Source organism: Mesorhizobium sp. M0239 (assembly GCF_040321815.1).
Classification (GTDB): Bacteria; Pseudomonadota; Alphaproteobacteria; order Rhizobiales; family Rhizobiaceae; genus Mesorhizobium.
The window spans coordinates 165,855-220,950 of record NZ_JAMYSG010000007.1 but is presented as its reverse complement, the minus strand read 5'-3'; the positions used below and the strand labels follow the sequence as shown (position 1 = coordinate 220,950).

Annotated in this window: 63 protein-coding genes and 1 tRNA gene (2 of these 64 only partly in view); 19 read left to right on the top strand and 45 right to left on the bottom strand. The window is 62.0% G+C overall.

The features are described from left to right. Positions 1-1,422: the 3' portion of an aminomethyl-transferring glycine dehydrogenase gene (gene gcvP, locus NKI99_RS09720; RefSeq protein ID WP_352610688.1), read on the top strand. Its footprint begins 1,389 nt before the window's first position; 1,422 of the gene's 2,811 nt are visible here — the last part of the coding sequence; its start codon lies beyond the left edge, outside the window; it ends in the stop codon at positions 1,420-1,422. Here gcvP and NKI99_RS09715 read toward each other — a convergent pair whose 3' ends face one another. The 10 genes from NKI99_RS09715 to cpaB form a co-directional block, all read right to left on the bottom strand. Then, on the bottom strand, positions 1,423-2,598 hold the full coding sequence (locus tag NKI99_RS09715) for a GGDEF domain-containing protein (protein WP_023810510.1): 1,176 nt from the start codon (positions 2,596-2,598) through the stop codon (positions 1,423-1,425). It lies immediately after the preceding gene. Positions 2,599-2,763: 165 nt separating this feature from the next. Then, on the bottom strand, positions 2,764-3,234 hold the full coding sequence (locus tag NKI99_RS09710) for a hypothetical protein (RefSeq protein ID WP_023810509.1): 471 nt from the start codon (positions 3,232-3,234) through the stop codon (positions 2,764-2,766). Positions 3,235-3,394: 160 nt separating this feature from the next. Further along, on the bottom strand, positions 3,395-4,201 hold the full coding sequence (locus NKI99_RS09705; protein ID WP_352610686.1) for a PA3715 family protein: 807 nt from the start codon (positions 4,199-4,201) through the stop codon (positions 3,395-3,397). 96 nt (positions 4,202-4,297) lie between these two features. After that, positions 4,298-5,260 (bottom strand): type II secretion system F family protein, encoded by a 963-nt coding sequence (locus NKI99_RS09700; protein WP_127322803.1) that lies wholly within the window; start codon positions 5,258-5,260, stop codon positions 4,298-4,300. A gap of 1 nt (position 5,261) precedes the next feature. Further along, positions 5,262-6,227 carry a type II secretion system F family protein gene (locus NKI99_RS09695; RefSeq protein WP_352610684.1) on the bottom strand — a complete coding sequence of 322 codons (966 nt, stop codon included), beginning with the start codon at positions 6,225-6,227 and terminating at the stop codon, positions 5,262-5,264. Positions 6,228-6,231: 4 nt separating this feature from the next. Beyond that, a complete protein-coding gene (locus NKI99_RS09690) occupies positions 6,232-7,656 on the bottom strand; it encodes a TadA family conjugal transfer-associated ATPase (RefSeq protein WP_352610682.1) in 1,425 nt (474 codons plus the stop codon). Then, positions 7,653-8,867, bottom strand: coding sequence for a CpaE/TadZ family protein (locus tag NKI99_RS09685; protein ID WP_127297210.1), 1,215 nt, complete (start codon positions 8,865-8,867; stop codon positions 7,653-7,655). The genes NKI99_RS09690 and NKI99_RS09685 overlap by 4 nt, the downstream gene beginning before the upstream one ends. A 49-nt stretch (positions 8,868-8,916) precedes the next feature. Then, positions 8,917-9,186 carry a hypothetical protein gene (locus tag NKI99_RS09680; RefSeq protein ID WP_128303365.1) on the bottom strand — a complete coding sequence of 90 codons (270 nt, stop codon included), beginning with the start codon at positions 9,184-9,186 and terminating at the stop codon, positions 8,917-8,919. Between the two features lie 4 nt (positions 9,187-9,190). Continuing rightward, entirely contained in the window at positions 9,191-10,609 is a 1,419-nt protein-coding gene (locus NKI99_RS09675) for a type II and III secretion system protein family protein (protein WP_502905542.1), read from the bottom strand. A gap of 57 nt (positions 10,610-10,666) precedes the next feature. Beyond that, on the bottom strand, positions 10,667-11,593 hold the full coding sequence (gene cpaB / locus NKI99_RS09670) for a Flp pilus assembly protein CpaB (protein ID WP_245273189.1): 927 nt from the start codon (positions 11,591-11,593) through the stop codon (positions 10,667-10,669). 229 nt (positions 11,594-11,822) lie between these two features. Between cpaB and parE the strand changes: the two genes are divergently transcribed. Continuing rightward, positions 11,823-13,880, top strand: a complete 2,058-nt coding sequence (gene parE, locus NKI99_RS09665) for a DNA topoisomerase IV subunit B (RefSeq protein WP_023810500.1) — start codon at positions 11,823-11,825, stop codon at positions 13,878-13,880. A 45-nt stretch (positions 13,881-13,925) separates the two neighbouring features. Continuing rightward, positions 13,926-15,992 carry an FUSC family protein gene (locus tag NKI99_RS09660; RefSeq protein ID WP_352610680.1) on the top strand — a complete coding sequence of 689 codons (2,067 nt, stop codon included), beginning with the start codon at positions 13,926-13,928 and terminating at the stop codon, positions 15,990-15,992. On the opposite strand, the gene NKI99_RS09655 is transcribed toward NKI99_RS09660, so the two are convergent. After that, positions 15,989-17,113 (bottom strand): DUF2336 domain-containing protein, encoded by a 1,125-nt coding sequence (locus tag NKI99_RS09655; protein WP_352610678.1) that lies wholly within the window; start codon positions 17,111-17,113, stop codon positions 15,989-15,991. The genes NKI99_RS09660 and NKI99_RS09655 overlap by 4 nt on opposite strands. 150 nt (positions 17,114-17,263) lie before the next feature. Here NKI99_RS09655 and NKI99_RS09650 point away from each other — a divergent pair, with 150 nt between their 5' ends. Beyond that, the gene (locus tag NKI99_RS09650) at positions 17,264-17,716 is read left to right on the top strand and encodes a MaoC family dehydratase (protein WP_352610677.1); all 453 of its coding nucleotides are present in this window, start codon (positions 17,264-17,266) and stop codon (positions 17,714-17,716) included. 3 nt (positions 17,717-17,719) lie between these two features. Continuing rightward, on the top strand, positions 17,720-18,601 hold the full coding sequence (locus NKI99_RS09645; protein WP_352610676.1) for an HpcH/HpaI aldolase/citrate lyase family protein: 882 nt from the start codon (positions 17,720-17,722) through the stop codon (positions 18,599-18,601). Between the two features lie 7 nt (positions 18,602-18,608). Here the strand turns inward: NKI99_RS09645 and NKI99_RS09640 are convergent, their stop codons facing one another. After that, on the bottom strand, positions 18,609-19,283 hold the full coding sequence (locus NKI99_RS09640; protein ID WP_023810495.1) for a methyltransferase family protein: 675 nt from the start codon (positions 19,281-19,283) through the stop codon (positions 18,609-18,611). Positions 19,284-19,391: 108 nt separating this feature from the next. On the opposite strand from NKI99_RS09640, the gene NKI99_RS09635 reads away from it, so the two are divergent. After that, positions 19,392-20,123 carry a TetR/AcrR family transcriptional regulator gene (locus NKI99_RS09635; RefSeq protein ID WP_352610674.1) on the top strand — a complete coding sequence of 244 codons (732 nt, stop codon included), beginning with the start codon at positions 19,392-19,394 and terminating at the stop codon, positions 20,121-20,123. Here the strand turns inward: NKI99_RS09635 and NKI99_RS09630 are convergent. Together NKI99_RS09630 and NKI99_RS09625 are read right to left on the bottom strand one after the other, a co-directional pair. Next, positions 20,120-20,728 carry a flavin reductase family protein gene (locus NKI99_RS09630; protein WP_352610673.1) on the bottom strand — a complete coding sequence of 203 codons (609 nt, stop codon included), beginning with the start codon at positions 20,726-20,728 and terminating at the stop codon, positions 20,120-20,122. The two genes, NKI99_RS09635 and NKI99_RS09630, sit on opposite strands and share 4 nt — an antisense overlap. After that, positions 20,729-21,313 carry a nitroreductase family protein gene (locus NKI99_RS09625; protein ID WP_352440235.1) on the bottom strand — a complete coding sequence of 195 codons (585 nt, stop codon included), beginning with the start codon at positions 21,311-21,313 and terminating at the stop codon, positions 20,729-20,731. 158 nt (positions 21,314-21,471) lie between these two features. Here NKI99_RS09625 and NKI99_RS09620 point away from each other — a divergent pair, with 158 nt between their 5' ends. Continuing rightward, the gene (locus tag NKI99_RS09620) at positions 21,472-22,434 is read left to right on the top strand and encodes an RgsD C-terminal domain-containing protein (protein WP_027036844.1); all 963 of its coding nucleotides are present in this window, start codon (positions 21,472-21,474) and stop codon (positions 22,432-22,434) included. Positions 22,435-22,468: 34 nt separating this feature from the next. Here NKI99_RS09620 and NKI99_RS09615 read toward each other — a convergent pair whose 3' ends face one another. From NKI99_RS09615 to NKI99_RS09585, 7 genes are all read right to left on the bottom strand, one after another. Further along, on the bottom strand, positions 22,469-22,783 hold the full coding sequence (locus NKI99_RS09615; RefSeq protein ID WP_352440234.1) for a type II toxin-antitoxin system RelE/ParE family toxin: 315 nt from the start codon (positions 22,781-22,783) through the stop codon (positions 22,469-22,471). Beyond that, complete coding sequence (locus tag NKI99_RS09610) at positions 22,773-23,048, bottom strand: type II toxin-antitoxin system ParD family antitoxin (RefSeq protein WP_023810489.1); 276 nt, start codon at positions 23,046-23,048, stop codon at positions 22,773-22,775. The genes NKI99_RS09615 and NKI99_RS09610 overlap by 11 nt, the downstream gene beginning before the upstream one ends. Before the next feature lie 108 nt (positions 23,049-23,156). Then, positions 23,157-24,095 (bottom strand): lysophospholipid acyltransferase family protein, encoded by a 939-nt coding sequence (locus NKI99_RS09605; RefSeq protein ID WP_352610671.1) that lies wholly within the window; start codon positions 24,093-24,095, stop codon positions 23,157-23,159. Positions 24,096-24,181: 86 nt separating this feature from the next. Further along, positions 24,182-26,158: a threonine--tRNA ligase gene (gene thrS / locus NKI99_RS09600; RefSeq protein ID WP_023810487.1), complete on the bottom strand. Its 1,977-nt coding sequence runs from the start codon at positions 26,156-26,158 to the stop codon at positions 24,182-24,184. Positions 26,159-26,334: 176 nt separating this feature from the next. After that, positions 26,335-27,162 carry a class D beta-lactamase gene (gene blaOXA, locus NKI99_RS09595; RefSeq protein WP_352610670.1) on the bottom strand — a complete coding sequence of 276 codons (828 nt, stop codon included), beginning with the start codon at positions 27,160-27,162 and terminating at the stop codon, positions 26,335-26,337. Between the two features lie 147 nt (positions 27,163-27,309). Continuing rightward, positions 27,310-27,684 (bottom strand): membrane protein insertion efficiency factor YidD, encoded by a 375-nt coding sequence (gene yidD / locus NKI99_RS09590; protein ID WP_023810485.1) that lies wholly within the window; start codon positions 27,682-27,684, stop codon positions 27,310-27,312. 85 nt (positions 27,685-27,769) lie between these two features. Continuing rightward, positions 27,770-27,928, bottom strand: a complete 159-nt coding sequence (locus NKI99_RS09585) for a hypothetical protein (protein WP_352610668.1) — start codon at positions 27,926-27,928, stop codon at positions 27,770-27,772. A gap of 92 nt (positions 27,929-28,020) precedes the next feature. Here NKI99_RS09585 and NKI99_RS09580 point away from each other — a divergent pair, with 92 nt between their 5' ends. After that, positions 28,021-28,926 carry a LysR substrate-binding domain-containing protein gene (locus tag NKI99_RS09580; protein ID WP_352610667.1) on the top strand — a complete coding sequence of 302 codons (906 nt, stop codon included), beginning with the start codon at positions 28,021-28,023 and terminating at the stop codon, positions 28,924-28,926. An 18-nt stretch (positions 28,927-28,944) separates the two neighbouring features. Here the strand turns inward: NKI99_RS09580 and NKI99_RS09575 are convergent, their stop codons facing one another. After that, positions 28,945-29,382, bottom strand: a complete 438-nt coding sequence (locus NKI99_RS09575) for an iron-sulfur cluster assembly scaffold protein (protein WP_023810483.1) — start codon at positions 29,380-29,382, stop codon at positions 28,945-28,947. Between the two features lie 239 nt (positions 29,383-29,621). Between NKI99_RS09575 and folE the strand changes: the two genes are divergently transcribed. The 3 genes from folE (at position 29,622) to NKI99_RS09560 (ending at position 31,865) form a co-directional block, all read left to right on the top strand. Further along, entirely contained in the window at positions 29,622-30,257 is a 636-nt protein-coding gene (gene folE / locus NKI99_RS09570) for a GTP cyclohydrolase I FolE (RefSeq protein ID WP_023810482.1), read from the top strand. 90 nt (positions 30,258-30,347) lie between these two features. After that, entirely contained in the window at positions 30,348-30,809 is a 462-nt protein-coding gene (gene hisI / locus NKI99_RS09565; RefSeq protein WP_352440229.1) for a phosphoribosyl-AMP cyclohydrolase, read from the top strand. 81 nt (positions 30,810-30,890) lie between these two features. Then, entirely contained in the window at positions 30,891-31,865 is a 975-nt protein-coding gene (locus NKI99_RS09560) for a patatin family protein (RefSeq protein ID WP_352440228.1), read from the top strand. 7 nt (positions 31,866-31,872) lie between these two features. On the opposite strand, the gene recJ is transcribed toward NKI99_RS09560, so the two are convergent. The 8 genes from recJ to NKI99_RS09520 all read right to left on the bottom strand — a co-directional run bounded on the left by recJ (position 31,873) and on the right by NKI99_RS09520 (position 39,128). Then, a complete protein-coding gene (gene recJ / locus NKI99_RS09555; RefSeq protein WP_352552877.1) occupies positions 31,873-33,657 on the bottom strand; it encodes a single-stranded-DNA-specific exonuclease RecJ in 1,785 nt (594 codons plus the stop codon). A 180-nt stretch (positions 33,658-33,837) separates the two neighbouring features. Further along, the gene (locus NKI99_RS09550) at positions 33,838-34,071 is read right to left on the bottom strand and encodes a DUF6434 domain-containing protein (RefSeq protein ID WP_023810478.1); all 234 of its coding nucleotides are present in this window, start codon (positions 34,069-34,071) and stop codon (positions 33,838-33,840) included. Positions 34,072-34,144: 73 nt separating this feature from the next. Next, entirely contained in the window at positions 34,145-35,128 is a 984-nt protein-coding gene (gene glpX / locus NKI99_RS09545; protein ID WP_352440226.1) for a class II fructose-bisphosphatase, read from the bottom strand. 200 nt (positions 35,129-35,328) lie between these two features. Next, entirely contained in the window at positions 35,329-35,496 is a 168-nt protein-coding gene (locus tag NKI99_RS09540; RefSeq protein ID WP_023810476.1) for a Thivi_2564 family membrane protein, read from the bottom strand. 71 nt (positions 35,497-35,567) lie between these two features. Beyond that, a complete protein-coding gene (locus tag NKI99_RS09535) occupies positions 35,568-35,924 on the bottom strand; it encodes a hypothetical protein (protein ID WP_352440225.1) in 357 nt (118 codons plus the stop codon). Positions 35,925-36,058: 134 nt separating this feature from the next. Continuing rightward, entirely contained in the window at positions 36,059-37,372 is a 1,314-nt protein-coding gene (locus NKI99_RS09530; protein ID WP_352610666.1) for a homoserine dehydrogenase, read from the bottom strand. Between the two features lie 47 nt (positions 37,373-37,419). Then, positions 37,420-38,637, bottom strand: a complete 1,218-nt coding sequence (locus NKI99_RS09525; protein ID WP_352440223.1) for an LL-diaminopimelate aminotransferase — start codon at positions 38,635-38,637, stop codon at positions 37,420-37,422. 44 nt (positions 38,638-38,681) lie between these two features. Beyond that, positions 38,682-39,128, bottom strand: a complete 447-nt coding sequence (locus NKI99_RS09520) for a hypothetical protein (RefSeq protein WP_352610665.1) — start codon at positions 39,126-39,128, stop codon at positions 38,682-38,684. 43 nt (positions 39,129-39,171) lie between these two features. Here NKI99_RS09520 and phaC point away from each other — a divergent pair, with 43 nt between their 5' ends. The 4 genes from phaC (at position 39,172) to NKI99_RS09500 (ending at position 43,381) form a co-directional block, all read left to right on the top strand. Continuing rightward, the gene (gene phaC, locus NKI99_RS09515) at positions 39,172-41,007 is read left to right on the top strand and encodes a class I poly(R)-hydroxyalkanoic acid synthase (protein ID WP_352610664.1); all 1,836 of its coding nucleotides are present in this window, start codon (positions 39,172-39,174) and stop codon (positions 41,005-41,007) included. Between the two features lie 216 nt (positions 41,008-41,223). Continuing rightward, on the top strand, positions 41,224-42,471 hold the full coding sequence (locus NKI99_RS09510) for a YcbK family protein (protein ID WP_352552870.1): 1,248 nt from the start codon (positions 41,224-41,226) through the stop codon (positions 42,469-42,471). Between the two features lie 241 nt (positions 42,472-42,712). Further along, positions 42,713-42,787 (top strand) — tRNA-Glu (locus tag NKI99_RS09505). Between the two features lie 351 nt (positions 42,788-43,138). Next, positions 43,139-43,381 (top strand): DUF6894 family protein, encoded by a 243-nt coding sequence (locus NKI99_RS09500; RefSeq protein WP_023810468.1) that lies wholly within the window; start codon positions 43,139-43,141, stop codon positions 43,379-43,381. Positions 43,382-43,536: 155 nt separating this feature from the next. Here the strand turns inward: NKI99_RS09500 and NKI99_RS09495 are convergent, their stop codons facing one another. Further along, the gene (locus NKI99_RS09495) at positions 43,537-43,770 is read right to left on the bottom strand and encodes a hypothetical protein (RefSeq protein ID WP_352552867.1); all 234 of its coding nucleotides are present in this window, start codon (positions 43,768-43,770) and stop codon (positions 43,537-43,539) included. A gap of 763 nt (positions 43,771-44,533) precedes the next feature. On the opposite strand from NKI99_RS09495, the gene NKI99_RS09490 reads away from it, so the two are divergent. After that, positions 44,534-44,752: a hypothetical protein gene (locus NKI99_RS09490; RefSeq protein WP_352610663.1), complete on the top strand. Its 219-nt coding sequence runs from the start codon at positions 44,534-44,536 to the stop codon at positions 44,750-44,752. Positions 44,753-44,790: 38 nt separating this feature from the next. Further along, positions 44,791-45,090, top strand: a complete 300-nt coding sequence (locus NKI99_RS09485; protein ID WP_352610662.1) for a hypothetical protein — start codon at positions 44,791-44,793, stop codon at positions 45,088-45,090. 113 nt (positions 45,091-45,203) lie between these two features. On the opposite strand, the gene NKI99_RS09480 is transcribed toward NKI99_RS09485, so the two are convergent. From NKI99_RS09480 to NKI99_RS09465, 4 genes are all read right to left on the bottom strand, one after another. Next, complete coding sequence (locus NKI99_RS09480; protein WP_352610661.1) at positions 45,204-45,758, bottom strand: methyltransferase domain-containing protein; 555 nt, start codon at positions 45,756-45,758, stop codon at positions 45,204-45,206. A gap of 250 nt (positions 45,759-46,008) precedes the next feature. After that, entirely contained in the window at positions 46,009-46,308 is a 300-nt protein-coding gene (locus tag NKI99_RS09475; RefSeq protein ID WP_127297149.1) for a hypothetical protein, read from the bottom strand. A gap of 452 nt (positions 46,309-46,760) precedes the next feature. Continuing rightward, positions 46,761-47,063: a DUF1330 domain-containing protein gene (locus tag NKI99_RS09470; protein ID WP_127297148.1), complete on the bottom strand. Its 303-nt coding sequence runs from the start codon at positions 47,061-47,063 to the stop codon at positions 46,761-46,763. Between the two features lie 113 nt (positions 47,064-47,176). Then, positions 47,177-47,419, bottom strand: a complete 243-nt coding sequence (locus tag NKI99_RS09465) for a hypothetical protein (protein ID WP_352555229.1) — start codon at positions 47,417-47,419, stop codon at positions 47,177-47,179. A gap of 165 nt (positions 47,420-47,584) precedes the next feature. On the opposite strand from NKI99_RS09465, the gene NKI99_RS09460 reads away from it, so the two are divergent. Beyond that, the gene (locus tag NKI99_RS09460) at positions 47,585-47,776 is read left to right on the top strand and encodes a hypothetical protein (RefSeq protein WP_352555231.1); all 192 of its coding nucleotides are present in this window, start codon (positions 47,585-47,587) and stop codon (positions 47,774-47,776) included. A gap of 36 nt (positions 47,777-47,812) precedes the next feature. Here NKI99_RS09460 and NKI99_RS09455 read toward each other — a convergent pair whose 3' ends face one another. The 7 genes from NKI99_RS09455 to NKI99_RS09425 all read right to left on the bottom strand — a co-directional run bounded on the left by NKI99_RS09455 (position 47,813) and on the right by NKI99_RS09425 (position 51,882). Continuing rightward, positions 47,813-48,220, bottom strand: a complete 408-nt coding sequence (locus NKI99_RS09455; RefSeq protein ID WP_023810463.1) for a TadE/TadG family type IV pilus assembly protein — start codon at positions 48,218-48,220, stop codon at positions 47,813-47,815. Next, entirely contained in the window at positions 48,210-48,650 is a 441-nt protein-coding gene (locus tag NKI99_RS09450; RefSeq protein WP_352610660.1) for a TadE/TadG family type IV pilus assembly protein, read from the bottom strand. Before NKI99_RS09450 ends, NKI99_RS09455 begins: the two co-directional genes overlap by 11 nt. 5 nt (positions 48,651-48,655) lie before the next feature. After that, positions 48,656-49,849, bottom strand: a complete 1,194-nt coding sequence (locus tag NKI99_RS09445) for a pilus assembly protein TadG-related protein (protein ID WP_502895804.1) — start codon at positions 49,847-49,849, stop codon at positions 48,656-48,658. Between the two features lie 327 nt (positions 49,850-50,176). Further along, positions 50,177-50,581, bottom strand: a complete 405-nt coding sequence (locus NKI99_RS09440; RefSeq protein ID WP_245486113.1) for a DUF6074 family protein — start codon at positions 50,579-50,581, stop codon at positions 50,177-50,179. 70 nt (positions 50,582-50,651) lie between these two features. After that, complete coding sequence (locus tag NKI99_RS09435; protein WP_128303352.1) at positions 50,652-50,948, bottom strand: DUF982 domain-containing protein; 297 nt, start codon at positions 50,946-50,948, stop codon at positions 50,652-50,654. Positions 50,949-51,107: 159 nt separating this feature from the next. Continuing rightward, the gene (locus NKI99_RS09430; RefSeq protein WP_023810458.1) at positions 51,108-51,347 is read right to left on the bottom strand and encodes a hypothetical protein; all 240 of its coding nucleotides are present in this window, start codon (positions 51,345-51,347) and stop codon (positions 51,108-51,110) included. A gap of 112 nt (positions 51,348-51,459) precedes the next feature. Continuing rightward, complete coding sequence (locus NKI99_RS09425) at positions 51,460-51,882, bottom strand: hypothetical protein (RefSeq protein WP_023810457.1); 423 nt, start codon at positions 51,880-51,882, stop codon at positions 51,460-51,462. A gap of 200 nt (positions 51,883-52,082) precedes the next feature. Here NKI99_RS09425 and map point away from each other — a divergent pair, with 200 nt between their 5' ends. Beyond that, positions 52,083-52,910 carry a type I methionyl aminopeptidase gene (map, locus tag NKI99_RS09420; protein WP_013532002.1) on the top strand — a complete coding sequence of 276 codons (828 nt, stop codon included), beginning with the start codon at positions 52,083-52,085 and terminating at the stop codon, positions 52,908-52,910. A 27-nt stretch (positions 52,911-52,937) separates the two neighbouring features. On the opposite strand, the gene NKI99_RS09415 is transcribed toward map, so the two are convergent. The 3 genes in view from NKI99_RS09415 to NKI99_RS09405 are tightly spaced (at most 41 nt apart) and all read right to left on the bottom strand, a layout consistent with a single transcriptional unit that may run on beyond the window. Next, positions 52,938-54,263, bottom strand: a complete 1,326-nt coding sequence (locus NKI99_RS09415; RefSeq protein ID WP_352610658.1) for a sensor histidine kinase — start codon at positions 54,261-54,263, stop codon at positions 52,938-52,940. Continuing rightward, positions 54,260-55,021, bottom strand: coding sequence for a response regulator (locus tag NKI99_RS09410; protein WP_031212976.1), 762 nt, complete (start codon positions 55,019-55,021; stop codon positions 54,260-54,262). Before NKI99_RS09410 ends, NKI99_RS09415 begins: the two co-directional genes overlap by 4 nt. A gap of 41 nt (positions 55,022-55,062) precedes the next feature. Continuing rightward, positions 55,063-55,096, bottom strand: the final stretch of a protein-coding gene (locus tag NKI99_RS09405; RefSeq protein WP_352610657.1) for a MipA/OmpV family protein. The gene runs 824 nt beyond the window's last position; the window shows 34 of its 858 coding nt (coding positions 825-858); the start codon falls outside the window, past its right edge; it ends in the stop codon at positions 55,063-55,065.

Sequence of the window (55,096 nt, the reverse complement as noted above, 5' to 3'; positions counted from 1 at the left end):
GAGATGATGCGCTTGCTGCGCCGGCTGGCCGACAAGGATCTGGCGCTCGACCGCAGCATGATCCCGCTGGGATCCTGCACCATGAAGCTCAACGCGGCGGCGGAAATGATGCCGGTAAGCTGGCCTGAAATCGCCAATTTGCATCCCTTCGCGCCGGCAAGCCATTCGGCCGGCTATCGCGCCATGATCGGCGAACTGGAAGGATGGCTGTCGGAGATCACCGGCTTCGACGCCGTCAGCCTGCAGCCCAATGCCGGCAGCCAGGGCGAGTATGCCGGCCTGCTTGCAATCCGCGCCTATCATCGCTCACGCGGCGAAGGTCATCGCACCGTCTGCCTGATCCCCTCCTCCGCTCATGGCACCAATCCGGCAAGTGCTGCGATGGCCGGGATGAGCGTTGTCGTTGTGCGCTGCCTGGAGGACGGCAATATCGACATGGACGACATGAGAGCCAAGGCCAACGAGCATTCCAAGAATCTCGCGGCACTGATGTTCACCTACCCCTCGACGCATGGCGTCTACGAGGAAGGTGCACGCCACCTCTGCGCCCTTATCCACGAGCATGGCGGCCAGGTCTATTTCGATGGCGCCAATCTCAACGCGCTGGTCGCCTTGGCGCGGCCCGCCGATATCGGCGCCGATGTCTGTCATATGAACCTGCACAAGACCTTCTGCATTCCGCATGGCGGCGGTGGCCCGGGCATCGGCCCGATCGGCGTAAAGGCGCATCTGCAGCCCTATCTGCCGGGACATGTCACCGAAGGTTCGGCGCACGCCGTGTCGGCCGCACCATTCGGCAGTGCCTCGATCCTGCCGATCACCTGGATGTATATCCGCATGATGGGCGCCGCCGGACTGAAGCAGGCGACGGAGACCGCCATCATCTCGGCCAACTACGTGGCGACACGGCTCGCGCCGCATTTCCCGCTTCTCTACAAGGGCAGGCACGATCGCATCGCGCATGAATGCATCCTCGACACCCGCGTGCTCAAGGACAGCGCCGGCATCAGTGTCGACGATGTCGCCAAACGGCTGATCGACTACGGCTTCCACGCGCCGACCATGTCCTTCCCGGTCGCCGGCACGCTGATGGTGGAGCCGACCGAATCCGAGCCCAAGCGGGAACTCGACCGCTTCTGCGAGGCGATGATCGCCATCGCAGGCGAGGCAGCGAAAGTCGCCAGGGGCGAATGGCCTTTGGCCGACAATCCGCTGGTCAACGCGCCGCACACCGCCGCCGAGGTGCTGGCCGGCCAGTGGACGCATCCCTACTCGCGCCTGGAGGCGGCCTATCCCGCCGGCGACGCCGACACGGCAGCCAAATACTGGCCACCGGTGTCACGCATCGACAATGTCGCCGGCGACCGCAACCTGGTCTGCTCCTGCCCGCCACTGTCGGACTATCTGGGTGCGGCGGAATAATTACGCGGAGCGCAAGGCCGGCTTGATAGGTTCGGCCTTGCCTGTCCTTTTACGGCTGATGACGCAGTTTCGCCCGGCGCGCTTGGCGGCATAGAGCGCCGCATCGGCCTCGGTCAGCACCTCATCGAGGCTGCTGCCGCTTGCCTCGCCAAAGCCGATGCCGCCGCTGACCGTGCTGCGCAACTTGCCGAGTTGGGTGGCGACGATCTCGGTGCCGAAGGCCACACAGATCTTGCTGGCGAGATCATGGGCCTTCTCTTCCGTCATTCGCGACATGACGACGGCGAATTCCTCGCCGCCCAGGCGAAAAGCGTCGACGCCGGTCCTGGCATATTTCTTGATGACCGCGGCGAAGCGGCACAAGACCTGGTCCCCGACCGGATGGCCATAGACATCGTTCGTCCGCTTGAAGTGGTCGAGGTCGAACATGACGACGGACATGAACGGACCGAAACTCCGCTCGCCGTAGAGCGACGTCAACGCCCGCCGGTTCATCAACCCCGTCAGCGGGTCGGTCATGGTCTCGGCCTTCAGCTCGATCTGCGCCTGCAGATGGTGGAGGGAGAGCGTCAATGCGCCGAGCCCGGTCATGCAAGCCACCGCCACGACGGAATTCAGTCGTTCGGCCCAGTTGTCGGGCGCGACCGCGAGCGTCCATTGCCCCTTGGTCAGCAGAACCACGCCACAAAGCGCAAACGACACAGCGCAGGTGCCGCTCAGAAACGAAACCACCAGCAGGATCCGGCGATCGTGACTGCCATTGATCCAAAACATGGCGCCGATCGCCGACAGAAGCACCGTCACCGTGGCGTAGGTGACGATGAAGCCGACACCGTCAAGCCCCAGGAAGGTCACTGCCGCACAGACAGCCATGGCGGCAAGCGCCGGTGCAACGGCGCGTCTGTGGCCGGGCACGCCCAGATATTGCATGGCCGACACGCAGAGGATCAGGAACCCCAGGCTGAGCAGCGCAAGCACGATCTGACAGAGCAGCGGATCGGGATCCTTGGTGTATCGCCAGAACAGGATCACATGCGCGACGAGCACCAGAATGCCGCACGCCACCGTCAGCACGAAGCCTGCCTTGGGCGCGGTGAACCAGATCGCAAACATGGTGACGCTGAGGCAGATGCCCGACAGCGCAGCTGCGAGCAGGAGCGAACTGAAGTCCAGCATATCGGGCAAGGGCCTCTCGAGCGTCGGCGGTTGCGCTGCACTCTAAGGTCAGCGGCAGCCCTCAGATATGGGTTTTCAGCCGATCTATCGATGCAACCTACGGATAGGGTTTACAAAACGTTCGATGCCATGTGTCCCGAAACCGGACCCTTGGACGACGCGAGGTCAACCCTTGTTCAAGAGAGCGAGGTTGGCGTTGACGACGGTGGGATCGGCCATGCCGGCCTTCGCTTCGAGCAGCAGCGCCTTGGCCTTCTTGCGATTGCCGCGCAGCAGTTGCGAATAGCCCATGTTGTTGACGATCTGCGGCTTGCGGCCGGCGACTTTCAAAAGCTGGCCGTAGGCACGGTCGGCGAAGTCGAAGCGGCCGAGTTCATCATAGGAAGCAGCGAGCCCCATCCAGGCCTCCGCATTGTCGGCCTTCAACTCGACGGCCTTGCGGAAGTGCTTTTCGGCGAGGCCGTAATTGGCGTCGCGAAACTGCGCCTTGCCTTGCGCCAGATCGGAGGTGTCGATGTCCTTTGCCGCCGGTTGGATGGCGGTGGTCTTGGTGGTGTCGACGCCGCCCGTTGTACAGCCAGACATCATCAAGACGGCCGAAATCGCGGCCATTGCCGTGAAGTTACTGTGACGCATGCCCCTGCCTCATCGCCCGATTTGCCGGGTCGTTCTTCAGGAAACACATTATATCAGCGACGCTTAAACTTTGGTGCCGAAACGTCACCAAAATTTGGTTTCGGGCACACCAGCCATTAACCACCAGGCCACGCTGCTTCAGTCGCAGCCAGCGGCGTCCTCACGGCTCCAGGGCTTTGAGCCCCGCAGGAGCCGTATACCGGCTGCCATCATAGCGCAGCCGGTAGGTTTGGCTCACGGACTTGCCGGGATGGGACTGGCACTCGCCATCCTTGTCGGGCAACGGATTGTCAGTATCCATTTGCTCGACCACCGTTATGTCGTGGTAGCCATGATGTTTGGCCGGGCTCATCGCCAGGCTAACCCGACTAGTATGAAAGTATCCGGCGCAATTGGTATCGCCCTCGCCGCCATTGCCGCCCACGACCAGGCCATCGAGCACCATCCTCAGGGAATCGCCATCGACGGCATAGAGCCGCAGGTCGGTTTCACTGAAGGGATTAGGCAGCGAATTGTTCGCCATTTCGATGCGCAGGCCAAAGGCAGTAACATCGGGTGCCAGCGCATAGCGGCCGGTATCAAGTTCGACCTTGCGGATGGCGATGGCATCATCATTCATCAGCCCGGGCTGGAGCAAGCGCTGGCGCACCTGCCGGCTCTTCCTGTCGACAATCAAAAGCTCGATATCGCCGGCATGCGCGTAGTCGCTGGGTTGGGACCCCTCCATCAGCGGCACTGCGACCAACAGCAGGTCGTCATGGGCGGGCCAGATCTTGCAAACCAGCCCCGGCGGATCGCCATACGCGAATGTCAGGGCGATGCTGGTGTGGGGTTCGAGCGTGAACGAGGTGCCGTCGGCGTTCTTTCGAGCTTTGGGATAGGCCTGCTGCACCAAGGCGGCGGCATCGCCGCAATCGTCGGCCACGGCCCAGGCGGGCGACAGGCTGGCCGCGGCAAGGCCGAGCAAGAGAGTGCGCAGCAGCATGGACTTCTCACCTGCAAAGCCGGGTTCGGTCAGAACAATGGTTGTCAGCCCCTTGCTAGGGCTTTTGTGAAGCGCTCGCTAGTGCGCCGTCATTTTGACGATGACTGGAATGGCCGCGATCATCAGCACCACCGGCAGGATGCACACAACAACCGGCACCGACATCTTGGCCGGCAAAGCGTGCGCCTTTTCCTCGGCCAACGACATACGCTTATGGCGCATGTCGTCGGAGAAAACGCGCAGCGCCCCCGACAGGCTGGTGCCGAGTTCCTTGGACTGCTGCAGCAATGTGGCGAAGGAACGCACCTCGTCCAGGCTGAGGCGGTCGGCGAGCGCCTTCAGCGCATCGTCGAGGCTGCGCCCGGCCCTCAGCTCCAGCGACACCAGCTGCAGGTTCTGGCTGAGCGCGGGATAGGTCTTGGCGAGTTCCTTGGAGACGCGCTCTATGCCCGCCTCCATGCTCATGCCGGCATCCGAGCAGACAATCATCAGGTCCATGAAATCGGGAAAGCCGTTGCGGTACTCACGCCTGCGCTCCCGCACTTTCTGGCTCAACACCAGGCCGGGCAGGAAATAGCCGGCCGCTCCCGACAGGATGACGAATGTCCAGCGACTGGCCATCGTCGCGTCCGGGCTGGCCATCCACCGGTTGAGCACAAACACACCGATTGCCGTGCCGATCATCGCGCTGAACCGGATCAGGAAGAACGTGCCGACAGCACGCGGCTCCATGTAGCCCGCCTGGATGAGCTTCATGCGCAGCCGGGCGACATTTTCCGGATCGCTCCTGGCGTAGAATTCTTGCGCCCGCTTCACCGCCTTCTCGCGCACGACGCCGGTATTCTTCTTCTGCACCGGCTCTGGTTTGGCGGCCACGGGACCGTTGTCGACCCTGAGCCGGCGCATGACCTCGTTGCGGTCGCCCTTCGCCATGACAACAGGCCAGGCAACAGCGGCAGCACCCGCCGCCAGCAGCAGGATGGCCACCGGCATCAACGAGGTCGGTGCAAGCGAGGCGAGGAATTCGATGAAGCCCTGCATGTCAGAACTTGAAATTCGACATCTTGAACATCATCAGATTGCCCAGCATCAGCCAGGTGATAGACCCACCGAGCAGGTACCAGGTTTTCGCCTCGCCCCAGACGTCGCTGTAGAAGCCCGGCATCAGCGCCATGATGGCGGTGAACAGCAACGCCGGCACCGCCGTCAGTATGTAGGCCGACATCCGGCCTTCTGTCGCAATTGCGCGCACCTTGCGGCGCAGTTTGCCGCGCTCGCGGATCGTCGTCGCCAGGCCGTCAAGGATCTCGCGCAGATTGCCGCCCGAACTGGTCTGGATCGAGACAGCAGTGACGAACAGCGGCAGATCCTCCTGGCCGACCCGGTCGAACAGCGAGTTCAACGCCGAAACCAGATCGGAGCCATAGGTCACCTCGTCGGCGATGACGCCGAACTCGGTGCCGATCGGGTCGGGCATCTCGCGCGCGACCATGGCGATCGCCACCGGCACCGGATGGCCGGCCTTTAGGCCACGCGTGATCAGTTCCAGCGCCTCCGGCAACTGCATGCCGAACCGCTTCACCCGGCGCTTGCGCTTGAAGCGCAGCGTGATCACTGGCAGCACCGGCACAAGCACCACAAACAGCACAAGCCCCATCAGCGGCGGCAAGCCGTACCAGATGGCGACCAGGGTCATCGCCATCGCCACGCCGCAGGTGATCATCAGGAATTTCGACAGCGGCATGATCATGCCCGACTGGGTTCGCAAAGCGCGGAACCGATCCAGCGAAAACAGCGGCGTGCCTGCATCGAGGCCGCGTTCCTTGCGCAGTTGGACAAGCACCTGCTCCTGGCTGATCTTGCTTTCCTGCAGTTTCATGCGCCGGTTGATGGCGGTGCGTTTGTCGCTGCGACCGGCATAAAGCAGGTAGCAGGCCTCGGCGATCAGGATGCCGGTCAGCGCGGCCGCGGCATAAACGACATAGATCGCGCTCATTCCACCGAACACTTGGCTACTCCTGCGGCCGGCCGGGTTCGAAATATCGTCCAGGAAACTCGATGCCCATAGCGCGCAGATCCTCAAGGAAGCGCGGCCGGATGCCGGTCGCCTCGTAGTGCCCCAGAATCCTGCCGTCGGCCTCCATGCCGGTGCGCACGAAGCGGAAGATCTCCTGCATTTGGATGACATCTCCTTCCATGCCGGTCACCTCGGCGACACTGGTCACCTTGCGCTTGCCGTCGGACAGGCGCGTCAGCTGAACGATCAGGTCGAGCGCGCTGGCGATCTGGCTGCGGATCGACTGTACCGTCATCGGCATGCCGGTCATGCCAAGCATCTGCTCGAGCCGCGAAATGGCGTCGCGAGGCGTGTTGGCATGAATGGTCGCCATCGACCCTTCGTGGCCGGTGTTCATCGCCTGCAGCATGTCGAAAGCCTCCTCGCCGCGGCACTCGCCGAGAATGACGCGGTCGGGGCGCATGCGCAGTGCGTTCTTGACCAGGTCGCGCTGCTTCAGCTCGCCATGGCCTTCGATGTTGGCCGGCCGCGTCTCCATGCGCGCGACATGCGGCTGCTGCAGCTGGAGTTCGGCCGCGTCCTCGATGGTGATCAGCCGCTCATCTTCCGGAATGAAGGCCGACAGCGCATTGAGCATGGTCGTCTTGCCGGTGCCGGTACCGCCCGAAATGATCGTCGTCTTGCGGGCATGCACGGCCGCCGCCAGCACTTCGGCCATGTTCTGGGTGATGGCGCCGAATTCGACCAGTTTGTGCAGGCCGAGCTTGTTCTTGGAAAACTTGCGGATCGACACCAGCGGCCCATCGACCGCAACCGGGCGGATGGCCGCGTTGAAGCGCGAGCCGTCCAGCATGCGGGCATCGACCATCGGCTGCGATTCGTCTACGCGGCGACCGACCGCGGCGACGATCTTGTTGACGATGCGCAGGAGATGCGCCTCGTCCTTGAACGGAATGTGGACCGGCTGCAGCTTGCCCTTCTTTTCGACAAAGCAGTTCATGTGGCCGTTGATCAGGATGTCGTTGATGTCGGGGTCCTTGAGCAGCGGCTCGAGCGGACCGAGGCCGACCATCTCGTCGACGATGTCGTCGACCAGCGCGTCAAGCTCGACGGTGTTGATCGCCATCCGCTCCTGCTTGGTCTTTTCCGACACGAAATCATGCACTTGCCGGCGCATCTCATCCTTCGGTAAACGCTCCAGCGCGACAAGATTGATCTCTTCGAGCAGCAGCCGGTGGATACGCACGCGCGCATCGAGCACCTTGTTGGCATTCTTTGCCGGCGCTGTGTCCGGCTTTGCCGGCAAAGCCTTTCGGCTGGTCGGAATGACGACGGCATGATGGGCGACCGGCGTCGTCTCAGGCGCGCGCTGCTGCGGACGCGCATCTCGGTTCTGCAGGGCGGAGAAGCGGCTGGTCATCCGGCTTTCCTCTTCAGCAATCCACGGCCCATACCAAACAGCGAGCGCGATTTCGCGCGGGTTGGGACCGCTTCTTCCGGCAGGATGATCTTCTTCAGGTCGTTGATGACATTGGCGTTCGGATCGATCTCGTGCAGCGGCACGCCGCGATCGACCGCTTCGCGCACCAGCCGGTAGTTGTTGGCGATGCCGCCGACGAAATGCTCGCCGAGAATTTCCTGGACGTCCGCCTGCTTGATGCCGTTATCGAACATCTTCTGTTCGAAACGATTGACGATAACGTTCGGCTTCACTTCCTTGCCGGCAGTCTCGTAGACCGCCTGGATCAGCCGCTGCGTGTGGCGCAGGCACGGCACCGTCATTTCCGCGACGATGTAGAGCTTGTTGGAACCGAGCAGCACGGTTTCCGTCCATGGAAACCAGGTGCGTGGCATGTCGATGACGACATTGTCGAAATAGGCCGAAACGAGGTCCAGCATGCGCACCACGACATCGGTCTTGAACGAGCGCATCTCTGCCGGATGCGCCGGTGCCGCCAGCACGCACAGCCCGCTGGCATGCTTGGACAGCATCACGTCGAGCAGTTGGCGGTCGAGACGCTCGGGCTGGTTCTCGATCTCGGTGATGTCGAAACGCGGTTCGAGGTCGAGATATTCGGCACAGGCGCCCTGCTGGAAATTGAGATCGACGACGCAGGTCGACGCGCCGCGCGTCACCGAGTGATGCAGCTGAAAGGCGGTCTGCAGCGCCAGCGTCGTGGTGCCGACGCCGCCCGCGGCAGGCATGAAGGTGTAGATCTGCGACTCGCTGTTTTCCTCCCGACCGGGTCCCTGCAGCGCCCTCACCACGGAGCGCACCAGATCGGCGGTGGTGATCGGCTTGACCAGGAAATCCGCGACCTTGAGCTGCACGAGAATACGCACCGCGGCCGCGTTGAACTCCTGGGTGACGACGACGACAGGAACCTTGTCCTCCAGCCGGCGCATGATGCGCTGCAGCGACTCGACCTCCTCCAGCCTTGCCGCATCCATGTCGACGATGATGGCGCCGAAGTCGGCTTCCTGGATCTCGCCGCGCAACTCGGTAACGTTCTTCTCCACTGTCGAGAGCTGTATGATCTCGGAGGCGGAAAACGCGGTGCGCGTGTCCTGCGCAAACGTCCTGTCGGTCGATACGAGCAGGATCTTCCTGGTCTTGATGCCGTTTGCCATTCTGTCAGCCTGTCAGTTCGATCGACCGTTGGATCAGTTGCCCGTGGGATCAATTGGTCGTGCTGGACTGCGACGCCTTGGCACCGGCCGCCTGATCGGGTGTTACGGCCGCGGCACTGCCTCGTTGGGCCGGCACCAGGAGCCTGGTGTTCTGGACCCCGTATTTCCAGGGATCGACCATCTGCATGACGGTGTTGGCGGCCTGCGCATTTCCGGCGCCGGCCGTCGGCCCTTCGCTGCGCACATAGTCGTCGCTGGTGCAGCCAGCGGTAAAGCCGGCCAGCAGCAAGGCGACGCTCGATCCAAAGACCAGACGCATGGCTTCAATCCTTCGGCAGGTCGAGGAAATGCCCAGCCGAAGCGGCCGCTGCAGGTTGAGTGACGCGGCCGTCTGCCAGCGCCACGGTGCGACCGGTATCGGCGCCCTTCACTTCCTCGGTGTTGTTGAGAAAATAATCGGCGTTGCTGGCCGGCTGCGTGCCATCTGTCGGCTCGACGAGCTTCTTCGACGGATCGACCGGCTTGACCAGATAGGGCGTGACGATGATGACGAGGTCGGTCTCGCGCCGCTGATAGGATTTCGACGAGAACAGCGCTCCAAGCACCGGCATCTTGCCGAGGCCGGGAATGCGCGAGGTGGTGATGTCGTTCTGCGACTGCAGCAATCCGGCGATCATGAAGCTCTGGCCGTTCTTAAGGTCGACCGATGTCCTGGCACGGCGCACGATGAAACCGGGCACCGAAATGCTGCCTATGTTGTAGGAGGCAGACGCGTCGATCGAAGAGACTTCCGGCGCGATGTCCAGGCTGACCAGCCCGTCCTTCAGAACCGTCGGCGTGAAATCCAGGCTGACGCCGTACTTCTTGTAGCTGACTGAGATCTTGCCGTTGTCCTCGGAGACCGGGATCGGGAATTCGCCGCCGGCGAGGAAGCTCGCCGTCTGGCCGGAACGGGCGATCAGGTTCGGCTCGGCCAGCCGCCGCGCCAAGCCGCGCTCTTCCAGCGCTTTGATGGCGATATCGATGGAGACGCCATTCGACAGCAGCTTGCCGATGATCTCGCCTGTTCCCGCGCCCTGTATCGATCCGGCCGGCAGCGTGACGTCGCGGCCACCCATGCCATAGGCGAAATTGGCGGCGTATTTGGCGCCGAGATCCTGGCCCGCCTGGCGGTTGATCTCGACAAAGCGGACGTTGAGCTGGACCTGCTGCGACGACGAGATATTGACCGAGTTGATCACCTCCTCGGCACCGGAAAAGCGCGTCGCGATCTTGTTTGCCTTTTCGGCGGCGACCGCGTCATCCGCCTCGCCCGACAGCACGACCCGGCCATTGGCCGATCCGACCGTGATCCTGGCATCCGGCACGCTGGCGCGAATGGTGCTGGCCAGTTGGTCGGTGTCGAGCGTCACCTCGATGTCGACAGTGCCGACAAGCTGCTTTTTCTCATCGAACAGGGCAATGCCGGTGGTGCCGAGATTGTTGCCGAGCACATAGAAGGATTTGTCGGTCAGCGGATTGACGTTGGCGATCTCCGGATCGCCGATGACGATCTGGTAGAAGGCGGCACTGGTCATGATCGTCTTCGGCTTGCCCTTGGCGACCTTGATTGACGCATTCTTGGTCGACGACACATAGACGATCTCGTTGTCAGCCCTCGCCGAGGCGCCGAAGGCCAGCATCGCGGCAGCAGCCAGCGAAGACGCGACAGCCGCCGCACGCAAAACGCGCAACCGCCCCATGACCCGATATGTGAACAGCCCGAACATTGTCCCGTCCCTCACCCAGTCCCCACTGGCTTATTTCTGGTCCCGCGAAGGAACCTGGTATTCCTCGGCCTTTGTGCCGCGCGTTACGATGACCGTCTTGAACTTCGGCTTCTCCGGCTCTTTCACCACGGCATCGAACAGCGAGCCGGCAGCGGCCTGCACGTTCGAGGCGGCCGATCCACCGAACGAAGAGATGGTGGTGACGCCGCCCTTGCCGTCGCCGCCTTCGCTGGCCGAGCGCAGCGACAGCGACAGCGTACCGACAGTGCGGGCCAGCGCCACTTTCTGCGCGCCGTCGGTCGTCACCTCGATGGTCACCGAATTGGAAATCTGCGGCGTCGTCTGGCGCTCGTCGGCACCTTGCCCGACGCTCAGCACCTTGGCATCGGCAACGACAATCTCGGAGGTGACCGTCGATCCGGCCGCACCCTGTGCATTCTTGGCCACTTCCTGAATTTCGCCGGCATCGCGCGTCAGCACGACATCAACGCGGTCGCCCGGTGTGACGAAGCCGCCGACACCTGCTATCTCGTCGGTGCGGATGGTGACCGCCCGCATTCCGGGCGTCATCATGTTGGAGAGTGTCGCGCGGCCGTTCGGACCGGACAGCTTGGTCAGCAGTACCGGCTCGTTGACCTCGATCGGCGACAGCACCACGCGGCTGCCATCGGCAAGCACCGCATTGATGGTGGTGAAGGCGCCCTGCGGCACGGCCTCTTGCGACCACGGGATTTCGCTGAGCTGCGCGCGGTCGAGCGCCATGCCGTAGCGCAATGGGGCATTCGCCACCACGATGGTCTTGAACTCGACCTTCGGCACGACAGCTGCCGGAATAGACGACGTCTTCTCTTCGGAATCGGCCTTGGCCTGGCTTTTGACCCAGAAATCCGCGGCAAAGATCGAGATCGCCCCGAAAACGGCGGCGATGCCGATCATCGATATGGCCTTGCCCCTCACGCCGAAACCCCTGATGCCCGCAGTTTCTTGTTTTGTTGGGCTTAACCCTAGGCGGCATTGTTAAAGAATCAGGAATCCTGCACCGCGGTATCGGACCTATTTCCGCCGGCTTGGTTATCGAATGGTTTTGGAGTAAGAGGGGCCATATCCCCGAACGGAACAGGAACCTCGGTCGCTTGGCGCTGAAAAGCGTGGCAGTATCGCGAGGTGATTCGCAGCATCGGACTCTATGGCAGGCATGGACGATCTTTTCGGCAATGACGACAACAAGCCGCAGCCGGTTCGCGCGCCAGCGCGCCCTGCGGATCCACTGGTGGTGCAAGCCACCAAGCGTCCTGCCTCGACCAAGGACGGCAGCGAGGGCTATAGCGCCGCCGACATCGAGGTGCTGGAAGGGCTGGAGCCGGTGCGCCGACGGCCAGGCATGTATATCGGCGGCACCGACGACAAGGCGATGCACCATCTGTTCGCCGAGGTCATCGACAATTCGATGGACGAAGCGGTGGCCGGCCATGCCACCTTCATCGATGTCGAGCTCTCGGCCGATGGCTATCTCGCCGTGACTGACAATGGCCGCGGCATCCCGATCGATCCGCACCCGAAGTTCAAGAAGCCGGCGCTTGAAGTGATCATGACGACGCTGCATTCGGGCGGCAAGTTCGACTCCAAGGTTTACGAGACATCAGGCGGCCTGCATGGCGTCGGCGTGTCCGTGGTCAACGCGCTGTCGGACCATCTCGAGGTCGAGGTCGCGCGGGGACGGCAACTCTATCGGCAAAAATTCTCGCGCGGCGTTCCCGTGACCGGGCTGGAACAGTTGGGCGAGGTCCACAACCGGCGCGGCACAAAGATCCGCTTCCACCCCGACGAGCAGATTTTCGGCAAGGGCGCGGCGTTCGAACCGGCGCGGCTCTACCGCATGACGCGCTCGAAAGCCTATCTGTTCGGTGGTGTCGAGATCCGCTGGACCTGCGATCCGTCGCTGATCAAGGAAAAGGACCAGACACCGGCCAAGGCGGAATTCCATTTTCCCGGCGGCCTGAAGGACTATCTCAAGGCATCGCTCGGCGACGACTTCCAGGTGACGCGCGAAATCTTCGCCGGCAAGAGCGAGAAACAAGGCGGCCATGGGTCGCTGGAATGGGCGGTGACCTGGTTCGGCGGCGACGGCTTCATCAATTCCTACTGCAACACCATCCCGACCGGCGAAGGCGGCACACACGAGGCCGGCTTCCGCAACGTGCTGACGCGGGGCCTGCGCGCCTATGCCGATCTCGTCGGCAACAAGCGCGCCTCGATCGTCACCTCGGAAGACGTCATGATCTCGGCGGCGGGCATGCTGTCGGTGTTCATCCGCGAGCCGGAATTCGTCGGCCAGACCAAGGACAGGCTGGCGACGATCGAGGCGATCCGCATCGTCGAGACCGCGATCCGCGACCCGTTCGACCATTGGCTGGCCGACAACCCGCAGGAAGCCTCGAAGCTGCTCGAATGGGTGATCGCGCGCGCCGACGAGCGGGTACGCCGGCGCCAGGAAAAGGAAGTGTCGCGCAAGAGCGCGGTGCGCAAATTGCGGCTGCCGGGCAAGCTCGCCGACTGTACGCAGAATGCCGCGGCCGGCGCTGAACTGTTCATCGTCGAAGGCGACTCGGCCGGCGGCTCGGCCAAGCAGGCGCGCGATCGCGCCAGCCAAGCGGTGTTGCCATTGCGCGGAAAAATCCTCAACGTTGCCAGCGCCGGCAACGACAAGCTTGCCGGCAACCAGCAGATCTCGGACCTGATCCAGGCGCTCGGCTGCGGCACGCGGTCGAAATACCGCGACGAGGATTTGCGCTATGATCGCGTGATCATCATGACCGACGCCGACGTCGACGGCGCCCACATCGCCTCGCTGCTGATCACCTTCTTCTACCAGGAGATGCCGGCACTGGTGCGTGGTGGCCACCTCTATCTGGCGGTACCGCCGCTTTACTCGATCAGGCAAGGCGGCAAGGTCGCCTATGCCCGGGATGACGCGCACAAGGACGAGCTTATGCGCACCGAATTTACCGGGCGCGGCAAGGTCGAGCTTGGCCGCTTCAAGGGTCTGGGCGAGATGATGGCGGCCCAACTCAAGGAAACCACCATGGATCCGAGGAAGCGCACGCTGCTTCGGATCGATGTGATCGACGCCGAGGCGGCGACCAAGGACGCCGTCGATGCATTGATGGGCACCAAGCCGGAGGCCCGCTTCCGCTTCATCCAGGAACGCGCCGAATTCGCCGAGACGGAAGTGCTGGATATCTAGCCACCAGCCGGTCCATAACAAGGCTCCAGTTGCGGAGACGAGCATGTGACCTGGGCGCGGCTGAAAGGCTATTTCGAGACGAGTTTAGCCGGCTTGACGCAACCGACGCGTTCGGACTGGATTTTCTCGCTGCGCACTGTTTCGGCTGGCCTGATCGCTCTGCTAGCCGCCTATGCGCTGAAGCTCGACCATCCGCAATGGGCCATGATGACGGTGTTCATCGTCGCCCAGCCGGTTGCCGGCATGGTACTGGCGAAGGGCTTCTACCGGCTGCTCGGCACGCTGGTCGGCGGCATCGCCGCGATCGGCATCACCACCGTTTGCGGCACCAGCCCCTGGGTGCTGGTAACGGTGCTTGCCGTCTGGATCGGCATCTGCACCTTCGTCTCGTCGCTGCTGCGCAATCCGGAAGCCTATGGCGCCGCCCTCGCGGGCTACACCGCAATGATCATCGGCCTGCCCGCTTTCGGACAGCCGCATCTCGTCGTCGACCTCGCGGTCGCGCGCTGTGCCGAGATCGTGCTTGGCATTGTCTGCGCCGGCCTGACCAGCCGCCTGATCCTGCCAAAACTGGCCAGCGACGCCATCGTCTCGCGCCTGAAACGCTGCATCCTTGATCTTGCCACCTATGCCGGCGGTGCGTTCTCCGGCGGCGACCCGGCAACGCTGTCCGCGCTGCACCGAAAGCTGATCACTGATGCCCAGACGCTCGGCGAGATGCGCGCCTATGCCAGGCTCGAAGCGCCAAGCTTCGCGCCGCGCGCCCATCCAGTCCGGCGCACCATCGGACAACTGCTCTCCGCGCTCTCGGCGGCACGCGCGCTGCATTCGCACGCCGCCCCGAAGAATGCGGCGCTCATTCCGGTGCGCTCGGAATTACAATCGCTGGTCGGCGAGCTGGCGACCAAGCCCGGCGCGCTGGACGATACGGCGCTGTGGATGGCTCGGCTCGATGCGATTGCCGGAAACGCCCGGCAAATGCCCGATACCTCGACCGACCAGGGCAACGACAGGGTCGGCACTATCACCCGCCTGACCATCGCCGCCGATTTCGCCGATGCGCTCAAGCAGGTGCTGCGCGGCCTCGACGCCTTGCGCGCGCCTGCCACACGTCCGGCCCGGGGCAGCAGGCAGCCTGCGCTGGTGGTGCATCGCGATTACGCCGGCGCATCGCGTAACGCCTTGCGTGCTGCCCTTGCCACGCTGCTGGTCGCGGCCTTCTGGCTGACGACGAAATGGTCGGAAGCGGCCGGTACGGTCATTCTCGTTGCCGTCGTATCGAGCCTGTTTGCTGCTCGCCCCGACCCTGTGCAGGTCGCCTGGGGTTTCTTCAAGGGAACGCTTCTGGCGCTGCCGTTTGCCTTTCTCGTCGGCCAGATCGCATTGCCTGCCCTGCCCGGCTTCGGCTGGTTCATGCTGTTTGTCGTGCCCATCCTTGTACCGACGGCGCTGGCCATGGCCAATCCACGCTATGTCGGCGTGGCGACGGCCTTCGCCATCAACTTCCTTGCCTTCCTGAGCCCGCACCAGGCGATGACCTACGATCCCGGACCCTTCTTCGCCGGTTCGGCGTCGATCCTGGTCGGCATCCTGCTGGCGATCGGTGTCTTCATCGTCGTGCTGCCCGCCGATCCGTGGCTCGCGGCCAACCGCATCGTGCGCGCCATGCGCGAGGATCTGGCGCGGCTTTGCCTGCATGAGCGCGTGCCGAGACGTTCGGCCTTCGAGAGCCTCGCCTACGACCGCATCAACCAGCTGATGCCGCTGGTGCAGAATGCCGGTCAGAAGGGCGATGCGGTTCTGGGCGGCGGAGTCGCCGCCGTCACCGTCGGCCTGGAGGTCCTTCGGCTGCGCGATGCAAGCCAAAGCCATGCCATTCCATCCGAGACCGCGCTTTCGATCGCCAACTTCCTGAGGGGACTGGCGCGCGAACTGCTTTTCCGCGCCCCCAGCGATCCGCAGACCTCGACCGTCGCCGTCGCCCGGCAGTACGCAGCGAACATCGCCGAGCGAAACGGCACCAGCGAATTGCTGCAGATCGCGGCATCGCTGCGCATCATCGCCGCCGCGATGGAGGATTTCCCCGACTTTTTCGCGAGGGATAAAGGTTAAGCTGCCGCTATCGCCAGCGCGTGGCCTCGCGCGTTCTCGCGCAGCGCATCGAGATGGATCGACTTGATCAAGGCGGCAAGATCGCCTTCGGCGGATTGCCCACCCACTTCCTTGAGCATCAGCCAGCTGACCTCCTGCACACCGGCGATGCGCTTGCCGTTGGCAACCTCGCGCCAGATCTTCAGCGCACGCAGGATGATGGCATGGGTGACTGCGGCGAGTCCGGCGCTGCGGAACAGCGCCTGCAAGGCCACGTCGTGCCCACCGGCCAGCAGCGCCCTTACCCTTTGTTCGGACTGCTGGCTGAGCGCGACCAGCGCCGAGCCGAAGAAATCCACCTTGCCATGCGCGATGGTGCGGATCAGAAAGCTCGCGGTAAGGTCGCCACGCAGCCTGAGATGCTCGATCAGGGCCGCATGTTCTTCCTGGCGCGTGCCTTCGATCAGCGTCACGGAAGCCTTGACGCAGGCGTCGCGCATGACGCGGTCGGCTCGCGCCGCGCCCATCATCGCCATCACCAGTGGCGACGTTTTCAACATTTCGCCAAGCTTGACGAGCAGCATATGCCGGCAGTCGGCCGGCAGCCTGATATCCGATATCAGCGCCTCGCGCACCAGCGGCAGGTGCCCATGTCGTTCGGCCATGCGGCGGAAGCTGAGCGAGGCGATGTCGGCGCCGCTGTTGGCGAGCAGCACGGCGCAGGCGTCCGCCTCGCCGATCTCGGCGATGGCCGCCGACAGCGCCATCGAGACGAGTGGCCGCTCGGCGATCAATTTCTGTGTCGCCTTCGGACTTGAAGCCACGCGGTTGATCAGGTCGGCGTCGGTGAGCAGCGGCGAGCGCGCCAACACCACGCCGGCGACTTCCGGCTGGTCGGAGGCCAGCACGCTGATGATCTGCATTGGCGCGTGGTGGCTCATCGACAGCGCCTCGGCCATCGCCAGCCGCACCTTCGACGAGGCATCGTCGAGCAACAGCGTCAGCGCCGCCTCGGCGGCGCAACGGTCCTCGAAAGGCAATTCGGAATTGATATAGGCCCGGGCCAGAGCGCTCGCCGCCGCGGCACGCTCCGACACCCTGGCCGTGTAGATCCATTTCAGGAAATGCGAAACAACAACCATGCCCGCCTGCTTACGCCTCTTGTCAGAAGCTTCTGACCCCACTGACGACCGTAGGCAGAATTGGTTTACGAACCGTTCACCATGTTCATTAACTGGCTTGCGAGCCTGATTTGCAGCGCCTATCACCGTCAAGCACCTGAGGAGAAAGAAATGGCCGGGCTTTATCTCGAAGAGTTCGTTGTCGGCCATGTCTTCCAGCACACGCTGCGCAAGACCGTTACCGAAAGCGACAACATGCTGTTTTCGGTAATGACGCTGAACCCGCAGCCGCTGCACATCGACTTCGATTTCGCCGCCAAGAGCGAATGGGGCAAGCCGCTGGTCAACTCGCTGTTCACGCTCGGCCTGATGATCGGCATTTCGGTCAATGACATCACAGTCGGCACCACGGTCGCCAATCTCGGCATGAAGGAGACCGTGTTTCCGCATCCGGTCTTCCATGGCGACACCATTCGCGTTGAGACGACAGTCATCTCGGTGCGCGAGTCCAGGTCGAAACCCGATCGCGGCATCGTCGAATTCGAGCATCGCGCCTACAACCAGCATGGCGATCTCGTCGCCAAATGCACTAGGCAAGCGATTATGCTGAAGAAGGCGATCTGACGCATGCGTTCGCTGCTGTTCATCCCTGGCGATTCCCAGAGGAAACTGGAAAAGGGTTTTGGTGTCGGCGCCGACGTGGTCATCGTCGACCTCGAGGATTCCGTGGCACCTCGCAACAAGGCGCTGGCACGCGAGGTGGCGGCGCGCTTCATCCTGGAACGCAGGGCGCAAACCAGTTCAGCCATATATGTCAGGGTCAACGACCTGTCGACCGCGCTGACGGATGACGATCTGGCGGCGTTGGTGCCGGCACGACCCGACGGCATCATGCTGCCCAAGTCGAACAGCGGCCAGGATGTGCAGCACCTGTCGGCAAAGCTCAGGGTGCGCGAGGCCGAAAACGGCTTGGCCGACGGCGCGATCAAGATCCTGCCGATCATCACAGAAACGCCGGCAGGCGTGCTCGCGGCGGCGACCTATGCCGGGACAAGCGCGCGGCTTGCCGGCCTCACCTGGGGCGCTGAAGACCTGTCGGCGACGATCGGCGCGCGCAGCGCCCGCGACGAGCATGGCCGCTACACGGACGTGTTCCGTCACGCTCGCACCATGACCATACTTGCCGCCGGTGCGGCGGAGGTCGAGGCGATCGACACCGTCTTCCCGAATTTTCGCGACATGGCGGCCTTCGAAGCGGAATGCACCGAGGCCGAGCGCGATGGCTTCACCGGCAAGATGGCGATCCACCCCGATCAGGTGCCGGTCATCAACGCCGCCTTCACGCCGTCGGTCGACGCCGTGAGACAATCGGCGGCAATCGTTGCCGCGTTCGCGGCAGCGGGAAGTCCCGGCGTCGTCAGCATCGACGGCAGGATGTTCGACCGCCCGCACCTGCGGCTAGCCGAGCGGCTTCTGGCGCGGGCAAAGGCGGCAGGTGTTTCCGCCTGAGCGCCTGCTACCAAACCAACGGGATCAGGCGATAACGGACCCGGGCCACATAGTCGTCATAGCCGCGCAAGCCGGTGCGAAGCGTCTTCTCTTCAATGAAGGTGCGGATGGCCAGGAGAACGACGATCACGAGTACCGACGCCAGCCCCCACCAGGAACCAAGCAGAAGTGCCGTGCCGGCGAAGAAGAGGATGGCGCCGGCGTACATCGGATGGCGGACGTAGCTGTAAGGCCCCGTGGAGATCACATGTTGTCCGCGTTCATCCTGGATCCTCACCACGGGCGCCGCGAAACTGTTCTCCAGCATCGTCAGATAGCAGATCCAGATTCCGAGCAGCAGGACGAGCGCGCCGACCACCTGCACCCAGACGGGAACCACGGACCAGCCGAAACGGACGTCGAACCCCATGAATATCTGCGAACCAAAGATGGCGAACAGTAGTATGGACAGCAGGACCTTGTCGGCCGTGTCCTGATTCTTCTGGATGGGAGAACTCAGCCGCTCATTCATCAGGCCGGGATCGCGCCTTGCCAGCGCCACGCCCAAGGTGAGACTGAGCCCCACCATCCCCACCAGATAGACCCAGGCCCCCGGCCAGTGCAGCGTGCCGGCCGACAGGAAGAGCAAGGCGCCCATGGCGCCAAACCAGACGAATGTTTGAAGGACCAATTTCGCGATCATGATCGGCCTTTCATGATATCCGCTCACTTGCGCTGGCAATTTTAGACCATCGGTCTACCATACCGACCGACGGTCTGTAATTCAAGCGAGCTGTGCAGAAGGTTCATCATGCCCCGTGTCATCAAGCATCCAGAGTTCAGGCGAGAAGAACTTCTGGACCATGCCCAGACGCTTTTTCTGACGCAGGGCTATGACAAAGCGAGCCTCAACGACGTGATTGCGTCCGCCGGCGTCTCCAAGGGCGCCTTCTATCACTACTTCCCCTCCAAGGAGGCTCTTCTGGAAGCCTTGGCCGATCGCTTTGCAAGACAGGCACTGGCTGGCGTGCAAGACATAATCGACGATCCGGGCCTAGACCCGCTTGACCGCCTGAATGGCCTGCTCAGCCAGTCGCGGCGGGCCAAGATCGAGACCGCGCCGGAAGCTTGGACTCTTTTCGAGACGATGTTTCGGCCTGAGAATCTGGTGCTTTTCCACCGTATCAATCTGGCCGCCAGCGCGTCGTTTTCACCTCTGCTGGTCAAGATCATCAGGCAAGGGATCGAAGACGACACTTTCAGGACCTTCGATCCGGAAGGTGTCGCCGACATCGTCATGCAGTTCGGCATGGCCACGCATGACGTCGTTGCCAAGGCAATTGCCGGCGGCAGCGACGCCGACATGGAGATCGCGATCGAGGCCCTGGAGAAACGCGTCAGGCTCTACGAGATCGCTCTCGACCGCATACTGGGTCTGCCCGATGGAAGCATCCGGATCGGCGAGCCCGGCTATGTGCGCACCGTCATGACGGCCAGGCAGCGAAGGAGTGCCGGCAAGGCGCTGGCCAAGCCTGATATCTAGTCCTTGTCCCAGCGCGGCCGGCGCATCGAAAACACCTCGTCGACGCTGGCATAGTCCATATAGCCGAGACGAGCGACATTGCCGGCCTTGGTGATGTCGAACAGGCCGTCTGTCAGGAAGGCGTCGTCGATGTGCACGCCGACCACCTCACCGGCAACAATCACAGCGCTTGTCGGCGATCCATCCAGCGCCTTTGGCCGAAAGACTTCCGTCACCCGGCATTCGAGTGCTGCCGGCGCTGCCGCCACGCGCGGCGGCCCGACCAAGCGCGACGGCGCCATGGCAAGATCGGCATAGACGAACTCGTTGACGCCGCGCGGTGCGTTGACCGATGTGCGGTTCATATTCTCCGCAAGATCGCGGCTGACCAGATTGGCGACGAACTCACCGGTCTCCTGCGCGAAAGAGGCGCTGTCCTTCTCGCCCTCGGAGGAGAACCAGACAATGAACGGCCGTGTCGAAACGGCATTGAAGAAGGAGTATGGAGCAAGGTTGATCTCACCGGCTCCGTTCAGCGTCGAAATCCAGCCGATCGGACGCGGCGCCACGATCGCCTTCGATGGATCGTGCGGCAGGCCGTGGCCCTTTGAGGGTTCGTAGAACATTCAGCCCGCCCACCGCCCCGAATAGTCGCCGTAAAGCTTTGCCGGATCGGGCCGCGGCCGCTCCGGCGCCGGGCCGGCATAGGAGCCGATATGGATGAAGCCGACGACGCGCTCCTGCGGCGCCAGCCCCAGCAGCGCCCTGCCCTCCGGTACATCCGAATACCAGTTGCTGATCATGTTGGTGCCATAGCCCAGCGCATTCGCTGCTATCATCAGGTTCATCGCCGCCATGCCGCCCGACAGGAACATTTCCCATTGCGGGATTTTTGGATTCTCCCGGGGGACAGATACGACGCCGATCACCAGCGGCGCGCGTGAGAACCGCGCCAGTTCCTGATTGCGGCGGCCTTCCGGCAATGGGCCCTCCCGCTGCTCTGCAAGCGCTGCCAGTTGCCTGCCGATCTCGACGCGGGCGTCGCCACGGTAGACGATGAAGCGCCAGGGCTCCAATCGGCCATGGTCGGGCACCCGCGAGGCAGCAGTGATCATCGTCGCGATCTCCGCATCGCTCGGCGCCGGCTGCTTCAGATCGGGGATCGGAGCGGAGTTTCGGGTCAGCAGGAAATCGATGATCGGCGACGCCATGGGCGCAAGTCTCCTGAACATTCTGTTTTGAGCTGAAGCGCACCATCGGGAATTCGGCGGCTCGGGCATTGGCGCGGGATACGCCGGACGGAAGAGAGTCGTATCGATCGGACTCTTAAGCCTTGAAATTGCCACCGCCATGGGCTTCAACGCAAGGCATGTTTGAGGGGACTGTCCGTCTTTTCCTGATCTGGCTCGGTGCCCTGCTGTTGATGGCGCCGGTTTCGTTCGCCATGGCGCAGAACGTCGACGGTGTCAGCGACCTGAAGCTTCCGGGAATTTCGAGCTACGCGACGCCGAAAGGCGAGACGTCACTGGCACTAAGCGGCGGCGGCGCCATCACGCTGTCCGCCCAGTTGACCGACAAGGGTTCCGACATCACGCGCGGCATCGTCTGGCGGGTCTTCAAGCCCGAAGCCGTCAACGGCAAATTGCCGATGGTCGCCTCCTCCCATGGCGGCACCGCCGTCTTCCAGCTCGAGCCTGGCAGCTATCTGGTTCACGCCTCCTACGGCCGGGCCGGCGCCACCAAGCGCATCACTGTCGGCAAGGACGCCAAGCGCGAAAGCCTCGTGCTCGACGCCGGTGGCCTCAAGCTCGACGCCGTGCTGTCCGGCGGCGTGCGCATTCCACCGAAGAAGCTGCGCTTTTCGATTTACGAGGGCACCGCCGAGGCCAATGGCGACCGCGCGCTGATCATTCCCGATGTCGAGCCTAACAGCGTCGTGCGGCTCAACGCCGGCATCTACCATGTCGTCTCGACCTATGGCGCGGTCAACGCGGTCATCCGCTCCGACATCCGTGTCGAGGCCGGCAAGCTGACCGAAGCGACCGTCGAGCACCACGCCGCCGAGATCACGATGAAGCTGGTGCGCGAAACCGGCGGCGAGGCGATCGCCGATACCTCCTGGTCGCTGCTCAATGAGTCCGGCGATCCGATCAAGGAAACTGTCGGCGCCTTCGCCTCTATGGTGCTGGCCGAGGGCGACTACACCATCATCGCCAAGAACCGCGACCGCATCTACCAGAAGGATTTTACGGTCGTGGCCGGGCAGAACCAGGAAATCGAGGTTCTGGCCACCGAGGCCGCGGCGATGGATCCCGAAGAAGGTGCTGATTAGACCAGACTGCAGTTCGCAATCCCTACCAGAGGAATCAGGTGTCTGCTTCATCCTCTGAACTGGCCGGATAATCCTGTCCGCCGTAGAGCACACGCAGGATGACCACGGTGTCACCGTTGACCCGGAAAACGATAAATACGCGGCGTTCAAAACCGACGATGCGGACGCCGGGGCCAACAGCGTCGCGCACGGTCCCGCGCTCCGGGAAGGTGGACAGCGCCATACACGCGGCCTCTATGCGGTTGACATAGTCGCCGGCACGCCGATTCCCGCTGTCGTTTTCGATGTAATTGTAGATGGCGAAGAGGTCGGCTTGAGCCGCTGGCCTGAAGACGACCTTATGCGTCACGCTTAGAGGCCTTCATGCGGTCCGCATGATGGGCGCGCAACGCTTTGAAGACGTCTTCTGCCGGGATGTCCGGACGCGGGTCGTCAAGGGCTTCCTGGACCTTGGCGTGCATAACAGCGGTGATGATCTGCTCCTCGCGATCGAGGGCGCGTAGCGCCGCGCGCATGACTTCGCTGGCGGAATCGTAGGCGCCCGAGGCCAGACGTGCGTCGACGCTGCTCTGCTGGCGGCCGAGGGTCACGGTGATTGGTTTGCTGGTTCTCATGGCAAGTTCGTTTCTTGCCTCCTTATAGCACCGCAACGTTACAGTGTCATACTATTTTCTGAACGGACGGTCGAGTCTCGGCCCCTCGCGAGCCGGACGTTTGTTGCCTCAAGCAGCCAGCTTGGTCCGCGCCGGCAGGAACGGAATCCGGCGGCGCCTCACGACTGGCGCAAGGTCGAACACGCCGCGATAAAGGCGGTCGAGCAACTCCTTGCGGTCGCGCAATGGCTCCAGTTCGCTCCAGCTCAGCATCTTGCCGACACGCACGTCGATCGCCTTGCCGGACAACCGCGCGAATTCGTGGATGAGCAGCGACGTGCGCAATGTCACCGAGGCCTTGCCGATGAATTTCGCCACCCGGCCGTCGCTCTCAGCCATGTTCATCGGGCCGCTGACCAGATGGAACAGCCTGCCGTTCTGCCCGGAAAAATGCATCGGGATGACCGACGCTTTGGCCTCCTGGACGAGACGGGCCGGAAACATCTTCCACGGCAGGTCGCGCGCCCGGCCAAAACCTTTTGGCGCGGTGGCGACACCGCCGGCCGGAAACACCACGATGGTGACGCCCTCCTTCAGCAGCCGCACCGCTTCATGGCGCACGGCCATGTTGTTCTTCAGCGCGTCCTTGGTCTCGGAAAAGTCGATCGGCAGCGAGTAGGGCTCCATCTCGCGGATCTTGAGCAGGTCCTTGTGGATCATCACCCGGAACGGCCGTCCGAGCTGCTCGGCCAGCGACAGCACGGCAATGCCGTCACCGATGCCGAACGGATGATTGGCGACGATCACCAGCGGCGTATCAGGCAATTGCGCTGGCGGCCACTGATCTGCCGTCCGCATGCGGACGTCGATCAGGTCGAGCATGCGGCTGAACACACGCTCGCCGGTCGGCACGACCTGGCGGCGCCAAAAATCGTAAAGCGCGGTGTAGCGGTCGCGGCCCGACAGGCCTTCGATCGAATGGATGAACCAGCGCGTCAGCGCCGGCTGGCGCGGATTGGCATAGGAAAGCTCGGGAAAGGGTCGTTCGCGCGATTTCAGCTTGAGCATAGGGGTTCGTTACAAGGTCGGCGTGACAAGGATATGAAAATGGCGGTGGATCGCTCCACCGCCATTTGGCCGAAAAACTATGCCGATCAGGCAGCGCGTTTGCGCCTGCGGTCGGGCGTGACGGCTTCTTCGGTCAATTGCGCGATCGCCTGGTCAAGGCCAAGCGATTCCTGGTCGCGTGAGCCCAGCCGGCGCATGTTGACCGTCTGCTCTTCCGCCTCGCGCTTGCCGCAGACGAGGATGACCGGAACCTTGGCCAGCGAGTGTTCGCGGACCTTGTAGTTGATCTTCTCGTTGCGCAAATCCGCTTCTGCCAACAGCCCGGCGGCCTTCAGCTTTGCCACCACTTCGGTCGCATAGCCGTCGGCATCCGAGGTGATCGTCGCCACCACCACCTGCAGCGGCGCGAACCACAGCGGGAAATGGCCGGAATAGTTCTCGATCAGGATGCCGAGGAAGCGCTCCATCGAACCGCAGATGGCGCGGTGCACCATCACAGGCTGCTTCTTCTCGGAATCGGAGCCGATATAGAAGGCGCCGAACCGTTCCGGCAGGTTGAAGTCGACCTGCGTCGTGCCGCACTGCCATTCGCGGCCGATAGCATCCTTGAGCACATATTCGAATTTCGGTCCGTAGAAGGCGCCCTCGCCCGGATTGATCGAGGTCTTGATGCGATTGCCGGATCGTGTCCTGATCGTCTCCAGCACGCTCCCCATGATCGCCTCGGCATGATCCCAGGCTTCGTCGGTGCCGACGCGTTTGTCGGGCCGCGTCGAAAGCTTGACGCTGATTTCGTCAAAACCGAAATCGGCATAGGTCGACAGGATCAAATCGTTGATGCGCAGGCACTCCGCAGCCAGCTGCTCCTCGGTGCAGAAGATGTGCGCATCGTCCTGCGTGAAGCCGCGCACACGCATCAGCCCGTGCAGCGCGCCCGACGGCTCGTAGCGATGCACATTGCCGAATTCCGCAAGTTTCACGGGTAGATCGCGATAGGACTTCAACCCATGCTTGAAAATCTGCACATGGCCCGGACAGTTCATCGGCTTCAACGCGAAGACCCGGTCGTCATCGGTGTCGTCGCCGGCGACCGTCACCTTGAACATGGCGTCGCGATACCAGCCCCAATGGCCTGACGTCTCCCACAGGCTCTTATCGAGCACCTGCGGCGCGTTGACCTCCTGATAGCCCTGCTCGTCGAGGCGGCGGCGCATGTAGTTGACCAGGTTCTGGAACATCTTCCAGCCCTTGGCATGCCAGAAGACGACGCCCGGTCCCTCTTCCTGGAAATGGAACAGGTCCATCTCACGGCCGATCTTCCTGTGGTCGCGCTTCTCGGCCTCCTCAAGCATCATCTGGTAGGCTTCGAGCTGCGCCTGGTCGGCCCAGGCCGTGCCGTAGATGCGGGTCAGCATCGGGTTGTTCGAATCCCCGCGCCAATAGGCGCCGGCCACCTTCATGAGTTTGAAGGCATTGCCGATCTGCCCGGTCGAGGCCATGTGCGGGCCACGGCAGAGGTCGAACCAGTCGCCCTGCGCATAGATCTTGAGATTCTGATCCTCAGGAATGGCGTCGATCAGCTCCAGCTTGTAGCGCTCGCCCTTGTCGGCAAAGACTTTTTTCGCCCTGTCGCGCGACCAGACTTCCCTGGTGAACGGCTTGTTGCGCGCGATGATCTCGCGCATCTTCTTCTCGATCACCGGAAAATCGTCAGGCGTGAACGGCTCGTTACGGGCGAAGTCGTAGTAGAACCCGTTCTCGATCACCGGCCCGATGGTCACCTGCGTTCCCGGCCACAATTCCTGCACGGCTTCCGCCAGCACATGGGCCGCGTCATGGCGGATCAGCTCCAGCGCGCGCGGGTCGTCGCGGGTGACGATCTCGACCTTGCCGGACTTGCCGAGCGGATCGCTGAGATCGCGAACCGTGCCGTCGATCGCATAGGCGACCGCCTTCTTGGCCAGCGATTTCGAGATCGATTCGGCGAGGCCGGCACCGGTCATCGCCGCGTCGTATTCGCGGACGGAGCCATCGGGAAATGTCAGGGAAACGGAATTCAGCATATATATCTCCTATCCAGTCCCGCAAACGAGCGCGGGTGGTTGAAATGCATGTCGCCCAAAAGTGTATGGCGGTTTTGGGTTACGATATGCATAGGGAAAAGCCGGATGCGTCCGGCAGCGGCTGTCTTTTATGGACAGATTCCGCCTCCGTAAAGCCCGGCTCAAATGTCCAGCGTTCATTTGATGAGGAGCGGCAGGTCCTTCAGGAACGCGGCGCGGGTCTTGAGGCCCTTGGGCATGTCGGTGCGGTTGGTGTCGACGACAAGCCGCGCAAAGACGATCTGGCGGCCATCCTTTTGCGCCCAGCCGACGAACCAGCCGAGCGAACGCTTGTCCTGAACCTTGTCGACGTCGTTGCGCAGCCTGGTGCTTCCGGTCTTGCCTTGCACCGTCCAGCCTCCGGCCTGGAAGGTCGGGATGATGGCTGATGTCATGTCGTAAGCCCTGGCCGAGACAGGCAGCTTGCGGGCCAGCAGCTTGCGCAGGAATTCGACCTGCTCGACCGGCGTGATCTTGAGCGAGGAATTCACCCAGGACTTGGTCAAACCATCATTCTTGCCGGGATTGCCGGAAACATCGGCGTTGCCGTAGTCGAATTTCGAGACATAACCGGCAAAACTCCCAGACACAAGCCGGCGGGTGATTTCCCGGGAAAACCACAGGATCGAATCCCGCTCCCAGACCACCGGATCGACGGTCTTCTGATCCCGCTTCACCGCGTTGAATTCAGGCTTGTAATCCCAGCTCGGCGTGTGCTCGTCGCTCAGGATCCCGCTGTCATAGCCGATCAGCGACAACGGCACCTTGAACGTCGAAGCCGGGCTGAACCGCTCGTCGCACACCCCGTCCTGGTAGAGCGCCTTGCCGCTCGCCGCATCGGCGATCACCGTGCACTGCACGTCCCCCAGCGGCGCCGATTGCGCGCGCAGCGGAAATCCCAGGAGCCAGGCGAGCAGGAACAGTATCCCGGCAAAGATGAAGGGAAGACGGTCGAAATTGCGCATTTTCTGCTCGCTCCAGAAGGGGGTTCCGGAGCGGCTTAGCGAGGTCTCTTGTCTCGATTTTGTCTCAAATGCGCAGTCTTTGTGCAGGCTGTTGTTAACCCTACCGGATCGTAAACGGGCAGAGCCGGCGGGACCTGACTGACGCGATCACCCCTGCGCTTCGCCGCGCTTGCTGCCGATCCGCCAGTACCGCCATGGCGTGAACCAGACATAACGATCCTCCAGCACCTCCGGCACGAGGTCTATGCCATGCGTGCCGAATGGCCCGCAGCGCAGCATCCGGAAAAATCCCATCCAACCGCCCGCCCACAGGCCATGGCGGGCGATCGCCTCATGGGCATATTCCGAACAGGTCGGCAGATGCCGGCAGGAATTGCCGACAAAGCCCGACAATGTCAGCTGGTAGAGGCGCACGAGCGACGTGCCGAGGAGACGGCCCGGCGTCTTGCGCCATGGACCGGGCCAGTTACGGCCGCGTTTCGGCGGCCGGGCGATATGCGCATGCCCATGCTGGTCGCGCACCACAGTCTCCGTTTCGCGTTTCCCACGCGATAGATGTGGGCTTCTACTGGAGAACGCAATCCCCGCGCCCTGCATGGCCCCACCGTCACGGACGGAAACGACGAAACGGCTGCCAGTCAGCCGAAGCCACCCACCGGCCACGACTGGTCGGCTCTTCGTAACGCTTTTTATGCTGTCTTCTGCCACGCCATTGAAACGTTGCGATCCGCATGACATCGCCAAAGATGCTCAGCAACTGGATCATGGTCGGTCTCCTTTGATGCGATTAGAACGGCCGCTGGCCTTCGCCTTCAAACGAGTATAATTTCCACTTCGGATAATCCTGGGTTATGCGAAATGAAGCGTGGGCGCCTGCCGTTGACGGCATTGAGGAGCTTCGAGGCGGCGGGCCGGCATCTGAGCTTCAGCCGGGCCGCCGAGGAGCTTTTCGTCTCACAGGCGGCGATCAGCCGGCAGATCCGGGAACTCGAAATCTTCCTGCGCCAACCCTTGTTCAAACGTCACCATCGCCGTGTCGAACTGACCGACACCGGACGGCGTCTGCTGGATCAGCTTGTCAGAAGTTTCGACGCTATCGATACCTTGCTTGGAGAACTGGTGGCGACACCGGCGCAGTCCGTGGTCCGTGTCAGTGTCGAGCCGTCGCTTGCATCCGTGTGGCTGGTGCCACGGCTCAACCGGTTTCGCCAATTGCGGCCTGACATCGACATCTCGCTCGAGGTCGATCCAAGGCTGATCGAGTTCCGCAGCGATCAGCCGGAGCTTGCCTTGCGCTTCAGCGCACATGCCACCGCGTGGCCGCGCAGCGAAGCCGAGCAACTTGCTTCGACAGTCGACTCACCTGTTCTGTCGCCGGCGCTGCTTGCCTCGGGCCCCGCCCTCGAGAAGCCGATCGATCTTGGTCGCTACACGCTTTTGCACGAGGAGAACCGCCAGGGCTGGGCGCGCTGGTTCGAAGCGGCCGGCGTGCCCGCCGACGCCGTGCCGGCGCGCGGGCCGATGCTGGCGGATGCGTCGCTTTCAAAGCAGGCCGCCTTGCTCGGACATGGCGTTGCACTGGGCGATCTCTTGCAGATCGGCGGAGAAGTCGCGTCCGGCGCGCTGGTCAAGCCGTTCGACATCGACGTCGCATCCGGCGCCTATTGGCTGGTGGCCAGAAGCTTGCGCGATCTGTCGGAGCCGGCCGCCGCGTTCGCGGACTGGGTACGCGGCGAATTTGCCGAAAGCAGACGTGCATTGTAAACGGTCGGTTGCCGGCCCTCAGGCTTCGGCGCGCTTCTCGATCTGGCCGATGGCGTCGACCACGGCGTCGAAAGTCAGCATGGTCGAGGCATGACGGGCCTTGTAATCGCGCACCGGCTCCAGATATCTGAGGTCCGCGAAGCGACCGTCCGGCGGGGCGCCATCTTCCTTGAGCATCTTCAGCATGGTGTCGCGCACCGCGCGCAATTCCTCGGCGCTCGCGCCGACGACATGTTGCGCCATGATCGATGACGACGCCTGGCCGAGCGCGCAGGCCTTCACATCATGGGCAAAGTCCGTGACCACGCCGTCCTGCATCTTGAGGTCGACGGTGACCGTGGAACCGCATAGCTTGGAGTGCGCCTTGGCGGTTGCGTCAGGATGATCGAGCCGGCCGATGCGGCCAATGTTCCCGGCAAAACCGAGAATTTTCGCGTTGTAGACCTCGTTTATCATTATTTTCCAATCCGTCGCCGCCAAGCGAACAGCGATTGCCGCTGTCGTGTCTTCCTTTCGCTCGCTATGACCTTATATAATGGTGGCAGTCCGGTATCGACAAGAAGACGAAAGCCAATGTCCTTGCCGGGAAGTTCACGCCGCTTACGGGGCTGGAAACGGGGCGAGTTTCCGACACCGAAAGGTCGTGGTCCGTTCAACTCGTCCCTCCGCCGAGAGGGACTACGGGAGACGCCTTTATGGATGCCGTCATCAAGAAGCTCATGCCACAGTCAGCCTATATGGAAAAGCCGGTCACCGACCGGCCGAGCGAAGCCGAAGTCGAAGCCGCCGTGCGCACGCTTTTGCGCTGGACCGGCGACAATCCGGACCGCGAAGGGCTGGTCGACACTCCGAAGCGGGTGGCAAAGGCCTACCGCGAAATGTTCGGCGGCTATGACATGTGCCCGGCCGACGAGCTCGGCCGCACCTTCGAGGAGGTCGCCGGCTACGATGATCTGGTCATCGTCAAGGACATAACATTCCATTCACATTGCGAGCACCATATGGTGCCGATCATCGGCAAGGCGCATGTCGGCTATCTTCCGGACGGCAAGGTCGTCGGCCTGTCCAAGATCGCCCGCGTCGTCGATATCTTCGCCCACCGCCTGCAGACCCAGGAGGCGCTGACGGCGCAGATCGCCGGCGTCATCCAGGACGTGCTCAATCCGCGCGGCGTCGCCGTCATGATCGAGGCCGAGCACATGTGCATGGCCATGCGCGGCATCCGCAAGCAGGGTTCAACCACGCTGACCTCGACCTTCACCGGCGTTTTCAAGGACACGCCCGAAGAGCAGGTCCGTTTCGTCACCATGGTGCGCGGCGGCGGGGTCTGATCGGCCCTCGCCGGCCATCAGACCATGATCCCGAAAAGTGGAGACCGGTTTTCGGACAAGATCATGGTCAAAGAGGAAAATGGACCGGCGATGTCGGCACTGGAATTTCCAAAAGCTCCGTCAGACAAGAAAGCGCTTGAGGAAGGCGCGGTGTTTTCGCCGCGCTTCGATGCAGCCGGGCTGGTCACGGTCATCGTGACAGACGCCGCGGACGGCATGCTGTTGATGGTTGCGCATATGAATGCGCAAGCACTGGCACTGACACTGGAGACCGGCATAGCCCACTACTGGTCGCGCTCGCGGGACGCACTTTGGAAAAAGGGCGAAACATCAGGCAATTTTCAGCATGTCGTCGAGATGCTCACGGATTGTGACCAGGATGCCATATGGTTGCGCGTCAAAGTGTTGGGCCACGACGCAACCTGTCACACTGGCCGGCGTTCATGCTTTTATCGGACGGTGGGGCTGATCGATGGCAAGGGGACGCTTGCCGACGACGGCAGCAAGCCGCTGTTCGATGCGGAAAAAACGTATCGGAAACCACTAGCTTGAACCTTCTGCCTGACACCGACCACACAGATTCATCATTTCGATACGGCCCGCTCGTATAGTAGCCGTGGGACAAGGGAGATCATGATGCTCGAGTGGGCGTCATTGCGTAACAGACCAGATGTCAGGGAGGCCAACGGCCTGTCCTCGTCAGGCGGCGCGTCCGAAACGAACTCCCAGAAGAAAACAGGCATTTCGCTCGCCTTGGGTGGCGGTTGCGCCCGCGGCTGGGCGCATATAGGCGTGCTGCGCGCGCTCGACGAAGCCGGCATCGAAGTATCGATGATCGCCGGCACCTCGATCGGCGCGCTGGTCGGCGGCTGCTATCTCGCCGGCAAACTGGACGAACTGGAAGAATTCGCCCGCAGCCTGACCAAGCGCCGCATCTTCGGCCTGCTCGATCTCAATTTGCGCGGCAGCGGCCTGTTCGGCGGCATGAAGCTCGATGCAAGGCTGCGCGAGCACATGGCCGGCATTCGTTTCGAGGACCTGACCAAGCCGTTCGTGGCGGTCACCTCCGAAATCCGCACCGGCCACGAAATCTGGCTGTCGAGCGGCTCATTGATCACCGCCATGCGCGCCTCCTATGCGCTTCCCGGCGTGTTCGAGCCGGTGAATTGCAATGGCCGCGTGCTGGTCGACGGCGCGCTGGTCAACCCCGTACCGGTTTCGGTCTGCCGCGCGTACGAGCAGCCGCTCGTCGTGGCGGTCAACCTTCACTATGATCTGTTCGGCCGTGCCGCGGTGATAAAACACAGCGCCGGCGAACTGGTCATCGAAAAGGACGCACCAAGGCCCGGCAAGGTCGACGCCGAGCACCAGTCGCATCAGACGCGGCTCGGCATTACCGGCGTCATGGTCGAGGCCTTCAACATCATCCAGGACCGCATTTCGCGTGCCAGGCTTGCCGGCGACCCGCCCGATATGTCGCTGCAGCCGAAGCTCAGCCATATCGGCCTGACCGAGTTCCACCGCGCCGACGAGGCGATCAACATCGGCTATCAGGCGACGATGGCCCAGATCGGCGAGTTGACCCGGCTGCAGACCGTTCTCGCCTGATCAAAACCTACGCACGCGCCGCATCGGTGATGCGAAACTGCACGGTGCGGTTGCCGTTCCAGTAATTTCCCGACAGCGAACCGGCGACGTGGATCGTCTTGCCCCGGTTCTTGAACAGAAATTCGCCAAGCGCGGTATCGACGGCGCGAAAGGCGATCGCCTGGATGCGGCCGCCGCTTTCCGATTGCAGCTCCACGCGGATGTGGTTGGTGCCGACCGGCCGCGCATCGGCTAGTCGGTGGCGCGGCAGCGCGAAAACGGGGGCAGCGTGCCCGGCACCGAAGGGTCCGGCCTTTTCCAGCGCGTCAAGCAGGCTGAGCGTCGCGCCTTCAGCGGCAAGCGCACCGTCTATGGCCAGGCTTTCCTCGCCCTGCAGGCGGAACACGTCGGCTGCCGCCCGCTCTTCGAAAAACGCCCTGAGCTCACCAAGCTTCGCCCGCTCCACGGTGATGCCCGCCGCCATGCCATGGCCGCCGCCCTTGACGATCAGCCCCGCAACGGCCGCCTCGCGCACCAGCCGGCCGAGGTCGAAACCCGAGACCGAGCGGCCCGAACCGGTGCCGATGCCCACAGTGTTGAAGGCGATGGCGAAGGCCGGCCGGCGGGCGTGGTCCTTCAATCGCGAAGCGAGCAGGCCGACAATACCCGGATGCCAGCTGTTGCTGGCGGTGACGACGATAGCCGGGCCATTGCCGCCGGCAAGCTCTGCATCGGCCTCGGCGCGCGCCGCCGCGAGCATCTCCTGCTCCATCAACTGCCGTTCCTGGTTGAGCCGGTCGAGCGTCTCGGCAATGGTGCGCGCCTCGACCGGGTCGTCGGTCGCAAGCAGCCGGCTGCCAAGTGCGGCATCGCCGATGCGTCCGCCGGCATTGATGCGCGGCCCGATCAGATAGGCCAGATGGAAAGTGCTGATCGGCTCGCCGATGCGCGACACCCGTGCCAGCGCCGCCAGCCCTTCGTTCTTCTGCTGGCGCGCCATCTGCAGCCCTTTGACCACGAAGGCTCGGTTGACGCCGGTCAGCGGCACCACGTCACAGACTGTGGCCAAGGCGACGATATCAAGCAGCGAAAGCAGGTCCGGCGGTGTGGCATCGGCCATGCGGCCGCGCAGGATTCTCGCCGTCTGCACTAGGGCGAGGAAGACCACACCGGCGGCACAGAGATGGCCTTGCCCGGAAAGGTCGTCCTCGCGATTGGGATTGACCACGGCAATTGCCGCCGGCAAGGCACCGCCGACCTGATGGTGGTCGAGCACCACGACATCGGCCCCGGCCTCGTTGGCGGCATCGACTGAAACGGCGCTGTTGGTGCCGCAATCGACGGTGACGATCAGTGTCGCGCCGCGCGAAACCAGTTCGCGCATGGCCTCGGGATTGGGACCATAGCCCTCGAAGATGCGATCCGGGATATAGATTTCCGACGGCACCGAGAAATGCGCGAGGAACCGCTTCAGCAAGGCCGACGAGGCGGCGCCGTCGACATCATAGTCGCCGAAGATCGCCACCTTTTCCCTGGCCATTACTGCGGCGGCGATGCGGGCCGCCGCCCTGTCCATGTCGGTCAGCGATGCCGGATCCGGCAGAAGATCGCGGATCGTCGGGTCGAGAAACCGCTCGGTCTGTTCGGCGGTGACACCACGGCCGGCAAGCACCCGCGCGACGATGTCGGGCACGCCATGGCCTTGCGCGATGGCGAGCGCAATCATGTCCTGGCGTTCTGTCAGCCGATGTTCCCAGGAAACCCCTGATACCGACTGCCTGACATCGAGGAAGAGGCGTTTTTCGCCGGTCATACGCTTTGCCAACTCATCGTTGGCCGCACGACAATGCATGCCGCCCATAAGTGCGCAGCGGTTTTGAGGCCACGACCTGCATTGGCAACAATTTCAAGCGCGTCACGTTCACGCGACGCTCTATAGGCCAAAGGCGGGCAAAGCCATGCGATTCACGGGTGTGCGCCGTCCCGGAATAGGTCAAGAAAACTGCGCTTTCCGCTTTTCAGCCTGTCGCCTAAGCCATTCGTCGGCCGCATCGCCCATCGTCTTTTCCACACCGTCCTTGAGCCAGGCCATGAAAGGCCGGTCGAACATGAATGCGTTGCCGCATTCCCGGATGAGAAAGCGACGCACATTCTGGGTGTTGCGATAGGACTTTGTGATGGCGGTGGCACGCGAAATCGGATCCGCATGCCAGTCGAACGGTTTCATCGTCAAATCCCTGCAGCCATCATCGGATGCGCCCGAATGGCTAACAATTGCAAGGCGGCTTCGCAAGCGAGCGTCAGAACTTATCCAGATCCTGATGGCGGGCCTTGATCTCGCGCACCGTCCGCGACGACGAGCGCAGCACGATCGTGTGGGTGGTGATGTAATTGTGGCCGAACTTGACGCCAGCCAGCATGTTGCCGTCGGTGACACCGGTGGCCGCGAACAACACATCGCCGCGCGCCATGTCCTCCGTCCGATAGACCCGTTTCGGATTGGAAATACCCATCTTTGCCGCGCGAGCAACCTTTTCCGCCGTGTCGAGGATCAGTCTGCCCTGCATCTGGCCGCCGGTGCAGCGCAGCGCGGCAGCGGCCAGCACGCCCTCGGGTGCTCCGCCAGTGCCCAGATAAATATCGATGCCGGTTTCTTCCGGGTCCGTGGTGTGGATGACGCCGGCGACATCGCCATCGCCGATCAGCCGGATCGCGGCCCCCGTGGCGCGCACGGCATCGATCAGCTTGGCATGGCGCGGCCGGTCGAGAATGCAGGTGGTGATTTCCGATACAGCGACGCCCTTGGCCCGAGCGAGGCTGGCGATGTTCTCAGCCGCCGAGGCATCGATGTCGATGACGCCGTCCGCATAGCCCGGACCGATGGCGATCTTGTCCATGTAGACGTCGGGCGCGAACAGCAGGCTGCCCTTTTCGGCGATCGCGATGACCGCGAGTGCATTGGGCAGGTTCTTGGCGCAAATCGTCGTGCCTTCGAGCGGATCGAGCGCGATATCGACGGCCGGACCTTTGCCAGTGCCGACTTCCTCGCCGATGTAGAGCATCGGCGCCTCATCCCGTTCGCCTTCGCCGATCACCACCGTGCCCTTGATGGAAAGCCGGTTGAGCTCCTGGCGCATGGCATCCACGGCTACCTGGTCGGCCGTCTTTTCGTCGCCGCGCCCGCGCAGCCTGGCGGCCGCGACGGCGGCTCGTTCGGTGACGCGCACCAGTTCCATGGTGAGTATCCGGTCAAGGCCGGCGACGATGTTCTGGGCCACATTCATCTGGTGATTTCCTCGTTGCCAATGCGGCCCCCGCCGGAGGCGGGCCTGTTTTGTCAAACGAGCATGACAACGGCAAGACCTGCGGAAGATTTATCGAATAGTCAGCAATATCAATCGATTAAAACGCATTTTTGAAACAAGGCCAGCCGGCCGCAATGAACCGGGCCGGCCTTGAAAAGCGAAAGTTAGACTCTTCGGCGCTAGAAAACCGCAAGATATTTGAGCAGCGAAATGATGCCGATTATGAGGACGATAACCTGCACGATCTGCCTCATCCGGCCGTCGAGCGGCAGGCGCTGAACAAGATAGAGAACGAGGATGATGACGAGGAATGTGATCAGGATGCTGATCAAGGCGGATGAAGCCACAGTGCCCTCCTTAAAAATGATGTGCTGAAACAAGGAAACGAGCCGGCAAACCCGGCCCTATCGCGCCGTGGTCAATACCAGCGGCGCGACGTATCGTTCGTCGACTGACCTATGGCAAAACCGGCCATAAAGCCGAGCAAACCGATCACGCCGACCAGGGCAGTCGTCGTACCGGGGTTTTCGCGCGCTACTTCCGAGACGGACTGAGCTTGGCTGCGCAACTGCTGTGCGGTTCGCGACGCGCGGTTCGCCGCCGTGTCGTAGAACTCGGACGCCTGTTCGCTGGCGTCATCGAGCATTTCCGCGCCCCGCGCCGAAATGCTCTTGTTGATCTTGGTGATCTCCCGGCGCAAATCGGCAATCTGCTTTTCCAGCGTCTTCTGGATGTCGTCGATATTAGGGGTGTCGGGCTTGTTGGTATCGGCCATGAAGCGGTTCCTCTGGTTGCTGACCAAGAGAACGGCGACGACACCAATTCGTTCCCGTGTGGCGGCTGTCCCCACCAGACCGGACCTCAATGCCTGCGGGATCCCTGTCCCGCAGGGGGCCTATCGGGCAAAAGCTACCCTGCCCGCTCGATGCGGATGACCTGCGGCTTGTCGGTCAGATGGCCATCCTTGGTGATGCCATCGACGGCCTTGCGTACGGCGGCCTCCGTCGTCTCGTGGGTGACGAGGATCACCGTCTTCTGTGCAGCCGCCTCGCCGTTGACCGCGTGCTGAACGATCGATTCCAGCGAAATGTCATTGTCGGCCATGCGCTTGGCGATAGCCGCGAACACGCCGATGCGGTCATGCACGGTCAGGCGGATGAAATAGCCGCCGGCATGGCTGCGCATCTGCGCCTTCTTGTAGGGTTTCAGCTCCTTCGCCGGCCGTCCGAAGACCGGACCATGCTGGAAGCCTGGCCGGCTCTTGGCGATGTCGGCGATGTCGCCGATGACGGCCGAGGCGGTGGCGTTGCCGCCGGCACCGGGGCCTGATAGCAGCAGTTCGCCCAGAATGTCGGTCTCGATCGCCACCGCATTGGTGACGCCATGCACCTGCGCGATGACCGATGCGGTCGGCACCATCGTCGGATGCACGCGCTGCTCGATGCCGCTCTCGGTGCGCTGGGCGACACCCAGCAGCTTGATCCGATAGCCGAGATCGGCGGCCGCGCGGATGTCGGCCTGGGTGATGTTGGAGATGCCTTCCATATAGATGTCATTGGCGGCGATCCTGGTGCCAAAGGCAAGGCTGGTCAGGATCGACAGCTTGTGCGCGGTGTCGTGACCCTCGATGTCGAAGGTCGGATCAGCCTCTGCATAGCCCAGCCGCTGCGCGTCCTTCAGGCAAGCATCAAACGAGATGCCCTCGGCCTCCATGCGGGTCAGGATGTAGTTGCAGGTGCCGTTGAGGATGCCGAACACGCGGGTGACCGAATTGCCGGCCATCGCCTCGCGCATCGTCTTGATGACGGGAATGCCGCCCGCCACCGCCGCCTCGTAGTTGAGCAGCACGCCCTTCTTCTCAGCGATTTCGGCCAGCGCAACGCCATGCTTGGCCAGCAGCGCCTTGTTGGCGGTGACAACATGACGGCCGGCTTCGAGTGCCGCTTTCACCGATGAGCGCGACGGACCCTCGTCGCCGCCGATCAGTTCGACGAACACGTCGATTTCGGCGGTCTGCGCCATCTTGACCGGATCGTCGAACCACTCTGCCGAGCTGAGATCGACGCCGCGATCGCGCTTCGGGTCACGCGCCGAGACGGCGGTGACGATCACGTCACGCCCGCACTGGCGGGTCAGTTCCGCCGCCTTGTCGCGCAGCACACGCGCCACCGACGAGCCGACCGTGCCGAGGCCGGCAATTCCAACACGCAATGCTTCAGCCATGTCCGGCGACGTCCCTCAAAGTCAGATCGAATTTGCGTGCGGCAAGCTTACCGGTGAGCGGAGAGCGGCACGACATTGTTGGGCTGCTTGGCGCTGGTCGACAGGAAGCGCTTGATGTTGCGCGCCGCCTGCCGGATCCTGTGCTCGTTCTCGACCAGAGCAACGCGCACGAATTCGTCGCCATGCTCGCCGAAGCCGACACCGGGCGCCACGGCCACGTCGGCATGTTCGATGAGCAGCTTGGAGAATTCGAGCGAGCCGAGATGTCGGAACGGCTCCGGGATTGGCGCCCAGGCGAACATCGATGCCGCCGGTGCCGGAATGGTCCAGCCAGCGCGGCCGAAGGCATCGACCATCACGTCGCGGCGCTTGTGATAGATATCGCGCACCTCGGCGATGTCGGCGCCGTCGCCGTTGAGCGCGTGTGCCGCCGCCACCTGGATCGGCGTGAAGGCGCCGTAATCGAGGTAGGATTTCACCCGCGTCAGAGCCGAGATCAGTCGCTCGTTGCCGACGGCAAAGCCCATGCGCCAACCCGGCATCGAGAAGGTCTTCGACATCGAGGTGAACTCGACACAGACGTCGATCGCGCCCGGTACCTGCAGCACCGAGGGCGGCGGATTGCCGTCGAAATAGATCTCCGAATAGGCAAGGTCGGACAGGATGATGATGTCGTTCTTCTTGGCGAAGGCGACCACGTCCTTGTAGAAATCGAGCGAAGCGACCAGAGCCGTCGGGTTCGACGGATAGTTGAGGATCAGCGCCAACGGCTTCGGGATCGAATGCTTGACGCCGCGCTCGAGCGCCGGGATGAAGCCGTCATTGGGCTCCACCTGCAAAGAGCGGATGACGCCGCCCGACATGATGAAGCCGAAGGCATGGATCGGATAGGTCGGGTTCGGGCACAGGATCACGTCGCCGGGCGCCGTGATCGCCTGCGCCATGTTGGCGAAGCCTTCCTTCGAGCCAAGCGTGGCCACCACTTGCGTGTCGGGGTTGAGCTTCACGCCGAAGCGCCTGCCATAGTAGGCGGCCTGGGCGCGACGCAGGCCCGGGATGCCGCGCGACGAGGAATAGCGATGCGTGCGCGGGTCGCGCACGACCTCGCACAATTTGTCGACGATAGCCTTGGGCGTCGGCAGGTCCGGATTGCCCATGCCGAGGTCGATGATGTCGGCGCCACGCGATCGGGCGCTGGCCTTGAGCCGGTTGACCTGCTCGAACACGTAAGGCGGAAGCCGGCGAACCTTGTGAAATTCTTCCATGGCAGTTCCAGACAGCGAAGGGGTGTTGGGCGCGCGCTATATACTTATTTGCAGGTAGGGTCGAGGGTGGGGTCGCATTTGGCTTCGATCTGCCTCAGCGTTTCGTCGCCATGCTTCTTGGCCAGATCCGTCAGCGCCGCCTGGTTGGCGACCTTCGGGCCGCCGCCCTTTGCCGCCTGCGCATTCTCATCCGCCTTCAATTGCGCGAGCTTGGCGTTCTTCTCGGCTTCGGTGAACTGAGGCGCCGCCACTTGCGGCTTGATGTTCAGGTTCGGAAAGGTGCCGGTATCCTTCGGCCCCGTACCCGCAGCGACAAGCGTCGGGCCATTCGTGTTGGTGCTCGAGCACCCGGCAATCCCCATGAGGACTATCGCCACGCCGATGCGGCAAAAACGTCCGGCACCGAAAAAAACAGTCTCGCCAATATTAATCGTCATATTGTTTCCCTGGCAGCCGAGGTAGAGCGAGATTGGCCCGGTCGGATGTCCCATGTTAATATGTCAAGAAAAGGCCTCGGGAGGAACCCCGCCAACCATGTCCAAAACACCCGATTCGGGCAAAGCGGAAGATGACGAGCCTTCGACCGTCGAGCAATATCTGGTGAAGGACCCGGAACGCTTCGCCCTGAACATGGCTCGCATGATCGAGCAGGCCGGCAAGGCCGCTTCCGCCTGGGCCGAGCCGCGCGAAAAAGGCGACGTGCGCGACCATGTCGCCGAGCCCGTTGTCGATATGGTGAAGACCTTTTCCAAGCTCAGCGAATACTGGCTTGCCGATCCGCAGCGCGCGCTGGAAGCGCAGACGCGGCTGTTCTCCGGCTATATGACGGTCTGGGCCAACGCCATCCAGCGCACCAGCAACGCCGCGCAAGACACCGAGGACGCGGTCAAGCCGGAGCGCGGCGACAAGCGCTTCCTCGACCCGGAATGGGGCCGCAACGCCTTCTTCGATTTCCTCAAGCAGGCCTATCTCGTCACCTCGCGCTGGGCGGCCGATCTGGTCGAGCACGCCGAAGGTCTGGACGAGCACACCCGCCACAAGGCCGGGTTTTACGTCAAGCAGGTGTCCAACGCCATCTCGCCGTCGAATTTCATCCTGACCAATCCGGAACTGTTCCGTGAAACCGTCGCCTCGAACGGCGAAAACCTGGTGCGCGGCATGAAGATGCTGGCCGAGGACATCGCCGCCGGCAAGGGCGACCTGAAGCTGCGGCAGGCCGACTACTCCCCCTTCGAGATCGGCCGGAACATCGCCACCACCCCCGGAAAGGTGGTCGGCCGCAGCGACGTCGCCGAAATCATCCAGTACGACCCGGCGACCGAGATGGTGCTCAAGCGGCCCCTGCTGATCTGCCCGCCATGGATCAACAAATTCTACATCCTCGATCTGAACCCGCAGAAGTCCTTCATTCGCTGGGCGGTTGAACAGGGCCACACCGTGTTCGTCATCTCCTGGATCAATCCGGACGAGCGCCACGGCACCAAGAGCTGGGAAGCCTATATCCGCGAGGGTCTGCAATATGGCCTCGACACGGTCGAGAAGGCCACCGGCGAACGCGACGTCAACGCGATCGGCTATTGCGTCGGCGGCACGCTTTTGGCGGCGGCACTGGCGCTGATGGCGCAAGAGGGCGACGACCGCATAAAATCGGCTACGTTCTTCACCACGCAGGTCGACTTCACCCATGCCGGCGACCTGAAAGTGTTCGTCGACGAAGAACAGGTCGCCGCTGTGGAAAAGTCGATGAGCGAAAAAGGCTATCTCGACGGCACCAAGATGGCGACCGCCTTCAACATGCTGCGCTCAGGCGACCTGATCTGGCCCTATGTCGTCAACAACTATATGCGCGGCAAGGATCCCCTGCCCTTCGACCTGCTCTACTGGAATGCCGATTCCACCCGCATGGCGGCGGCCAATCACTCTTTCTACCTGCGCAACTGCTATCTCGAGAACAACCTTTCGCAAGGCACGATGGAACTGGCGGGCCACACGGTTTCGCTCGGGGACATCACCATCCCGGTCTACAACCTCGCCTCCAAGGAAGATCACATCGCGCCGGCGCTTTCGGTGTTCCTCGGCTCGAAATATTTCGGCGGCGCGGTCGAGTATGTGATGGCCGGGTCGGGTCATATCGCAGGGGTCGTCAATCCGCCGGCATCCAACAAATACCAGTATTGGACCGGGGGTACGCCGACGGGCGACTTCAGCCAGTGGATAGCCAATGCCACCGACCATCCAGGATCCTGGTGGCCGCACTGGCAAGACTGGATAGAGGCCAAGGACAACACCCGCGTGCCTGCCCGCAAACCGGGCAAGCATATGAAAACCTTGGGTGATGCTCCCGGCACCTATGTGAAAGTACGTGTGTAACGGACTGTAATGTGTGGTGAGTTGACGGACCGCCAAAAGCGGGCGAAATGGTGTCGTCAACCATCAAGCGGCCGTAATTCGGCAATCACCGCAAAAATACTTTCAGGCTTGCGGATTTGACACAGGTCTCGTTTCCGGATCGGAGACAAAGGTCACCCTGGCATCGACGCATGCGTGTGGCGCCAAGGATATACCGACCGGACATCGAGGGGGAATTTGACTTTGAAATCAGCAGGATGGAGCCTCGCAAAGGGAGAACGCCGCGCCATTGTGGCAGCGCTCTGCTCCTTGCTTCTGGCCTCCTGCACTTCGGCTGGCGACCCGACAATGTCGGTCGGAATGCCCGGTTACAATGCCACCGCATCGGACATAAACGCGGCCTCCAGCGGCAAGGCGATCGCCTCCGATTCGTCTGATATCACGACCGAGCAGACGACGGTGATGACGGCAAGCGATACGGCGCTGCCTGAAAAAGTCGCCTACGTGCCTATGTCCAAACCGGGAGCTGCCTTTCCGCTGATCACGCCGGCGGGCGCCGAAACCATCGTTGGAAACACGCCGCAATCGCTGACGCAGCAGGCACAGACCGCGCAGCAAACCGACGCGGTCGCCCAGCAGATTGCCGCGGTCGACGGCGATGTGGCGGCGCCGAAGCCCGCTTCCGCTCCGGCCATGAACAACCCGGTCTATGTGACGGCTGGCGAGATGCCGCAGGCCGAAGCACCAAAGAAGAAAGGCTTCCTCGCCTCGATGTTTGGCGCAACGCCAGCCTCGGCGACACCAGCCCCCATCATCAGCAACGCCCGGACGGGCGAGCAGCCCCCGGCGCAGGCAAAAGCGGCGCCACCAGCGGCAAAGCCGATCATCACGCTTGCCTCGGCCAGTTCCACGGCCAAGCCGGCGCAGCTGGCTTCGCTCGGCGGCGATACCGGCCACGTCACTGGCAGCGATGCCCTGCCCGGCGTGCGCCAAACGGCCCTGTTCGAGATCAAGCGCAAGTCCGGCCTCGATGACGAAAGCGACGTCGACCTCAACGAGGATGAGGGGCCAATCGGCGGCTCCTATCAGGTTGCGTCAGCCGCCGGCATGGCCCGGTTGGCGCCCAACGGGCTGCTCAAGCAGAACGAGAGCGTCGACGTGGCCTGCCTGAAGCCGTCGCTGGTGCGTGTGCTGAAGACGATCGAAGGCCACTACGGCCGCAAGATGACGGTGACGTCAGGCTATCGCGACCCGGCCCGCAACCGGCGCGCCAACGGCGCCAAAAATTCGCTGCACATGTATTGCGCCGCCGCCGACATCCAGGTGCCCGGCGTTTCGAAATGGGAACTGGCGAGCTACATCAGAAGCATGCCCGGCCGCGGCGGCGTCGGCACCTACTGCCACACAGAATCGGTTCACGTCGACGTCGGCCCCGAGCGCGACTGGAACTGGCGCTGCCGCCGGCGCAGCGGCGGTGACGGCTAGCGCGGATCTGAGATCGGCTGGCGGCCAAGATCGTTCCGTTGGGCATCCCGAATATCGGATTGGCCGAAGCCTTCCCAACTTCATCATTCCGGAGCAGAGCGATGCGGCGTCCCCGCTAATCGTCAAGCTCGCCAACTTCGGGAAATCGTTGATTTGGCAGGCCCGGAAAAAAGTTGTCCAAGGTGGCACCTGACGGGTTGCCGGTTGCGCACAACGCCAGTATAAGCCGCTTCGTCTGAGCGCGCCCATCGTCTAGCGGTTAGGACACCGCCCTTTCACGGCGGTAACAGGGGTTCGATTCCCCTTGGGCGTACCAGATCTTTCAACGACTTAGCCGAATCTGTACCCCATTCGTCACATAAGCGTCGAATAAGCGCAGCGAATTTCAGCGGACGTTCGCGCACAAACCGAATCAACGTGACTGAGAAAAGCCCGCCACCGTGAGGTAGCGGGCCAAACGCGACAGTTCAGGCTGCGCCGCCTTCCGAAGCGTTGACCGCCTCTTCCAATACTTCTTCCGGTAGGAACGACCAGAGCAGCGCGTCAATGTCCTCATGCTTGGTCCGCGATTATGTCGGGTGCGAGCAGATCGAAGTTGGCTTGGTGGACTGGATAACCAGCAAGTAGCAACAAGGAAACCTTTTTCGGGGTTAGGAATTAAGGCCATATGGCCCGCTTCTTCTTTGATCTAACGGACGATGGCGAAGTGTTTCCCGACCCTGAAGGCACCGAGCTTAAAAGCCGGAAAGCCGCTGAAGATGAGGCAGCAACAGCGTTACTCGAAATAGCCAAAGACCAGATGCCGGAAACTTTCAGGAAAGTTGCCATCCGTGTCCGCGACCACACCAGCAAGCCGCTATTCACCGTGAAGGTCACGTTCGAGTGGGTGCGTGAGCTGCCCGATGGATGAGGACATCGCCTTAGAGCTATTCATTATGGCGGCGCACCGACGCCAGCGACATGCGGTCGCTGAGGCAGACAACATGCTTTCGGCCATCGCGGACACGCGCCGCACAATCGCAGAGTCGCGCAAGCTGCTAGAAGGACTAACCGACACGTCAGGCCTTAAGTGGGTAGCACCGGCCCAGTAGTGTTCCACCGGATGAACTCGACTTCCCTTCCGGTCACATCCCGCACGGCTTTCAAAAGCACCTCATGTAAGACGCGTGTCTGTCTGTAGTGGTCGCAGTGCGGCGATATGAACGGCTTGACGATGCTCAGGTGCAGCGCTTCCGCTGCCACCAGAAAGCGCTCGATTTCAACCTGTGATAACTGCTTGGAAGGTTTCGATCGGGCCATTTGTGCGAACTCCGTTTGAGGGGATCGCCGCAACGGAAGGATTATATTCCTCATCGCCATCGGGCTGGCAAGCGACTCGGCCCGTTCAAGCAGCCGAGCATCGAGCGCGAGCATCAGCGGCTAAAGCGACCTAGCACCCGGATCGACCTTTCTTGATTTGTGAAGCCTTGGCTTCGGCAGCAAGGCGTTGTTCTCGAAGTCGGGCAGTTTTTGTATCTCGCGCCTCTCTCTCGGCCGCGTTAGCAATCTTTGCCTCACGGTCTGCGCGCTCCAACCGGTCTTTGTCGACGCTCCGCTGGGACAGTTTGGCCTCCTGCAGAAGAACCTTCAATTTACAGTTTGCTAAAATGTTCCCATCAATTTTGTCGCCCTGAGGGAGCAGTGACGGCCTTCCGATGTTCTGCTCCGCCAAGGGAACCGAGCGCGATCCAAACTTCCTTTTCGGAGCGTGTTCCAGTGGGTCCGCCCCCACTGGCGGGCAGAGGCGGACCCGGCCGGGGCTTGGAGCCTCGGCCCGGCAGCGGGGGACGCTGCCGCCATTTCCAACCCCCCTCGATATATCAGGTTCCGCTATTACACAAAAAGCCCCCACCGTTCGGCAGCGGGCCAAACCTTGGATGGAAATCAGATCACCAGCAGGGTTCGAACAGTGGCCAATTCACCGGTCCGTCCCGTGCCACTGAATGAACGACGCATCCTTAGGGGCCGGAACTTTGATGCAATAGCGAAGTTCGAGAGGAGATATTTTCGCAGCAGGCACGCAATGAACGGGATCGTAAACGACATCCTGGCCGAGGTGGCAGAGATACTTCCGTCGCTATCACCGGACGAAAAAGATTTGCTGCCGAAACTGCCAGTCGACGCGCCCAATTTTCCCAACGACCTGGAACCAGTGATTCGAGCGGAGACGCCACCCCCGAAGCAGAAAGCAGAAACCGCAGACCGTCACTGCGACGGGAAGCCGCCTCAAGGCGAAGCCTGATGTCGGACGACGGGCGGAACCGAGTTCGGGAAGGCGCGTTGCTCACCAGCGCCACGTCACGAAAGGCCGGAGCAATGGTGGACAATCTATCTCGCAGGCAAGAACAGCGTGGCACGCGAAGACTCATGGCGTGGGGCGTGGCGGTTATCGCCGTCCTTTTTCTAGGCCTGATAGCATTCTTTGTACTCACGCCTTTATCGAACGGCTCTTGGCAGACAGCACCGTTCAAGCGTGCTCCTGAGCAAAACCAGGGCGGTAATGCGCCAGCGGACACGTCACCCAGCCCAGGCGTGAAAAAAGACCCTCAGGAAAATACTGAAATGCCCGAGCAGCAGTAGTGGGGTGGGAACAAATCCGCACCGGTCTGGAAAACTTCTTTCGGGGCTGCCGGGCGATTTTAACAAAGAACTCGCCCGCCGACCTTTCCCGCGCGGACCTTCTGGTAATGCTCCTACGAGCGGCCCTGATGCTCCGAAACGTAACCGGCCCAGCGCTTGACCCGAGGGTCCAAGAGCCCTTGTCGGGCGTGGCGGAAGAAATGGGGCTCACGAGGGCGGACCTCATCCGAACCATAGTGAGCGATTGGCTTGTCGCTAATGCGTATCTGCCGGTTCCGCATGCATTGGACGAGGACAGCACTGTGGAAGGAAACGCAGAAAGTGAAGGTGGCAGGATCACATTGGTGAAAGATTACATTCGCCAAACCACGTTGCGCGGCTCTCGCCCGAGCAGCGTCAAGAGCCTCCGCCGACCTGTCAGAGCCGATGACAAGACCTGTGGGTCCGACAACATCTGCCGCGAGAAAGGCGACATCCCCGGCGCCGCTCCCCACATCAAGGACATGCATTCCCGCTCGGAGACCAGCTCGCCGTAGGTAATCCCGTGTCAGCGGGTCAACCAATGTCGCCTGCGTCGCCAGCCTTTTTAGTTCTCTTTCCGAATGCCCAGTTCGTATTCGTGCTGACGTTCGCTTGTCATACTGGTGTCCCCCCGGATGAAAAAGCACAACAAGTTAGAGCTCGAATGCAGGCCCTTGGCGCACTCTAAAGCCGAGCGGCTCATCTGCACTTTAGAGATGTCTAACATAAATGGCGGCTGAAAGGGTGTCTAGGCGCATCCTCATTGGACCTCCCAGAAGTCCTTCAGCGAGGCGAACCCGCCGTGCCGGCCCAGCACGACGGTTTTTTCGAAAGTGGCTACATCCTGAGAATCGACCGCTATGCATCAACCTGGGACAGGAAAGTCCCAACGGAAGGTCAGCAGCCTTCCGTGGTCTTTTTCATCTGGCCAGGAGCAGCCGAGTTAGCATCGGTATCCTGTTGACCTGGCGCTGCCTGCTTGGCGCTGCCAGTTTGTTGACCCGGAGCGCAGTCCTTGGCGGAGTTCGAGTTCGTTCCACTCGTGGTGGTCGAATCCGTGCCCTGATCGGTCGTAGTGCTCGGCATGGTCTTGGTTGTCGAGGTCGACGATCCGCCTGTGGTCGTGTCGGTCGATTGCGCAAATGCGAGGCCAGTTGACAGTGCCATAATGGCTGAAGCGAAAAGAACCTGTTTCATGATCAACTCCATTTCGGAATGTCCCTTTGGTACCGAACTTCGCTGCGGCACGACGGTTCCAAGAAAAATGGGCAATCCAGAGGTCCGCACCTGGGATTGCCCTATGGCCCGCCACTGGGAAGCTCTCTGCCGTTATCTTCAACGAAGACCTGTCTTCCGCGATCACACCATAGGCTAACGCGGTCACACGGGTCATAATCCTGCTACAAAGTGGTCGATTCCTCAGGGATGTAGCCGCTCCAAGAGCCCGCCGCAGGTCGCCCCCGTGGCGGGCTTTTCAATTGCACGGTCGAGTTGGGTTCTCGGCACTGCGATGATGAGAAAGCCCCGCAGTGGTGGTAAGCCCGTATTTATTGCCTGGTTTCCCGGCTTTAAACAGCTGACTTCGCGGTGTGCGGATTCGGGCAAAAAGCCGGATTCTGCCTGATGAAGGCGAAGGCGAGCCACCACGGTCAAAGAGTGGGTGTTGCAACCCCCTCAAGCGCAATTATCCTGGTATTGGCGCAACGCTTCCGGATTTCAATAAGGCGGGCGTATTCCGGCGAATTGTACCAGCCCATCAATGACGTCATGTCGGGGAACTCGATAATAACCAAACGGTGTGGCTCCCAATCACCCTCCAAAACCTTGGTCGCACCGCCACGACCTAGATATCTCCCACCATAACGCTCCTCGGTGGCTGGCACATCGCGCCGGTATTCCTCGAAGACGGCAGCATCCTTTATGTCTACATCCGCGATCAGATAGGCGGCCATTTGCGCTTCCTTCTCCTCGACGGCGCCCGATCGTTGCGCTCCGGTGCCGGGGTGGGGCCTGTCGGTTAAGACAACTCTCTTCTGCGCTTCAACCGGCATCCGCCAATGCGAAGTCAAAAGCCGGTTACAATCCACGGGTTGGAGTCGTACCCGAGGCGCGGCTCTGCCTTTGCGCCGCTATCTTCCGGTTTGGCGGTTCCGGTGAAACCGCAGTCCAGATTTGGAACGGGCTTCTTGGCTGACGGGTTGGTGGAACACAAGGCGGCGGCGTCACTGACCGCCACCTTCTTTTCCTTGGCAACAGCGACACCAGCCGTAGCGAAAACGACAGCCACGCAAAATACAGCCACTCTCATTTGAACCCCCATATTGCACCCGACAGATGGTCGGACATGACCTAGCGTCACCTTAATATTAGCACTACGAAATATATTATCTAGCCCCGTGCCATCAAAAGCAGGCTGAGTGCCAAGCTTGCATCGTGACCGCCAAAACCGGTGCCGATCTGGACACCAGCCGGCATGAGTCGCATTCTGCTCGTGGAGAAGGATGTGGATCGACAAAAAACAGGGGCTGATCAGGCCAAACGCTGGCGGGACCGGGCCCTGCGCAGTCGCCGCAGGCGTCTGTCACACAACATTGTGTCGTGGGCGCTGATCCTCATGGCGATAACCATTCTCGGTGGTCTGATCGCGCTCAAGGCGTACAAGTAAGCAGAGCCCCAGCGCGCGAGGCTATCAGGCCACAGCCTAGCCGCTGCCAAGCAGCGGCACGGTAACGGTTGTCGCGTAGTTGATCGGGAAGGAACTGAAGTAGGGGAAGTCGATGACGAAGGCATAGGCCGCGGTCAGATGCGCCATGCGGAAGCCGCCGCTCACGGGGTCGATGGCGATCGTGACGTTCACGTCTTTAAACCCCAAGGCCTGCAATTTCTGCGTGGCGATCGATTGAATGTCGGCCTGGGTCAGCGTGTTCTTAAGCTGCAGCGAGCGCGCTGACGTCTCCAGCGTATAGCGAACACTGGAGACCGAGTGCATCGACCAGCCAAAAGCGAAGATCCCGAACAGCAGCATGACGAGGAAGGGGGCGATCAGCGCGAACTCCAGCCCGGCCCCGCCCGATCGATCCTGCCGGAACGCGCTTACCCTAGCGGACACGGATCATCTCCTGGTGACCGATTACAGTGGAAGTGGCAAATGGGCCGAAGGCAATTGGCGGCACCCAGGTGGCCGATGCCTGGATCTGGACATAGACCGACGGCACCTTCGGCCCACTGCACAAGGTGGCAGCGTCGACCACGGCCGTCCCGCACATGTAAATCCGGCTTAGCGTGACCTGGCCGTCCTCCGGCCGATTCTCCCAGCTCGCAATGGCAACAGCCTTGGTCGCCGCATCATTGGTCGATCCGCTCATGACCAGGTTCGAGGCGGTCTTCACGCCGGCGCGCATCGAGAGCGAACTCGTTACGTAAGACCAGCCGTCCAGAATACCGAGCAGCACCAGGCACAGGATGGGCAGCACCATTGCGAATTCGACCGCCGCAACGCCCGCTTGATCGCTCAGGATCGGCACCGATCGGCGTTCCACGGAGGCTACTCTACCAGCGCCACGGACTGCGCCGCCGGAATGTCGCGCATCCCGAGGCTCTTGCAATCCTGGTTGACGGTCGCGCTGCCGGACCATTGAATTGTGTTGGCGACCACCTGGGTGCAGCCGCTGTTGCCCGAGAAGTTGCCGAGATAATTGACCTGTTGCTTAGGAAAATAGAGCGCGCCGGTCAAAAGCGAGTCCGCCGTGCCGTTGAAGGTGCTCTGGGCCGCGGTCCCCGTCCTGTCGCCATAAAACAGCACCCCGGAATAGGTGCCTGAAGTCGGCGCGCTGAGCTTCACGGAGGCGTTGCCGTTCATGCTGACGGTGTTGCTGCCTTGCATGAAGATGGTAACCCCGGTGCCCAAAATGACCGCACCCGCGTTGATCTTCAAATTGCCCTGCACGACATAGACGCCGGGAGACAGCGTGATGGTGCCGTTAAGGTTCATGCCACCGCAATAGGTCCCGGGCTGGATTGTCTGCGTCGTCTTGTTGCCGTTAATATTCTTGCACGGGTTGCTGGCCGCAGGCGTTGGCAGGTCGGCAAATGGATCGGCGGCAGGCAGTGCCTGGGTGATCGGGGCCTCGCAGACGGTGGTGACGGGATTGCTGAGGGAGACGCCGCCCGCCGATATCAGGCAATCCACCTGGAGGGCCGCCGAGCCCTGAAGCTTGATGGCGTCCGGGGCGTTCGAATTGGACATGATGACGCAGTGTGTGACCTTCACGCTGGTATTGCCGGAAAACAGTACAGCCTGTGGGGCGACCGGATCGAGCGCTTCCATGCAGGCCTTCGAGCCATCGATGATAAGTGCGACCGCCCTCGCCTGCTCGGGAACCGGGGTCTGCGTGAAGATCAAGGTGAACATCCGGTCGAGGTTTTGGCGGACTATGACCTCGACCGCTTTCTTCGCCGTGTTCGGTCCGGACGCCGGCGGCGTATTGACGACGATGGTGCCCGAGCCCAACCCGTTCGTCGCGGCCGACTGGGTCGCGGCCGCGACGATTGTCGGCTTGTTGGAACCCGAGATCTGTTCGAGCGCACCGGCATAGGCGGCGGCATCGGCCGTCGCCTGCAATTTCAGGCTGTTGTAGTACCAATAGGAGGTCTCGACACCGAAGCCTGCGCCGCCGACAACGACCGGCAAGGTCAGAGCAAAAATGGTGGCGACGTTAGCGCCCGTGCTCCGGCGCATGGCGTCCATTACAAGCCGAACACGGGTGAAGCTACTCAAGGCCATGGTTTAAATTAGAAAGCACGCATAGATGAACGAATGGCTAAAAAGTTCGTTGCATTTTTGAGCAGTGGTCCATTGGCTTCAAAAAAGAAGTGTTTCGCTGGCTGACCAACGCGCAAGCGCATCGATGTCTCAGAGTGGGCCACCCCTCAAGGCCGGCGGGAAATTGCCGGATTCGCAGCCGAGACCGCGCGAACAACGACCGGGTCTCCGAAAAACACACCGGAGTAAGTGTATTTACAAATTACTGATGCATGTGTGGAGGATGGAGGTTCAGGATTTGCTTCAAGCGGAAAGAATTGGCATCGACTCCGAGGCCGTATCAGCCAACATCTCTCGCTGCACGGCCAGGAAAAACCTGCGCACTTCATCGCCGGCTGCTGTTCTGTCCCTGCCGGATCCGACCACAAGATCGAGCAACTCCGACGCCTTGGCTCTCCAGAACGAGGTGGCGGTCTCGCCATGCAGGTTGCCGAGCTTGGCGGCAACCTCTCTAACCAAGAATACCTGACGGTCGATCGGGAATGCACGGACTTTTTCTGGGGACATCTTCCAAACCATGAGACTGACGCAACGAATCACCATCGCCAACAAGCAATGGCGTAGCCGGGAAGGTGGAAACGGAAGCTTAACGGCGCTGACGTAGGTGCTGCGGTCGTCGGGGACGAAAGGGCGCAGCCCTACGCTCACGACATCGCCGCGTGCGTTCAAACGCGATCGTTGACGTAGGAATCGGGGCAGGCGAAACGGGCGACGGCCCTCAGGCCTGGAGCGCCCTCGCCTCACCGCCGCGCTTGCGCGGCGTCATCATGTCCCTGGCCATCAGTCCACTGGCGCGGCAAAACGCCATGAACGCCCGGCAGGCATCCTCGGTCTTGACCACCTCCACCGTGGCGCCAAAGCAGGCGTTGAACGCTTTCTGATAGATCGGGCCCTGACGGCGCGCAGGCCAGTCCTGGAGAAAATCGAGCGCCTGTTCGACGCCATAGATCTCCTCGACTGGCAGACCGGATCCAGGCGCTATGCGCACCGGCACCTCGAATTGCAGTCTATCCATTTCCTGTCTCCCGAACGGCGTCGCCGAGGCAACGCCGTTCGTCGTCAAAAGTTGCTTTGACCGGCTTTTGGCTCAGAAATGTGTCGTCACTTGGGTCGCGGGCCGCCACATCGCGCCAAAGAAATCGCGCATCCGAGATCTGTCCTGGGTGCCATATGCTCACTGGTTCGCCGAATCCGTCTCCGCGTCGAAGGCCATGCGAATGGCGGTGATCAGTACAAATACCGTCGGCACGGCGAAGATGCCGCCGAGAACAAGGGCCGCCATCGCCGACAGGCCGAGCGTCTCGGCAACCGCCCAATAGACGGTTCCGATGCAGATGAGCGCCTGGACGGAGAGAAACATGGCAGCCGAGGCCGCGCGCGACAGGGTTTTGAAAGTCTTGATGCGTTGTTGCATTGAAATAATCCGGAAATGACGCGCCGCGCGACCGCTGCGCGGCCGACAGCCGCCGCACGATCACGACGCAACAGGAATAACGAATGAGGTAAAGGGTACGGTCCTGGACCGCTCAGGCCGTGATGGTCGGCGGTGCGCGCGGCTGATTGGTGCTCGCCCCGGGAACCGGAGCGGCCCCATATCCCGAAACCATCGCTCTTTGCGATGTCCGTTCGGCCCAAAGAAAAACAGCGTCGGGGACCGGAAGCGCGGGATGGCCGCCGGCGAACTTGACCAGGAGCGGACGGCCGGCACGAACTTCCAGCGCTTGCGCCTTGCCGGTGACACGCAGCAGCGCCGCCACCTCGCCCGACCGCTCGACACCGACACTGGCACCGCTTGGCGCAGACCCCGCAAAGCCTGACGCCGCCGGCAGGCCGAAGCACAGCATCGCCAGCAGCACCATGCCCATCAGGCATGAGCACGCTGCCGTCAGCGGCGCTTCAGGCCATCCGGTTTGCCTGGCCGCCGCGAAGGGACGCGATCTCGAAAACATCACCCGCCCTAACGCACCATGGCCAGAAAGGGAAGCAAACCGGGCAAAAACCGGCAAGACATCGCCCATGCGAGGCAAATATCCGGAAGCGCGCGGCCGCATCAGACAGTTCTTCCTTGAACCTTTTGCCCTCAAGTGCCAAATCTGGGGAAATTCTCACGCTGGCTCTCCTGCAGAGCCCTACCCGCTACACGGACAAAATGGTCACCTATCTCGACGCCGCCACGGCCCCGCTCAGAAATACCGGCCAGATCCGCCTCTATGGCGAGGACGGCTTTGCCGGCATGCGCAAGGCATGCGATCTCACCGCACGCTGCCTCGACGAGCTGGTGCCGATGGTCCAGCCCGGCGTCACCACCGAAGCAATAGACCGCTTCGTCTTCGAATTCGGCATGGACCACGGCGCGCTACCGGCGACGCTCAACTATCGCGGCTACACGAAATCGTCCTGCACCTCGATCAATCATGTCGTCTGCCATGGCATTCCCGACAACAAGCCGCTCAAGGATGGCGACATCGTCAACATCGACGTCACCTACATCCTCGACGGCTGGCACGGCGATTCCTCGCGCATGTATCCGGTCGGCACGATCAAGCGCGCCGCCGAGCGCCTGCTCGAAGTCACGCATGAATGCCTGATGCGCGGCATAGCGGCGGTCAGGCCCGGCGCTCGCACCGGCGCCATCGGCGCCGCCATCCAGACCTTTGCCGAAGGCGAGCGCTGCTCGGTGGTGCGCGACTTCTGCGGCCACGGCGTCGGCCAGCTTTTCCATGACGCACCGAACATCCTGCACTATGGCAGCGCCAATGAGGGCGTAGAGATGCGGCCTGGCATGATCTTCACCATCGAGCCGATGATCAATCTGGGCAGGCCGCATGTGAAGGTTCTGTCGGACGGCTGGACCGCGGTGACGCGCGACCGCTCGCTGTCGGCGCAGTACGAGCACACGATCGGCGTGACCGACACAGGGTGCGAGATTTTCACGCTGTCGCCCAAAAAGCTCGATCGCCCCGGCCTGCCGGCCTAGCGGCGCATCTACCCGGCAGGAGGCCGTCTATGCCGACTGCACGCCTGCGGCATTCGGCAGGTCGATGGTGACGACCAGTCCGCTGGGCTGGTTGTCCTCCAATTCGATCCTACCGCCGTGACCCTGGACGATGTCGGCAACGATCGACAGGCCCAGACCGAAGCCATGCTTCGATGCAATACCGCGCGACGCATCTTCCTTGAAGAATGGTTCGAAAACACGGGCGCGTGCCGTCATCGGAATACCCGGCCCATCATCCCCTACCGTGATGCGCGCCGCCGTGCCGGTCGCCGTCAAGGCGACCGTGACATTGCCAGCGAATTTGACCCCGTTGTCGCAAAGATTGGCGATGGCACGCGCCAATGCATTGGGCTTGCACCAGCCCAGGAGCCGGTCCGGCCCGGAATATGAGACAGGAAATCCGACATCGGAGAATTCGGCGCAGACGGTTTGCAGAACGCTGGTAATGTCGGCGCGCTGCAGCTTCTCCGTCGAAACATCGTTGCGCAGATAGGTCAGGGTCTCGTCGATCAAGATTTCGATGTGCTGGACATCGGACAGGATTGCGGTTCGGATTGGGCCATCATCCATACGCTCGGCGCGAAGCCGCAGCCGCGTCAACGGCGTGCGCAGATCATGACTGACGCTGCGCAACATGCGCGTGCGATTTTCGATCATCGTGCGGATGCGCGTCCTCATCCTGTTCAGGGCGCGCGCCAAGCCCACCATTTCAATGGAACCGTGTTCGACGAAGAGCTGTTCGCCATTCTCGATCTCGGCCGAACCGACTGCTGCCGAGATGCGCTTCAATGGATCCGTCACGGCCCAAACCGCAAACAGCCAGATCAGCACGGGCAAGGCGACGAAAGCCATGAACCTGTAGAACGAGGCACGGACGAGGCCCGATGTCAGCCAGGAATCGGGCATGCCGAAATGGGCCAGGACGTCCTGCTGGTCCAGGTCGATGACAAACGCGTATCGGCCGCCGATCCTTAGCCAGCGTCCATCAACCGTCCCCCTGTCGATTCGCAAAAGCCATTCGACACTTCGCCATTGCAGATAGGACTGGGGAATGCCGCGTATCTGCTCCTTGGGCAATATCTCGAAATCAAAGCCGGCCCGCGTTGCTGTCGCCAGAATTGCCCCACGCGCCTCCGCCGGCGTTTCTTGCAACAAGGCAGCAACAACGGCCGCACGCCTTGCGTTATCTTCCGCGGCGGGAAGGTCGACGTTCTCCATGAAACTCTCGACGACCGAACCGACGAACATGATCACGATCACCGCGATGAAAATGATCGCCACAAACTGCCCACGCACGGACTGTGGCAAGAAACGGCGGATGAAACCCTTCATGCTTCCTCCACCGTCGCGGTGAAGATGTAGCCACCCAACCGAACGGTCCTCAAAAGCACCGGATCGCGCGCATCCTTTTCGATCTTCCTGCGGATTCGACTGATATGGACATCGACGCTACGCTCGATCGGCCCCGCGAGCCCGGCATGGGTTACGCCCAGAAGCTCCTCGCGAGAGAGAACCCGTCCTGCATTGCGACAAAACGCAAGCAACAGGTCGAATTCATGCGTCGTGGTCGTAACCCGCGCATTGTTGGGGTCATGCAATTGCCGTCGTATGGGATCGAGGCGCCAGCCGTTGAAACGAAGCACCTTCGACCAGTCCCGCTCGTCTGGAGTATAGGCTGTACGGCGCAGCAGCGCCCGTATCCTGGCCGTCAGTTCGCGCGCGCTGAACGGTTTCGTCACATAGTCGTCGGCGCCGATTTCCAGCCCGAAGATGCGGTCGATTTCCTCGCCGAGCGCGGTCAGCATCAGGATCGGAATGTTGGTTCCGGCACGAAGACGGCGGCAGATGTTGAGACCATTTTCGCCCGGCAGCATGACATCGAGCACGATGAGATCGAATTTCTGGTTGCGAAGCGCGGCATTCATCTGGACGCCGCTCTCGGCAATTTCCACGATCATGCCGTTGTCGGTGAGCGTCTCGCCCAGCATCCGTGCGATCTCAAGATCGTCTTCGACAATGAGGATGCGCGAACCTTGCCTTGCCGACCTGGATTCGGCGCTCAAATCGCTTTGGTGCCGTTGCTGTGCCATTCCGGAGTTTGTCTAGCCTGCATTTGGTGCCTGGGTAGGCGTCAGAACCGATATCCGACGAGAAGCATCCCTGAA

Excerpts from the sequence above, each read along its gene's own strand:
- map (WP_013532002.1), top strand. The coding sequence starts at position 52,083 with ATGGTCACCTATCTCGACGCCGCCACGGCCCCGCTCAGAAATACCGGC.
- glpX (WP_352440226.1), bottom strand. The coding sequence starts at position 35,128 with ATGAATGTGGCCCAGAACATCGTCGCCGGCCTTGACCGGATACTCACC.
- NKI99_RS09580 (WP_352610667.1), top strand. The coding sequence starts at position 28,021 with ATGAAGCGTGGGCGCCTGCCGTTGACGGCATTGAGGAGCTTCGAGGCG.
- NKI99_RS09620 (WP_027036844.1), top strand. The coding sequence starts at position 21,472 with ATGTTTGAGGGGACTGTCCGTCTTTTCCTGATCTGGCTCGGTGCCCTG.
- NKI99_RS09560 (WP_352440228.1), top strand. The coding sequence starts at position 30,891 with ATGATGCTCGAGTGGGCGTCATTGCGTAACAGACCAGATGTCAGGGAG.
- NKI99_RS09500 (WP_023810468.1), top strand. The coding sequence starts at position 43,139 with ATGGCCCGCTTCTTCTTTGATCTAACGGACGATGGCGAAGTGTTTCCC.
- NKI99_RS09630 (WP_352610673.1), bottom strand. The coding sequence starts at position 20,728 with ATGTTCTACGAACCCTCAAAGGGCCACGGCCTGCCGCACGATCCATCG.
- recJ (WP_352552877.1), bottom strand. The coding sequence starts at position 33,657 with ATGACCGGCGAAAAACGCCTCTTCCTCGATGTCAGGCAGTCGGTATCA.
- NKI99_RS09675 (WP_502905542.1), bottom strand. The coding sequence starts at position 10,609 with ATGGGGCGGTTGCGCGTTTTGCGTGCGGCGGCTGTCGCGTCTTCGCTG.
- NKI99_RS09550 (WP_023810478.1), bottom strand. The coding sequence starts at position 34,071 with ATGAAACCGTTCGACTGGCATGCGGATCCGATTTCGCGTGCCACCGCC.
- NKI99_RS09575 (WP_023810483.1), bottom strand. The coding sequence starts at position 29,382 with ATGATAAACGAGGTCTACAACGCGAAAATTCTCGGTTTTGCCGGGAAC.
- NKI99_RS09425 (WP_023810457.1), bottom strand. The coding sequence starts at position 51,882 with ATGTTTTCGAGATCGCGTCCCTTCGCGGCGGCCAGGCAAACCGGATGG.
- NKI99_RS09625 (WP_352440235.1), bottom strand. The coding sequence starts at position 21,313 with ATGGCGTCGCCGATCATCGATTTCCTGCTGACCCGAAACTCCGCTCCG.
- NKI99_RS09645 (WP_352610676.1), top strand. The coding sequence starts at position 17,720 with ATGCGTTCGCTGCTGTTCATCCCTGGCGATTCCCAGAGGAAACTGGAA.
- NKI99_RS09635 (WP_352610674.1), top strand. The coding sequence starts at position 19,392 with ATGCCCCGTGTCATCAAGCATCCAGAGTTCAGGCGAGAAGAACTTCTG.
- NKI99_RS09700 (WP_127322803.1), bottom strand. The coding sequence starts at position 5,260 with ATGCAGGGCTTCATCGAATTCCTCGCCTCGCTTGCACCGACCTCGTTG.
- NKI99_RS09610 (WP_023810489.1), bottom strand. The coding sequence starts at position 23,048 with ATGAGAACCAGCAAACCAATCACCGTGACCCTCGGCCGCCAGCAGAGC.
- NKI99_RS09690 (WP_352610682.1), bottom strand. The coding sequence starts at position 7,656 with ATGACCAGCCGCTTCTCCGCCCTGCAGAACCGAGATGCGCGTCCGCAG.
- NKI99_RS09495 (WP_352552867.1), bottom strand. The coding sequence starts at position 43,770 with ATGGCCCGATCGAAACCTTCCAAGCAGTTATCACAGGTTGAAATCGAG.
- NKI99_RS09430 (WP_023810458.1), bottom strand. The coding sequence starts at position 51,347 with ATGCAACAACGCATCAAGACTTTCAAAACCCTGTCGCGCGCGGCCTCG.
- NKI99_RS09710 (WP_023810509.1), bottom strand. The coding sequence starts at position 3,234 with ATGCGTCACAGTAACTTCACGGCAATGGCCGCGATTTCGGCCGTCTTG.
- NKI99_RS09655 (WP_352610678.1), bottom strand. The coding sequence starts at position 17,113 with ATGGTTGTTGTTTCGCATTTCCTGAAATGGATCTACACGGCCAGGGTG.
- NKI99_RS09535 (WP_352440225.1), bottom strand. The coding sequence starts at position 35,924 with ATGGCCGATACCAACAAGCCCGACACCCCTAATATCGACGACATCCAG.
- NKI99_RS09465 (WP_352555229.1), bottom strand. The coding sequence starts at position 47,419 with ATGAGAGTGGCTGTATTTTGCGTGGCTGTCGTTTTCGCTACGGCTGGT.
- folE (WP_023810482.1), top strand. The coding sequence starts at position 29,622 with ATGGATGCCGTCATCAAGAAGCTCATGCCACAGTCAGCCTATATGGAA.
- phaC (WP_352610664.1), top strand. The coding sequence starts at position 39,172 with ATGTCCAAAACACCCGATTCGGGCAAAGCGGAAGATGACGAGCCTTCG.
- NKI99_RS09525 (WP_352440223.1), bottom strand. The coding sequence starts at position 38,637 with ATGGAAGAATTTCACAAGGTTCGCCGGCTTCCGCCTTACGTGTTCGAG.
- NKI99_RS09475 (WP_127297149.1), bottom strand. The coding sequence starts at position 46,308 with ATGAAACAGGTTCTTTTCGCTTCAGCCATTATGGCACTGTCAACTGGC.
- NKI99_RS09470 (WP_127297148.1), bottom strand. The coding sequence starts at position 47,063 with ATGGCCGCCTATCTGATCGCGGATGTAGACATAAAGGATGCTGCCGTC.
- hisI (WP_352440229.1), top strand. The coding sequence starts at position 30,348 with ATGTCGGCACTGGAATTTCCAAAAGCTCCGTCAGACAAGAAAGCGCTT.
- NKI99_RS09435 (WP_128303352.1), bottom strand. The coding sequence starts at position 50,948 with ATGGATAGACTGCAATTCGAGGTGCCGGTGCGCATAGCGCCTGGATCC.
- NKI99_RS09605 (WP_352610671.1), bottom strand. The coding sequence starts at position 24,095 with ATGCTCAAGCTGAAATCGCGCGAACGACCCTTTCCCGAGCTTTCCTAT.
- thrS (WP_023810487.1), bottom strand. The coding sequence starts at position 26,158 with ATGCTGAATTCCGTTTCCCTGACATTTCCCGATGGCTCCGTCCGCGAA.
- NKI99_RS09530 (WP_352610666.1), bottom strand. The coding sequence starts at position 37,372 with ATGGCTGAAGCATTGCGTGTTGGAATTGCCGGCCTCGGCACGGTCGGC.
- NKI99_RS09585 (WP_352610668.1), bottom strand. The coding sequence starts at position 27,928 with ATGATCCAGTTGCTGAGCATCTTTGGCGATGTCATGCGGATCGCAACG.
- NKI99_RS09410 (WP_031212976.1), bottom strand. The coding sequence starts at position 55,021 with ATGGCACAGCAACGGCACCAAAGCGATTTGAGCGCCGAATCCAGGTCG.
- NKI99_RS09650 (WP_352610677.1), top strand. The coding sequence starts at position 17,264 with ATGGCCGGGCTTTATCTCGAAGAGTTCGTTGTCGGCCATGTCTTCCAG.
- parE (WP_023810500.1), top strand. The coding sequence starts at position 11,823 with ATGGCAGGCATGGACGATCTTTTCGGCAATGACGACAACAAGCCGCAG.
- blaOXA (WP_352610670.1), bottom strand. The coding sequence starts at position 27,162 with ATGCGCAATTTCGACCGTCTTCCCTTCATCTTTGCCGGGATACTGTTC.
- NKI99_RS09640 (WP_023810495.1), bottom strand. The coding sequence starts at position 19,283 with ATGATCGCGAAATTGGTCCTTCAAACATTCGTCTGGTTTGGCGCCATG.
- NKI99_RS09685 (WP_127297210.1), bottom strand. The coding sequence starts at position 8,867 with ATGGCAAACGGCATCAAGACCAGGAAGATCCTGCTCGTATCGACCGAC.
- NKI99_RS09460 (WP_352555231.1), top strand. The coding sequence starts at position 47,585 with ATGAGTCGCATTCTGCTCGTGGAGAAGGATGTGGATCGACAAAAAACA.
- NKI99_RS09715 (WP_023810510.1), bottom strand. The coding sequence starts at position 2,598 with ATGCTGGACTTCAGTTCGCTCCTGCTCGCAGCTGCGCTGTCGGGCATC.
- NKI99_RS09520 (WP_352610665.1), bottom strand. The coding sequence starts at position 39,128 with ATGGGACATCCGACCGGGCCAATCTCGCTCTACCTCGGCTGCCAGGGA.
- NKI99_RS09415 (WP_352610658.1), bottom strand. The coding sequence starts at position 54,263 with ATGAAGGGTTTCATCCGCCGTTTCTTGCCACAGTCCGTGCGTGGGCAG.
- NKI99_RS09680 (WP_128303365.1), bottom strand. The coding sequence starts at position 9,186 with ATGCGTCTGGTCTTTGGATCGAGCGTCGCCTTGCTGCTGGCCGGCTTT.
- NKI99_RS09490 (WP_352610663.1), top strand. The coding sequence starts at position 44,534 with ATGAACGGGATCGTAAACGACATCCTGGCCGAGGTGGCAGAGATACTT.
- NKI99_RS09445 (WP_502895804.1), bottom strand. The coding sequence starts at position 49,849 with ATGCGCCGGAGCACGGGCGCTAACGTCGCCACCATTTTTGCTCTGACC.